The sequence below is a fragment of the Pandoraea bronchicola genome, from assembly GCF_902459805.1.
Classification (GTDB): domain Bacteria; phylum Pseudomonadota; class Gammaproteobacteria; order Burkholderiales; family Burkholderiaceae; genus Pandoraea; species Pandoraea bronchicola.
Genome location: NZ_CABPST010000002.1, coordinates 688,519 through 745,667, shown reverse-complemented (window position 1 = coordinate 745,667; position 57,149 = coordinate 688,519). Strand labels below are relative to the sequence as shown.

Sequence of the window (57,149 nt, the reverse complement as noted above, 5' to 3'; positions counted from 1 at the left end):
TCTTCGTGCCGCCCATGCCGAGTGGCTTGCTCGCCGGCATGCAGCCCCGAAAGGTCGGCCCTGAGCCGGACGCGATTTGCTCGTCGATGCTGAGCTTCTTCAACCTAGCCGTGCTGTCGCTGCCCGAGAGCCCAGAGAAGGAAGCGCTGTACCTGTTTTACATCCACCGCGTTTCTCACATCAAGCGCGTTGCTTCGGCGCTCGGGATCTCGCGCGATGCGTTTTACAAGCGCGTCGAAAGTGGTCGTTCGCAAGCCTATCGGGCATATTGCCGAATGGTCGAAAGTGTATAGCGCCACGCTATACATCTTCGAGCTATACAAATTCGGCAAAAAACGTATCATTTCGGAAAGGCTGAATTACTGCGTCTGAAGCCCGCCACGGTCCAACCGAGCGGGCTTTTTTGTTGCCATTTCATCCAAGCGGAAGACTGCCGGCGAGATTGGCTGAGCGGATCTGCGCGATCACGGGTTGTCCGCGTGAATGAAATGCGTGATCTCCTCCTCGACGCGAGTCGTTCGCCCGCACCGCTCACGCGGTCGCGGGCACTTTTCTTCTATGCCATCCAGACCACTCCGACCGTGCAAGCACCGAGGTTGCGGCGCGCTGGTGTCTGGTGGCAACACGTACTGCGAACAGCACGCTCACGAGCAAGTGAAGTGGAAGCCTGACGCGGTGCGAGGCAACAGGCATGCGCGCGGATATGGCGCCGCATGGGTCCGTCGCCGCGCTCACATCCTGTTGCGTGACTGTGGGCTTTGCCAAGTGTGTCGCAGGGCCGGTCGCGTGACGATCGCCACTGAGGTGGATCACATCGTTCCCAAGTCACAGGGCGGCACCGATGACGACGACAACCTGCAGGCGATCTGCTCCCCCTGTCACAAGACCAAGACGGGCAGCGAGCGTCGGTGACAGGTGTCGCCTGTCCTTAACGTTATATCTGCACCTTAACCTTATATAAACGTTCGCTCGAAGCATGGCGGGTGGTCGCTTGCTTAAAATTTGTGCAGATTTCGGCGCATCTGTCGATTTGCCTAAATTTTGTGCAAATCGTGGCGGCGATTGAGCCTATGGGGTGGGGTAGGTCGAAAGTCTAGGGCTATTCCGGTCCGGACCGACCGTTCCGTCGAATTTTTATGCCCGCGAAAAATGAAATTTAAAGGTGCCGCATGCCAGGTGTTGCAGGGCGCTCAGGCCGGAAGCCGAAACCGACTGCCAAAAAGGAGTTGGCGGGCAATCCGGGCAAGCGGGCGCTGAACAAGGACGAACCCGAATTCGGGATCGTAACGAACATTTTTGCGCCCGATTGGATTGATGGACATGCGCGTGATCTATGGGAGCACCTTTCGCCGCTGTTGTGCAAGCAGCGTGTTCTACAGGTCACCGACATCCAGAACCTCGAAGTCTATTGCTCGGCTTACGGCCAGTTCCGCCGTGCCGAAGAAGATATCGCCAAGCATGGTCTCGTTGTCGCCGGAGCGCAGGGCGGCCCCACGAAAAATCCGGCAGTGACCGCGAAAAACGAAGCAGTGAAGCAGATGGCCACGTATGGGGCGATGCTCGGGCTGGACCCAGCAAGCCGCCAGCGCCTCGTCGGACCAAAACGGAAAGGTGAGGGCAACCCGTTCGCTGCACTCTTGGGTTGACGTGTGGCGAAAGAGTCATATCCGCTCGTTGCGAAAGGCAACAAGTTTGCACGTGACGTCGTGCGCGGTCAGATCCCGGCGTGCCGGTGGGTCAAGGCTGCATGCCAGAGGCATATCGACGATCTCGTGGCAAGTAAGTCAGCGGCCTTCAAATACCGGTTCGACGCTGCCAAGGCGGAAAAGAAGCTTCGACTCATAGAGCTGCTTCCGCACACAAAGGGCGAATGGGCATTTAAAAGGCAGCTCGTCACGCTTGAGCCGTGGCAGGTGTTCGGGCTGGCATGCACGTTCGGGTGGGTCAGCAAGAAATCCGGTTTTCGCCGCTTCCGCGAGTCTTACTGGGAAGTTCCGCGCAAAAACGGAAAGAGCGTGATTGCAGCCGGCGTCGGCATCGCCATGTTCACGGCGGACGATGAGTTTGGGGCCGAAGTCTACTGCGGCGCGACGACTGAGCGCCAAGCGTGGGAGGTGTTTCGACCTGCGCGTCTCATGGTGAAGCGCTCGCCGATGCTCGTCGAGCACCTTGGGATCGAAGTCAACGCTCAAAACCTGAGCCGGCCCGAGGACGGGAGTCGCTTTGAGCCGATTATTGGGAACCCCGGCGACGGTGCGTCGCCATCCTGCGCGATCGAGGACGAATACCACGAGCACGATACCAACGCTCAGTACGAAACAATGCTGACTGGTATGGGCGCGCGGCGGCAGCCACTGATGTTTGTCATCACGACCGCTGGCGCAGACATCGAAGGGCCGTGCTACGACAAACGGCGCCAAGTCATCGAAATGCTCGAGGGCACAGTGCCCGACGACGAGCTATTCGGTTGGATCTGGACCATTGACGAAGACGACGACTGGACCGATCCGAGGACGCTAGCGAAGGCTAACCCGAACATTGGCATATCGGTCTATCAGGAGTATTTGGAGAGCCAGCAGCAGCGGGCCATAAAGTCTGCGCGATTCACGAACACGTTCAAAACGAAGCACCTGAACGTGTGGACGTCGGCAAAAACCGGGTATTTCAACCTCGAAGACTGGCGAGCGTGTGAGGACACCACGCTGACGCTGGAGCAATTCGAGGGCCTTGATTGCATGCTCGCGCTGGACCTTGCCCGAAAGCTGGATTTGAACAGCATGGCGCGCCTCTTTTGGAGGGTTATCGACGGCCGACGGCACTACTACAGTGTCGCGCCGCGCTTTTGGGTGCCAGAAGACACCGTTCGAGACACTGACAATCGTCGGATGGCGGAGCGCTATCAGAAGTGGGTAAACACCGGCCACCTTCTTGAGACGCAAGGCGCTGAAATCGATTACCGCGACATCCTCGAAGAAGCCAAGGAAGCGAATCGAGCGTGTCCGGTGCTGCAAACGCCAATCGACCCGCACGGCGCGACCAACCTCTCGCATCAGCTCGATGACGAAGGGCTGACGCCGGTCACGATCGTGCAGAACTACACGAACATGTCCGACCCGATGAAAGAGCTTGAAGCCGCGATTACATCGAGGCGATTCCACCACGACGGTAACCCGATCATGACGTGGTGCGTGAGCAACGTTGTCGGCAAGAACCTGCCTGGCAACGACGATGTTGTGCGTCCCATCAAGCAGGGGAACGACAACAAAATCGACGGCGCGGTCGCGCTCATTATGGCCATTGGCCGAGCAATGCTCGAAGGTCAATCAGGCTCCATCAGCGATTTTCTTTCGAGTCCGATCATCGTATGAAACAAAGCAAGCAAAAGTCGCCAGGACGCATCAAGGCGAGCGTCCTGAAGTGGCTTGGCGTGCCTATTTCACTGACGGACGGGAGCTTCTGGTCCACATGGGGCGGCGTGGCGTCTTCGAGTGGCGAGACGGTTACCGTCGATTCGGCGCTTCAACTGTCGGCTGCGTGGGCGTGTGTGCGCCTCATCGCTGAGACCATCGCGACGTTGCCGCTGAATTTGTACTCGAAGCAGGCCGACGGCGCTCGGACGCTTGCGACAACGCACGCGCTTTACGACGTTCTGCACAACCAACCCAACGCCGACAATACAGCGGTGGAATTTTGGGAGGTGATCGTCACGTCAATGTTGCTGCGAGGTAATGGTTATGCACGCAAGTTATGCGCAGCGGGCCGAATCATAGGCCTTGAACTGCTGCTGCCAGCCCGAATGAACGTGAAGCGCCTGCAAACCGGCCAGCTGCAATACACGTACTCGGAACTTGACGGCTCTTCCTCAGTGATGACCGAGGACGACGTTCTCCATTTTCGAGGGTTCAGCCTTAACGGCTGGATGGGGGTGTCGGTGATTGAGTACGCCCGCGAGGTGTTCGGCAACGCTACTGCGGCGAACAAAACGAGCAGTAGTGTCTTCCGAAATGGGCTTCGTCCGTCCGGCGTGCTGTCAACGGACCAGATTTTGCCGAAGGAAAAGCGCTCGGAAATCCGCACGGACCTCACGGACCAGTTCGGCGGCGCGATGCAGGCCGGGAAGACGATGGTGCTTGAGGCCGGCATGAAGTATCAGGCGATCACCATGAATCCCGGGGACGTGCAGCTGCTTGAAACGAAGGCGTTCAACGTCGAGGAAATCTGTCGGTGGTTCCGCGTACCTCCGTTCATGGTGGGCCATAACGAGAAGTCGACGAGTTGGGGAAGCGGTATCGAGCAACAAATGATTGGCTTCCTGACGTTCACGCTTCGTCCGTGGTTGACGCGTATTGAACAAACCATCAAAAAGGGCGGCCTTAGCCCGGTTGAGCGTCTCACCTACTACGCTGAGTTTTCCGTGGAAGGGCTTTTGCGCGCTGATAGCGCAGGCCGTGCGGATTTCTATTCGAAGATGGTCAATAACGGCATATACAGCCGCGATGACTGTCGCCTTAAGGAAAACCTACCGCCAATGGGCGGCAACGCGGCGGTACTTACAGTGCAGTCAGCGATGTTGCCGATAGACAAGCTCGGCGAAAAGTCTGATGCGGCTACCGCACAGGACGCTTTGAAGAACTGGCTGAATCAGGAGTCGAAATGAACCGAAAAAGTAGCAGGGGTGGTTACAAGGTCCGTGCGTTTGACCTCAACGTCAAATCGGTCAACGACGAAGGCCATTTTTCCGGTTATGGGTCCGTGTTCGGCAACGTTGACAGCTACGGCGAGATTGTCGCGCCTGGGGCTTTTGAGAAAAGCCTGGCGGCGCTCAAAGAAAGCGGTCGAGCGCTCCCTATTCTCTGGCAGCACAACTCGAACACGCCCATCGGCTCGTGGTCTGGTTTGAAGGAGGACAGTTTTGGTTTGTTCGGTGAGGGCGAGCTGTGGCTCGACGATGCCCCGAACGCCAAGATCGCTTATCGCGGCATGAAGTCGAAGGCGATTACCGGTTTATCGATCGGCTACTACGTCATCAGCTCCAGCTACAACGAGAAAACCGGCGAACGGACGCTTAACGAACTGGATCTCGTTGAAATCAGCATTGTCACCAATCCGGCTAACACCGAGGCGCGCATCGAAGCCGTGAAATCGGTTATAGCGCACGGTGGTGTGCCATCACTTTCCGATTTCGAGCGGTTCCTGCGCGAGGCAGGCTTTTCGAAGTCGCAGGCCGCGGTAATCGCTAATCGTGGCCTGAAACATCTGCTCCGGAGTGAGTCCGGGGACGACAGCGAAAACCCTGTGCCCGGCGCGTTGCTCGATGGCTACAAGGGAATCGAATTGCCCTCATTCAACTAAGGAGCATCCATGCAAAAGATCCATTATCCGAGCGACTACGGTCGCAAGAACGCCGGCGGCGCCGATGACAAGCTCGAACTGAAGTCGCTCCTGGACAAGCTGTCTGAGCGCGATTCCGAAATCAAGCAGTGGTGTGAGAAAGCCACGGCCGAGATCAAGGATACCGGCAAGATCGCGAGCGAGACGAAGTCCGCGCTCGAGAAGTTGAGCGAGGAGGGCATTAAGTCCAACGCTCGTATCCTCGAGCTCGAGCAGAAACTTGCGCGTCGAGGCGGCGGCGATGAGCACGTGGTCAAGTCCATCGGTGAGTTGATGACCGACTGCGAAGACTTCAAGGCACTCTCGCAGAAGGGCCGTGGTACCGCGCGTCTGAACCTGAAGGCCGTCGCAAATATCACGAGCGCTACGAGCGGCCAAGGCGGTGTGGGTGTCGCAATTCAGCCCGACCGGCTGCCGGGCATTCAAATGCCGGCACAACGTCAGTTCGTGGTCCGCGACCTGATCATGCCCGGTCGCACCGCGTCGAACGCGATCGAGTACGTACAGGAAAGCGGATTCACGAATTCGGCGGCGCCGGTGGCGGAAGGTGCTCAAAAGCCGCAATCGGACATCTCGTTCGAACTGAAGACGACGACGGTCAAGACGATCGCGCACTGGTTCCGCGCGTCGAAGCAAGTCCTCGCAGACGTGCCGTTGCTCCAGAGCTATATCAACGGCCGTGCGACGTATGGCCTGAAGTACAAGGAAGAAGAGCAACTGATCGCCGGCGATGGTACCGGCCAGAACCTGCTCGGACTCGTGCCGCAAGCAACGGTCTTTGACGACGCTCGTCGCAAGGCCAACGACACTCCGATCGACACTCTGCGCCACGCGATCCTGCAAGTGCGTCTCGCAGAGTATCGCGCGACCGGCATCGTGCTGAACCCGGTGGACTGGGAAAGCATCGAACTCCAGAAGGACTCGACCGGCCAGTACATCTGGGTGAACGTTCAGGACGGCGGCCAACAGCGTATGTGGAAGCTGCCGGTTGTCGATACGACGGCGATCGCCGAAGGTGAGTTCCTGGTGGGCGCATTTGACTTGGCAGCACAGGTCTTCGATCGCGAAGACGCCGCCGTTGAAGTGTCGACCGAGGACGCGGACAACTTCACCAAGAACATGGTGACCATCCGTGCCGAAGAGCGCCTGGGGATGGCGGTCTTCCGTCCGGAATCGTTCGTGCACGGAACGTTCAAGAAGGCCGCGTAACACGGGCTGTCGCCGGGTCGACGCTCGTCGGCTCGGTGAGCATAGGAGACACCATGAAAGTCACAGCAATCAAAGCGTTTCGAGGGATCGAAGGCTACGTTCCGCGCGGAACGGAGATCGATGTCACGGACCTCCGCGCGGCGGAATTGAAGCGTGTCGGCCTCGTGGCCGAAGGCGACGCGAAGGCAGCACCGCCGACGCCGAACAAGAAAGCCCCCGAACCGCAGAACAAGGCACGGGCGAAGTAAATGGCCGAATCGACGCCCATCGTTTCGCTGCAGTTGGCGCTGACGCATCTGCGGGAAGACGGCGGTGTCGCCGACGATCTCATCAAACTCTACATCGGCGCCGCGACCCAGGCTGCTGTCGACTTTCTCGATCGCCAACTGTACGCCGATGACGGAGAGATGCAGGACGCGATATCTAATGGCACCGCCGGCTTTAACCCACTGGTGGCGAACGACGCGGTTCGTGCCGCGATTCTGCTCACGGTCGGCAAACTGTACGCCTATCGTGAAGACGTCGTCGCGGGCACGTCGACGAGCGTGATGGAACTGCCGGGCGGCGCGAAAGCGCTGCTGTTTCCGTACCGCACCGGGCTGGGCGTCTGATGCGCGCGGGCACTCTTAACCGCCGCGTGCGCATCGAGCGTCGTGAGCAGGGGTACGACGATCTTGGTCAGCCGGTCGATAGCTGGATTCCGATCGCCCCCCCTCTGTGTTGCAACGTGTTGATGCAAACCGGCAAAGAGGCGATTGCCTCTGACTCCGAAGTCGGTGTGGCGTCGGCAAGCATCCGCATTCGCTTTCGAACCGATATCGACGAGGGAATGCGAGCTGTCCTGCTTAAGTATGTCGATGGTCGACCGGTCGACGAAGTTGTTTTCAACATTGGGAAGCCGCTGCCTGACTTCGGCGGCCGTGATTACACCGATCTTCCCTGTACCACGGGGGCAAACAATGGCTAGTGCCGAAGCCGTCGTGTTTGCAGCGATAAAAGCGCTGGCCAGCGGTCGCGTGTACCCGGATGTTGCGCCAGCAAATGTCGCGAAGCCATACATCGTCTACCAGGCGGTTGGTGGTGCCGACGAAACGACGCTCGACGGTGTAGACACCCTTCAAAACAGCCGGATGCAAGTGTCTGTGTGGTCGGAGTCCCGCGCCGTCACCTCGGCACTAATTCAGCAGGTTCGCGCCGCCCTGGCTGGAGAGCCTGTTCGTAGTATGCCGATCGGCGCACCCGTGAGCGTCTACGAGGACGACACGAAGCTATACGGCAGTCAGCAAGATTTTTCCATCTGGTATCAGGAGTAAACCATGACCAGCACCGCAATTAGCGCGCAGGGCAGCAAGTTCTTCATCAACACCGCCGCCGACGGCGCGGCGCAGCCCACCTGGACCAAGGTGAAGAACGTCAAGTCATACAGCGGCTTCGACGGCAGCGCGACCGAAATCGACGTCACCGATCTCGATTCCGAGGCGAAAGAGAAGCGCCTCGGCCTGATGGATAACGGTTCGTTCTCGATCGAAGTGAACGTCAACATGGCCGATCCTGGGCAGGCGGCGATGAAGGCGGCACAGAGGGCATCGAGCCTCAAGTCGTTCAAGCTCGAATACCCGGACGGCAGCGCCGATACGTTTGATGCCTCGGTGAAGTCTTTCCCGATCTCCGGTTCGACCGACGCAGTCATCACGTCGACCATCTCGCTCACTATCTCGGGCGCAGTCACAACTGTTCCGGCCGGAGGTAACTAATGCTCACTCGCGAACAGATCCTTCAGGCCCGTGACCTTGGTTCGGAAACTGTCTCGGTGCCAGAGTGGGGCGGGGATGTCGTGCTCGGGGTAATGAGCGGGAAGGCGCGAGACTCGCTGATGGAGGCGATGGCCGAACCGCAGAAGACTTCGCGGTTTCAAGCGTTGATGTTGGCAAGCACGATCGTCGACGATAACGGCGCCCAGGTATTCACGGCAGAGGACGTCGAGCAGTTGCAGGGTAAGAATCCGGACGTTTTGGCGCGTCTCGTTGCGGTGGCGATGCGGATCAACAACTTCGGCTCCCAGTCGACGGCGGCTGCCGAAAAAAACTCCGAGGCCGCCCCGAGCGGCTCTTCTGGTTCCGACTTGCCCGTGAACTAGGCATGTCGGTCGCACGCTGCCAGGCGGAAGTTAGCGGCGCGGAGTTTGGCGAGTGGCTCGCCTACTATCAGATCGAGCCATTCGGAACCCGGGTTGACGACTTGCGCGCTGGTGTGATCGCAGCAGCGACGTACAACGTGAACCGGGACCGTAAGAGGCAACCAGAGCCATTCGGGCCTTCGGACGTCATCCCTTGGCTTGTTGATGATTCCGGCCGTAACGACGAGCCGATTCTACTCGACGATCCGGCTGCGCAGACGGCGCTGATCCGAGCCTCGCTTTTCGGGAGTTCAGCTAGTGGCAAAGCGGACGACCATCGAGAACCCCAAGGCGCTCAGCGACTACCTCGACCGCATGGAGACGGTAGGCAGTGAATCGACGCTGCGTCAGGCGGCTGTGGCTGGCGCCCGAGTGGTGCACAAGGAGGTTCGTCTGCGTGCGCCAGTTGGTGCCAAGGCGTACGAGCGTAAGGGGACCAAGCATACGCCGGGCACGCTCAAGCGCTCAATCCTGATCGCATACGACCGCGAGAACTCGATCGAAGGAAAGCTGGCCACGTATCTCGTTACCTGGTCGAAAGACGCGTTCTATGGCTATTTCGTTGAGCACGGCACGTCCAAGGCTGCGGCGCATCCGTTCTTGCGTCCCGGCTACGACGCTAAGAAACAAGAGGCGGTGAAGGCAATGATCGGTGTGATTCAGGAAAAGGCGAAGGAGGCTGCGCGTGGCTAACGAAACGACAGTCCGGCTGGCGGCCGATTCGTCCGGGTACGTCGCTGAGATCGGAAAGGCCCGCAAGGCAAGCAACGATTTCATGACGTCGCAGGCCGACATGGCGCGGCGGACCGAACTCGCCCAGAACGCGATCGCGGACGCCGCCAAGAACGGTTCGACGGCAAGCAGTCGGGCGATCAAGGCGTTCACCGACAGCCTCGACAAGGCATCGGCCACCGCTGGCAAGACGCGTGCACAGATCCTGGAGATGCGCGCCGCAAATCTCGGCTTGGGCGATTCGGTCAAGCCACTGATCGACCAGATCGCAAAGGCATCGCAGAACACTCATGAATTTGGCCTGCACACCGCTGGCGCAAAGCGTGAGCTTCTCGTGCTCGCGCATGAGGCATCGCAAGACCAGTGGAAAAACTTCGGCGGATCGCTGCTGGTGATGGGCGAGCGCATGAATGCGATGGAAATCATCCTAAGCCCGCTGGGTCTCGGGCTTGGTGCGCTCGCGGCGGCAACATTCGTCGTCGGCAGCGCAATTCACTCGCTCAATGAGGAGTCAAAGGAACTCAATCGGACGATGGTCCTGACGAGTAACTACGCAAACCTGTCGCAGGGCGCATTGCTCGTCTATTCCGATGTGATTTCCCACGACCTCGGCGTTTCGACGGCCGATGCACGCGATTCGTTGAAAGCGATGGCGGCAACGGGTTTTGTTGCAGGCGCCGATCTGAAGGACGTTGCCGAGTCGATTTCGGCCTATGCCAAGTTCACCGGCGAGTCGGTTGCTGACGTCGCGAAGCAGTTCGCGGCGTCTTATGGGAGTGCGGGAAAGGCGGCCGAGCATTGGGCAGAGACGCACCATGACCTGTCGAATGCCCAAGTCGAGTACATCAAGACGCTCGAGCAATCGGGCGACAAGGCGGGCGCGTGGCGTCAGTACGTGCTCGACGCAAGTTCGAAAGCGCGGTCTGCCGTGGTTGCAGACAATCATGCGATGGCGATCAGCTATGAGTCGCTCGGCGACGCGTGGCGACGGTTTTGGCGAACCGTCGGCGGAGCAACCGGTAAGGGAAATGATGAGCTTACGCAGATCACCGACCGTATTTCGGCCTTGCGCGCGCAGCAGCTTTCGCCGGACAACATCGGCGGCGGTGCGAATCCAGCAATCGACGCCGAGATCAAACAACTTGAAACGCGCCGCACCTCGATTCTCGACGGGAAGCGTGCGGTCGACGAGCACACGAAGTCGGTTGCGCTATTCGATGACCTGACGCGCCAGCACACCGAGGACATGAAGAAGGCGTGGGGCTGGCAAGAGAAGCTCAACGACGCCAACAAGACTGCGAAGGACCGAACGGATGCCCTGATCAAGTCTGCGCAGGCCGCCGGCACGCTTACCCCTTCGCTGCAGGCGAAGTTGCAGGGGGATCTGCAAAAGCAGATTGCGTTCAACGCAGAGCAGTTTAAGGCACCCAAGGACCACACCAGGGCTTACACGGACGACGCGGCAACGCGATTCATTCAGCAGGCAAAGGAAACACAGGCGGCTTTGCAGGCCCAACTTGACACCACCACGAAGATGGGGCCGGAGGCAGAAAAGCTGGTCAAGTTCGAGCGGCAGATCGCAGACATCAAGGAAAAGAAGACGCTGACGGCCGACCAAAAGTCGCTGCTTGCTGCTTCTGATCAGATCGAAGCCATCCTGAAGCAAAACGCGGGCCTTGAGCGTCAGAACAAGCTGAAGGAAGAGCAAGCGAAGCTCAGCCAGCGCATTGCCTCGATCGATGCACAGGTCGCCAACTTCCAATCGTCACAGCGCGAACAATACCAGCGTCAATTAGACGCTGTGGGTATGGGGCAGGAGGCCCAGAAGCGCGCGGAGGCCGTGAAGTCGATCTACCGCGAGTACGAGCGGATGCAAGCGAAGCTCGAAGAAGGAACGCCGGTGGAGCTGCGCGGTGGAGAGCAGTATCGCGACGAGCAAGCCAAGCTCCGGGCTGCTCTGGACGAGTCGCTTAAAGACTACGACGATTACTACGGTCAGTTGAAGAAGATGCAGGGCGACTGGACGAATGGCGTGTCGCAGGGCTTCGCCAACTACATGGACACGGCGTCTAACACGATGAAGCAGGTCGAATCGCTGTTCGGGACCGTGACAAGTGGGATGGAGGATGCGTGGACCACGTTCACGCAGACCGGGAAACTCAGTTTCACTTCGCTCGCCAACTCGATCATCGCCGACTTGAGCCGGATGGCTGCGAAAGCGGCGATGAGTGGCTTGTTCGGCAATTTGGCCTCGCTCGGAGGGTCTTTGCTTGGGGCCTACTTCGGGGGTAACACCGGTGCGGCAGCTACCACAGCGAATGCACTGCCAGGTGACTCGCTAGACAACTTCCTTAGCCTGACTGACAACTTTGCGGCGAAGGCGGACGGTGGGTTGATCTCCGGCCCCGGCTCGGGCACCAGCGACAGCATTCCAGCATGGCTGTCAAATGGCGAGTTCGTCATGAAGGCGAGTGCGGTCAGCCGGCTCGGCCTACCGCTGCTCAACCAATTGAACAACGGGGCGAACGTCAATCGCATGTCTCGGTTCGCCGAGGGCGGCTACGTCGGGCGCACGATCGCTGATTCTGGCCGTGGCGGCAGCACGCAAGTGAGCGTCAACGTCGACGCCAGCCGCGGTGGCGGCGGTTTTGATAAGCAGGACGCCGCCTGGCTACAGAGGGCAGTGCAGTCCTTGGTTGATCAGCGAATGGATAAGAAGATGCGCGGCCAAGGCGGCTATGCGTTCCAGATGAAATATGGGCAAATCGGATGACAGACACGTTTATCTGGTCGCCGCGCGCAGACGCAAGTGGTGACACCACGTTTGCTGTCCGAAAGGCTCAGTTTGGTGATGGCTACGAGCAGCGTGTTGCCGACGGACTGAACAACCAGCGATCTAGCTATCAACTGACTTTCGTGGGCGACGCTGCAAAGATATCGGCAATTCTGGCGTTCTTGGATGCCCACGCGGGGGCGAAGTCATTCTTCTGGACGCCCTCTCTTCGCCCGCAGGCGCTGTTCGTTTGCGAGAAGTACTCCGATCCGGTGAAGGACGGCAGCATCTACACCATCACAGCGACATTCGACCAGACGTTCGCTCCTTGACATGACGAAACAGACCATCAATATTGGCTCCCCCCCAGGCGGGACCGACGGCGATACCGCCCGCTCTGGATTCACGAAGGTTAATTTGAACTTCGATGAGTTGTACACGAGGGCTCAAGCCAAGCTGTCTAAGGATGTGAGCGGTGCCGAGGGAACGGTCGCGCTGTCGATCGATGAGGCATTGAATGGGATCATCGACTTGACCGGCGTCCTGACCGGTCCGCGCATCGTTACGGTGCCAGCATCGCCGCCGCAACCATACACCGTCCGGAATAGGGCTACAGGTGCGGCGCTGACGTTTCAAACGTCGAGCGGAACTGGAATTGTCATACCGACTGGGCAAACGGCGGTACTTTATTCCGATGGACTCAACATTGTGGATCCCATTGGACCTGCTATAGCGGCCGCTGTATCAGGCCTTTCTTTCCCGGGCCGACTCTTGGGGTTTCAAGTTTTTACGTCAAGTGGGACCTACACGCCGTCAACTGGAACAGCGTCTATTGTTGTTGAAATTCAGGGCGCCGGAGGTGCCGGGGGAGGTGCCCCCACATCACCGGGGGGCACGCAAGTGTCGGGCGGTGGGTCGGGCGGGGCGGGCGGGTACGTCAAACACAGAATGACATCGGGCTTCAGTGGTGCAGCCGTCGTCGTTGGAGCCGCTGGTGGGGCAGGTACCGGCGCAACCGGGGGGACTGGTGGAGCCAGCTCGTTCGCCGGAATTGTAGCGGCCGGCGGTGGCGGAGGGGTGGCGTATGGACCGGCGTCCGTCATTGCTGTGAGTGGAGGCGCGGGAGGCGCTGCGACCGGGGGGAATATCGTGAATGCCCCGGGTCAACCGGGGCTGCCCGCCAATGGAGTTGGCGCTATCGGAGTCTTCATCTCCGCCCCTGGCGCCATGAGCATGATGGGCGGCGGCGGATTGCAGGGACGCGGGACATCTCCCGGAGCCGCTGCACGGGGATTTGGAAGCGGCGGTGGGGGGACAATCCTCGACATAGGTTCTGGTGTTTCTGGAGGTGCGGGCGCACCAGGGGTGGTGATCGTTTGGGAGTATCGTTGATGACGCGCTATGCGATTGTCGAGAGTGGCAATGTGGTCAATGTTGTGATTTGGGATGGCGAATCTGAATGTAAGCCACTCGAAGGCGCAATTGAGTTGCCGGTCGACTCGCCGGTTAGCGTCGGTTACACATACAGGGCCGGAGAGTATTTTCCCCCGCCGATAGAGGTGCCGGCTGAGGGAAGCATATGAGTGTCTTTGCAGACATCCAGACACTTGAGCCTGGAAATCTGGTCGAGCTCTTCGCGTTGGATGCGACGGCTCAGGGCGGCGACATCCTTCGGTTTCACGGACACACGCAAGTTGGCTCGATCTGGTGGCAGGGGAGTGAGTTCTCTCCGTGGCCAATAGAGGTAGAAGGATTCGCGCGCAGCGGCGACACGCAGCAGCCGACGCCCACGCTGTCGGTCGGCAACGTCGACGGTTCGATCACGGCGTTGTGCCTATACCTCAACGATATGGTCGGCGCGAAGCTCACTCGCGTGCGGACCCTCGGCCAATATCTGGACGCCCGCAACTTCACCGATGGCAATCCGACAGCCGACCCCGAAGAGCAGCTTCCTCCTGAGCTTTGGTACATCAACCAAAAAACGGAAGAGACGAACGAGTCGGTCACGTTCGAGCTTGCCAGTGCTCTCGACTTCAACGGTGAGCAGCTTCCGCGCCGGCAGATAATCGCGAACGTCTGTGTATGGCTGACCATCGGAGGGTACCGTGGCCCGTACTGCGGTTACACGGGCTCGGCGCACTTCGACAAGAACGACAGCCCTGTGGCCGACCCTTCGCTGGATAAATGCGGAGGTCGCGTCTCATCCTGCAAGTGTCGCTTCGGCGAGAACAACGAACTCCCGTATGGCGGCTTTCCTGCCGCCGACTTGGTACGCACAAGCTGATGATCAAGAGAACATTGGAAGCGATCCGCGCTCATGCAGCGGAGGACTATCCGCGCGAAGCGTGTGGGCTCGTGATCGTCGCCAAAGGTCGGGAGCGTTATATGCGGTGCCGGAACCTCGCGCAGGGCACCGAGCACTTCGTGATGGACCCGCAGGACTACGCTGCTGCAGAGGATGCGGGAGATGTTATCGCGGTGGTGCATTCGCACCCCGACGGCCCGGCAACGCCCAGCGAGGCCGATCTGGTGAGCTGCGAGGCGACCGGTTTGCCGTGGCACATCTTGTCATGGCCGGCGGACGACTTTCGGACGATCGAGCCGCGTGGTTATCAGGCGCCGCTTGTTGGCCGCACGTTCGCGCATGGAGTGCTCGACTGCTGGTCGCTCGTTCGCGATTTCTACGCCCGAGAACTCAATATCGAGCTTCCCGACTTCCCGCGCCGCGACGACTGGTGGGCGAAGGGCGAGAACCTCTACATGGAGGGGTATCCGAAAGCTGGTTTCGAACACCTGAATCAGGACGAGCCGAGTAAGGCTGGCGATGTGATCCTGATGCAGCGCCGGGCCGAAGTGCCGAATCACGCTGGTGTTTATCTCGGTGACGGCCTGATGCTTCACCATATGCACGGCCGTCTCTCAACGCGCGAGGTGTACGGCGGGTACTGGCGGGAGATCACGCGTTGCGTTCTGAGGCACAAGAGCCTGATGGGGTAACATCGCCCTCGAATGGACTGTCAATCGGGGTGCTTATGAAATTCAATCGATATTTCGCTCTTGTGCTTGTCGCGCTGGCGGCATGTACGACCGTGTCCGATCTTCGCTCGAATACTCCGGAAGTGAGGGGGAACACGAGCATGAAACCTGAGCAGTTTGCGGCGTGCGTCTCTAGTCGCTGGAAGGCGTCGGACGTGGATTTTTCTTACGCGCCGACGGAAACGGGTGTGGAGATGGTGGTTGGTGATTCCGGGTACTACCACGCGCTTCTTGAGGCAAAGCGCTCTGGTGGTGGGTCCGATGTTGCACTTCATGTGCGCTTACCGTATGGAAATTCCGCCGTTATTGCCGGAGTGTCCGATTGCCTAAAGAGGTGACGAATGAGTGAGAAGCTTCGCGATATCAGACTTTACGGTGCGCTCGGCGCGAAATTCGGTAGATCGTTCCGGCTCGCCGTTGATAGCCCTGCCGAGGCGATACGAGCGCTATGCGTCATCGTCCCTGGTTTCAAGGCGGAGCTTCTCGCGAGTAAGAGTAAAGGTGTCGGATACTCCGTTTTCACCGGCAAGCGAAATCTCGGAGCTGATGAGCTGGATCTTCCGCCGGGGAGTGAATCGATGCGAATCGCGCCGTTCATCCTCGGCGCGAAACGTGGCGGATTATTCAACGTACTTCTGGGGGCGGCGCTTATAACGGCCGCCTTTTTTGTTCCGCAGGCAGGCCTGTTTGGAGTCAAAGCGCTCAGTGCTGGCGCGGTCGGACTCATGGGGGCATCGATGGCGCTCGGCGGCATTGTCCAGCTCTTGTCTCCCCAGCAGGTCGGCCTCTCCGTGAAAGACAGTCCCGACAACGGGGCGAACTATAACTTCAACGGCCCTGTGAACACCCAGGCGCAGGGAAACCCGGTGCCGTTGTTGTATGGGCGAATGATTATCGGCGGCGCTGTTATCTCCGCCGGCATATACGCAGAAGACCAAGCATAAGCAGCATCGAAACCACTGAAACCCCGCCTAGTGCGGGGTTTTTGATTTTCTGGGACGCATGAAATACATCATCGGTTATGGCGGCGGGGGCGGGAAGGACGGTGGCGAGAGTCGTACCTCGACCGAAAGTCCCGATAGCCTGCACTCGATCGCATACGCGAAGGTGCTTGATGCGGCGTCCGAGGGTGACGTTGTGGGGTTGGTCAATGGCATGCAGAGCGTATTCCTCGATAGCACGCCACTAGTCAATCCTGATGGCACCGCGAACTTTCAAAACGTCAGCGTGGACGTGCGCACCGGCACGCAAGACCAGACATACATCGCCGGGTTTCCGGCGGTCGAGAGTGAAACGTCTGTCGGCGTTACTCTAACGTCCACTACGCCCTGGGTTAGGGCCATCAGCAACCCGCAACTTTCAGCCGTCCGCATCACGATGGCGGTGCCTGCGCTGTCACAGGCGAACACAAGCAACGGTGATATCACCGGCTATCGGGTCGAGTATGCGATCGATCTGTCTACCGCCGGCGGTGCGTTCCAGGAAGTTCTGGCGTCAGCATTCGACGGAAAGACGACATCCACTTACGAGCGCAGCCATCGTATCAATCTGCCAGCGTCAGCATCGGGCTGGACGGTACGTGTGCGCCGCATCACGCCGAACGCAAACAGCAGCACCATCGCTGACACGACAAACATTGAAAGCATCGCGGAGATCATAGACGCAAAGCTTCGCTACCCGAATACCGCGCTGGTCGGGATCCAGGTAGACGCACAGCAGTTCAAGAGCATTCCGACCCGTTCATTCGACATGAAGGGGCGCATCATACGCGTGCCGTCGAACTATGACCCGGAAACGCGGGCTTACGTTGGATCGTGGGATGGCACCTTCAAGACAGCTTGGACGGACAATCCGGCATGGGTGTTTTACGACCTGGTGCTGCACCCGCGATATGGCCTTGGCCACCGCGTGAATGCTGCGCAGGTCGACAAGTGGTCTCTCTATCAGATCGCGCAGTATTGCGACGAACTGGTTGACAATGGCGACGGGGGGCAAGAGCCTCGCTTTACCTGCAACTGCTACTTGCAGGCGCGCTCCGACGCCTACAAGGTCTTGCAGGATCTCGCGACGGTATTTCGCGGCATGGCGTATTGGGCTAACGGTAACGTCGTGGCCGTAGCGGACATGCCAGGCGATCCCGTCTACAGCTTCACGAACGCCAACGTCATCAACGGGAAGTTCACCTACACAGGTACGAGCTGGAAGGCCCGTAAGACAGTGGCTCTCGTCACATGGAACGATCCGTCCGACTTCTACAAGGCGAAGGTAGAGTACGTCGAAGATCAGGACGGCATTGCTCGTTATGGTGTTCAGCAGACCGAGACGACGGCGTTCGGCTGCACCAGCCAAGGGCAAGCGCAGCGTGTTGGGCACTGGACGTTGAAGAGCAGCATTCTAGAGACCGAATCAGTTTCGTTCTCCATCGGGCTCGAAGAGGCAATGGTGTCGCCGGGCAGCGTCATTAGCGTCGCAGACGGCTCGCGCGCAGGGCGGCGCATTGGCGGACGAGTCAAATCGGCGGCTGGAACAACGGTCGTTCTAGACAAGGTCGAGCAGATTGCTCAAGGCGACGGGCTGACGATCATCCTGCCGAGCGGAACGCGGCAGACGCGCACCGTGCAGTCGGTGGTAGGCAACACAGTCACGGTCACAGCCAACTGGACGGAAGCCGTGCAGCCGCAGGCGGTTTGGGTCGTTGAGAGCGCCCAGTTGAAGACGCAATTGTTCCGCGTTCTTAGCATCTCGCAGGGCGATGGCCTGCAATGGGACGTGAATGCGATTCAGCACAATCCCGACAAGTACGCGGCCATCGACAGCGGAACGCGTTTGCAGCAAAGGCCGATCAGCGTCATCCCGCCGTCCGTGCAGCCGCCGGCCAAGGATGTCGTCTGGGATTCGTATTCGGTCATCGCGCAGGGCATTGCGTCGACAACTGGTGTCATCAAATGGACCCCAGCGGATAAGGCGGTCGCATACGAGGTTGAGTGGCGCCGAGACAATGGCGAGTGGGTTAAGGCAGGGCGTACCGGCTCGCAGAGTCTTGAGGTGCCGAATCTCTACGCTGGTAAGTACGTGGCCCGTGTGACGGCGCTGAATGCCCTCGACGTCCCTTCCATTCCTGCCTATTCGGTTGAAACCACGCTCAACGGGAAGACGTCTCCGCCTCCCGCGGTCACGAGCCTCATTGCTACTGGCATCGTCTTCGGCATCCAGATCAACTGGGGCTTTCCGACGGGCCCGCTCGATGTCGAGCGCACGGAAGTTTGGTACAGCCAGACCAATGACCTGTTCACGGCGATCAAGCTGGCTGACTTCGCATTCCCACAGAACACGCACACGATGATGGGCCTCGCGGCCGGCGCGACGTTCTATTTCTGGGCACGACTGATTGATAAGTCCGGCAACATCGGTGCGTGGTATCCGGCCGGTGGTGGCGTGCGGGGCCAATCCAGCGCAGACGCAACCGAGATCCTCGACTACCTGAATGGAAAGATCGGCGAGACGCAGCTGTCGCAGGACTTGCTGGAGACCATAGCAACGATCCAGCCGCCGTTTGCCGGCAGCACCGAGGATTACGCAGGGTCGATCAACATCTATGCCGGCCTGCTTTCGGTGCAGTCGCTGATTCAGGACGGCGATCGAGCGGTTGCGCAACAAGTGACTACGTTGCAGGCGACGATCGGCGAAAACACGGCACTCGTGCAGACGACCGCTCAGGCGATGGCGACGCTCGACGGGAAGGTCTCGGCCTCATATCAGATCAAGGTAGGAGCCACGGTCGACGGCGTGTATTACGGCGCTGGCATGGGCATCGGGGTCAGCAACGAGACTGGACCGACGCAGTCGCAAATCCTCTTCCTCGCTGACCGGTTCGCTTTCCTGAATCTGATCAACGGCCAGACCAGCACGCCTTTCGTGATTCAAGGCGGTCAGACGTTCATCAACCAGGCATTCATCGGCACTGGCTGGATCACGAACGCCATGATCGGCGATTACATTCAGTCGAACAACTACAGCGCTGGTCTGTTGGGATGGCGTTTGGACAAGTCCGGAAGCTACGAGAACAACGGCGTAGGCGGGAGTGGTAGACGGGTTGAAACCAACAACAGTTCGAAGTGGTACGACTCTAACGGAACGCTACGCATCCGCATGCAGGTTTGAATGCCGGTATTTGAACTCTATAACCCCGACGGCTCGTTGCAGCTCGATCTTTCGAAACGATTGTCGAGAAAGATCGGCCAGGTTGCCGTGACCGGCAGCGGGTCGTTCTCCGTACCAGTCTCAAACGCCAACTGCCGTGTGTGGGCCTTCTCAAATGTCAGCGGTAGCGCGGTCGGAACTGTAGTGTCTTTGCGCAGCAGCGGAAACGTCGTGAGCTATGCGGTATACAGCCCAAGTGGGGCGACTGTAACGGTGTATTACGGGGAGTATTGATGGCGCTTATCGAGGTAATCAATGACTCCGGTTCAGTGCTGATCGATGACAATTTCGCAAGCTACGCCATTGTCACGAAAGGCACTGCGAGCACCTCGTTTCTGGGAGCAAATAACCAGTTCGATCACTACAGCGGGGGTATGACGCAAGGCTGCGGTGTGGTGGTGAGTTGCCCCGACCCCGGATCGGGCGAGTGCTTTATGGCATTTCGTTCAGCCGGCAACGTCGCTATGAAGTATCAGTGGCGATCTGGCGGGACGATGTACTTCTTCTTGTCGTCCAACACACCTGTCTCCGTCTCGTACTACATCTTCGCTCCGGCGAGCCTCGTTGGTGGAAACGGAATTCTCCAGCTGTTCAATGCCGCTGGTCAAAAGACGTTTGATAGCGATCTGCAATATTCGCGCGTGACGGACTTCGTGCAGGTTTATTCGCCAGATCCATCGGTGCTGCCGCCTCCGTATATGGACAATACCGGATGGCCTATGCCGTGGGCAACTTCGCGAACGTATGACTCTTCGAGGACCTATGCCGTCGCTCAAATTGAGCAGCAGGATTTCTGGGATAGAGATGGCCGTGGTTCAGCTCAAGCGATGATTTCGAATCGCGTGGTTGGCTGCCGAATGTCAGGGGCGACAGCGATATTTGACTATTCCGTGGGCAGACTCGGGGCTGATTCTAGCTTGGGGGACTATGACGCCGCTGGGTCATTGGGAGCAACTTTTATGGTTATAGACGTGACCGGCTACTGAGCAGGAATTTCGCAGCGTAGAGAACGCCGCGACAACGCCAATTGGAGCGACCGCGATAGCTACGCCGAGACATGCTAAGAAGTCGAAGTTCATGTAGCACCTCCGGTCATTGATCGAGAACGTAAGCCGCCTATCTGGGCGGCTTTTTTATTTCCTGAGCGGGGCGCGGGGTCGCCCAAAGGACAAGCCAATGGCAGAACCCACATCAAGCGCAGCGGCGGCCGCATTGGCTGTGGTGGTGAAGGTGTTACCCGGCGCCATCGGATCGCTGATTGCGCTCCGATTCATCGGCGAAGGGCTGACGAAGAAACAAAAAGCGATGTCGTTCGCGGCCGGCGCGGCGATGTCCTACTACCTCAGTCCGTTGGTCGTGATGTATTTCGCGATCACGGATGCCGGCGCTCAGCAGGCGTTCGGGTTCTTGATGGGGCTGTTCGGCCTGGCGCTTGCAAAGGAAGTGTTCAAGGAAATCAACGATGCCGACCTGATCGGGGCTCTCAAGCGGCGACTCTCCGGAGGGCTCGAAAAATGATCTGGGTATCGGTGTTCTTTGCCGCTAACGTCGTCGTTCTCGGCGCATGCATTTGGGTGACGCTGAGTGATGCGATCGCGACGGGCTTTTGGGGAACGACGGGCTTCGTCGCCATCGGTCTGGCTTCCGCCGGCAACCTGTTCAAACCGTTCTGGATGCGCCACGCGATCGACGGCCCCGAAGTCCTGATGCTCGTCGGGATGGCGATTGTCGGCGTGTGGCTGATGGCCCGGAAGGCGTACTGGGCAAACAAGGAGCGACAACATGGCTCGAATTGATCCGGCAACGGCCGGTGGATTGAACGTGTGTGCGTTTCTCGACATGCTCGCGTGGTCTGAATTCACGTCTCGCATTTCGGGATCGGACGACGGATACAACGTGATCGTGGGCGGAGGCCTGTTCGCAAGCTATGCCGACCATCCCCGCAAGTCCGTGTGGATCAAGCGCTTCAACGTGTGGTCAACGGCCGCCGGGCGCTACCAACTTCTGTCGCGCTACTTCGATGTCTACAAGCAGCAACTCGGGCTTACGGACTTCTCTCCTGTCAGCCAGGACAAGATCGCGATCCAGCAGATCCGCGAGCGCGGCGCGCTGGCCGACATCAAGGCAGGGAATATCGCGTCCGCCATCTCGAAGTGCCGGAACATCTGGGCCAGTCTCCCCGGTGCCGGGTATGGGCAGGTCGAGCATGCGCTCGAGCCGTTGCTTGCTCAGTACGTGAAGGCGGAAGGTGCGATGTGAGTTGGATCGATCCGCGCGTATGGGGCGCATTCCTTCTCGCCGTTGTGCTCTCGGCCGGCGGCGGCTACTGGAAGGGGCATCACGACGCTGACCAGTCGGCAACAGTATCCGACCAGGCGAAGCAAATCCGAGATCTGACGGCCGACCGAGACACCTACCGCCAACGTGTGGAAACCCAAGCAGGAGTCATCAAAGATGCAAAAAAAGCTGCTGACAAGGCAACGGCTGATGCTCTTGCCAATGCTGCTGATTCTGCCGGGCTGCGCAAGCAACTTGCCGGCTATATCGTTGCCGCCAGAAATTCCACCGCTGCCAGCGCCAGCGCGCCAGCCGGTGACCCCATCGGAGTGCTTGCCGACGTGCTCAGCCGCGCTGATGAACGAGCGGGGAAGCTGGCGCAATTCGCTGACGCTGCCCACATCGCAGGACTTGCCTGCGAGCGCAGTTATGACTCGTTGATGCAAAAATAAGCGAACTAGTCAGTGCCGTCAAAGCGGACAACCTTTGCATTGGCGTGGCCGGTCGCGCGAACTAAGTGCGACAGATCGGGCCGACTGTCCCTCCTATTTCAAATTTGACACGTTTTGTGCTCCTCATTTTCTCCCGGGGGGGCGAGAGGGCTTCGGGGGCCTCGCTAGGCTGGCATTGGCACGAAGCCTGCTTCATAGATGGGCCGGAGTATCGGAGGTCACTATGGAATATCCAGGTTGGTTGATGCGCGCCGCAGCGCTTGGAGCACTGGCATTACCACTCCAGGGTGGATACGCACAGGGCAACGATGCCGAGCAGATGGTTGATCTCGTCTATTTGATTGAGGCGAGCAAGCCGAATTGCTCTGGGATGGGCCTTTATTGGGAGGGCATCCTAGGTAGGTACCGGTCCGTAATTCGTTTCAGCGACGTGACGTTCGACGGAATCGATTACTACCCGGACAAGCGAACGAGTTCATGGGGCACGCCTACTGCAGTAGTTCTCGTTTCCTGTCGCGACGGTTCGGATTGTATCCCTGTGTTCCAGGGCAAAAAAGACACAGAGTACCACCGCCGGTTTGAGCTTCCCGTTGCCTATCGCGATGCCGACGAGCTACTGGCCGTACTCAAGCGATACCAGCGGGCTTGCGGCTATTAGGCTCCAGATGTTTCAGTTCCGAAACGTTTCTCACGCAATAAACCCCGCAGCACCTTCGTCGATATGAGGTGAGATCATGAGCAGGATTCTGTCCGCAGCCCCGCTGGTCATCGTATTAAGTGCATTCTCCGCTTCGGCAGCAACTGACGCCGAGCGTGCGCTTCGGCAACGTCAGTGCGGGAGCTTGGATCAGATCAGTAAAGACAAATACTCCACCCGTTACAGTCTGAAGAACCGGTGCGACTTCAAGATCTATTTAAACTACTTCTGTGAAGGCGACCCTCAGCGAAAGCGCTGGACCGTCGAGCCTAATTCGACCACTGAGATGTCGTGCAACCACGTGACGTCCAATGGGCGCATCCGCTACGACTGGGATTACTGATAGGCCCGTCATGCTGGACGCAACAGTTCGACCGCTTTAGATTGCGCGCCGCACAATCGTTTCATGTTGAGTGCGCACGTGATTGCTATCTCTGTTGCAGGCAGCTACTGTCCCTCGGCTTCTCCCACCACTCATCCCAATCCGCACCATAGCGAATGTCGCTCATCTTCGGTGCCCGCTTGAGCAAAGCGGGGCCGTCCATTCTCGGGTCACTGCAGATAGCGGTTCGTGGCCGACGGCGCGTACTCCTAGCGGGGCGGTGCGCCGGGAATTCGCGGGGATTCCCCCTTGGCTGTTCTGTGTTCGCCAAGCAGCGCCTTGAGGCATTCGAGCGCAATCAAGGTGTCGCCGACCTCTTCCTTCCACGCCTGGTGGATGATCGCATACAGTTTTTCGACCTCGAAGAGCACCTTTTGCTTGCGCTGGGCTTCAAGCCGCCGAAATGCGACTTCCTCGATTACGCGCCGAAGAACGGGGTCCTTGTGATTGAGCCATAGGCTGCGCAATTGGTCGATCGTCAGATCGGAGGGGCGGGGGTTGAGAGGCATAACGACACCTCGCTACGCCGCGGCGTACTCGTCGAGCGCGGGGATTCGCCCGTGCTGAAACAACACCTTCGGCGATTCCATCGCGCCAGTCTCGGGATCGAGCAGCACTTCATAAGCTGCAACGCCGGCGTGCTGCTCGCGCATTGAGTGGGCGACGCGAACGGCGCCGACGCTGGTGCTGGCCGGCCGCACCTCAACAGGCAGCAGGTCGCCGCCAGACCCTTTGCGGAACGGGACGACGATAAATCTGGTGGTGTGTGGATCTCGCATGGCGACCTCTCTCGGGTAACTTCGAGGGAGGTAAACTAACACGAAATACTGTACAAAAACACAGTATATTAAGGGCGGCAGTGACGGCCTATGACATGCCAAGTCGAATAAACGGGATCACGCCCAACAAGAATCCTCCGGCAGACAGCCAGCCGAACAGTTCGGCAAAGATAAAGGCTAGTTTTCCGCGTCGCAGCGGGGATAGCAAATCTAGAGGGTTGCTGGGAGGTGACTTCAATTTGTCCCATTTATCGATGCGCTTGGTAATTTCGTTCGCGCGTCTCAGGTGCCCCATCGCGTTTGCGTACATGTCGATAACGGCGGAGGCTAGACCAAAGGCAAAGTACATGATGGCTGGTACGCAAAACAACTTTACCGGAAGAGCTTCGTGTCCTGATGAAGTCGAGTATGCGAATGCGCCAGCCAATCCAGCAGCATTAATGAACGCAAGATGCTTGACTGTTTCGGTCGTCCAAGTTTCAAATTTTTGAAGCTGTTGCGCACGCCAATCTGTGGCCGCACTTCGGATCGCTCGAATGTACTCAATCCGATATTGCACGGTGTTGTCTTGCTGATCTTCCATCGCGCCCCCGAGACTCAATGATTACCCCACATGGTAGAGCTAATGGTGGGGGATTCTGGTGGGCATTTTTTTGCCCTTCAACGCAGTTTACGTGTCAAACCTGTTCAATTTGCGCAGTTATAACATGTTGATTTTCAATGAAAGTTAATCGCCATGGCTGTGTAAATGTACAGTTTAAACTAACTCATAATCCCTTGGTCGCTGGTTCGAACCCAGCACGGCCTACCAAGAATAGGGCCAGTAGACGATACGTCTGCTGGCCCTTTTTTGTTGCCCGGCGTCAGGCCACCCGGTTTCTGCTTCGTAGATAGTGTCCGCGCGTCCGCAGTCAAAGAAAAAGGGCCGGTGGACGATGGTCCGCCAGCCCTGCTTTGTTATCCGAACGACTTGTCAGTCGCTCATTCCGCCCGGTTCAATCAAGCGGACACCGTTTCGCCTTCGCGTCGCCCCACCTTCGGGCCGACGCCGGGCTTTACCTGCAGCATCGCAAACACGCCCACTGCCGTTGCGACTGCTGTCGCGACAAACATCGACGAGTAGCCGTACTTGGCCGACAGAATCCCGGCGAGCGTCGGTGCGAGCACCGCCGCGATGTTCGCGATGAAGTGCATCAAACCACTGAACGTGCCCACGCGTGTCGGCGCCGTGTCGATCACCACCGCCCAATACACGGAGTTCGGCAGGGCGTTAAGCGCATTACCCAGCGTCATCAATGCGATCACCGCCCACACGCTCTGCGCCTGCGAGACCATCAGGAAGCACAACGTGGTACATGTCAGCGCGGCAGCCGCGAACCAACTGCGCGCAATGACCAGCTTGCCCGTCTTGCGATACAGCCAGTCGGAAATGCGTCCGCCGAGCAGCACCGTCACGCACGCGCCCGTCCACGGAATCATGCCGATGTACCAGAGCGAGGACAGCGTGAAATGGAACTCGTCGGCGAGATACTTCGGTGTCCAGGTCAGCAGCATGAAGTTCACGTAGATGAACGCGAAATAGCCGATCGAGTTGAACACCAGCGTCCTGCTCTTGAAGAAGCTCCACCACGGCATATCGCTCGCTGCGGCGGCGGCCGACGGATGCTGCGCCGGGCGTCCCGCCTGAATCAGCGCCACCTCAGCCGCATTCACGCGCGGATTGTCTTCCGGACGGTTGGTATAGACGCGCGCAAACAGCGCAATCAATACGAAGCCTGCGATACCGAGCACGATGTACATCGTGCGCCAGCTATCGGTGAGCAGCAGCAGACCCACCGCGACCGGCGCCGTGAGCAACGCACCGAGCGGCGTGCTCAGCAGCCCGATGGACACGGCAAAGCCGCGCTCCGACGGCGACGCCCAGGCCGCCATCGTCTTGTTGATGATCGAGTAGGCCGGACCTTCGGCGAAGCCGAACAGCACGCGGATCGTGGCGAAGCCGGTCAGCGCCGAACCGCCGAGCACGGCGATCCCGAGGTCGCCCGCCCAGATCATGGCGATGGCAAACGCCGACCATGCCACACCGGCAATCACCCATACCTTCTTGGCGCCCACGCGGTCGGCCAGTGCGCCGCCGAACAATGCGCCAAACATATACCCGTAACCGAAGTAGCCGAGGACTGCGCCCCAGCCGGCCCGGTCGAAACCATATTCCGACGTGATCTGCGCCGCCGAGTACGAAATCGCGCCCCGGTCGATGTAGTTCACGAGGGCGATCACCACGATCAGCGCGAATACCGCGAACCGGTACCGCGTCGCCCCGGCGGCCGGATGGCCCACAGTGGTTGGTTGCATGACGTCTCCTAAAGTGTTGGGTTCTCTGCGAAGCACCCGATGCCCTTCGCAAACGATTGTCGATTATATATAATGCACAATGCATATCAACTGAAATCAAAAAACTGTCCACCATGCCCAATTCGCTTCCCGTGGTTGCCGTCGCCTCGCTTGGCGGCACGATCAGCATGACCCCGTCAGACGCTGCCGGCGGCGTTGTCCCGACGCTCGACGCCACGCAGTTGGCGCGCTCTGTCCCCGGCTTGTCCGACGTCGCAACCATCAAGACGGCATCGCTTCGCCAATTGCCCAGCGCCTCACTGCGTTACGACGACCTGATGGACGCGCTCACCTGGGCCGAGCAGCAGATCGCCGACGGTGCGAGCGGCGTTGTGCTCACGCAGGGCACCGATTCGCTGGAGGAAACCGCCTTTTTGCTGGATCTGTTCTGGAAATTGCCTGCGCCGCTGATCATCACGGGGGCAATGCGCGCTCCTCAGGCCGCAGGGGCAGACGGTCCCGCGAATCTGCTGGCCGCAGTGCGCACGGCCGTGCATCCCGGCAGCGTTGGTCGCGGCGTGCTCGTGGTGATGAACGACACGGCACACTACGCGCGCTGGGTCAGCAAGGGCGATGCGCTGGCAGTGCAGGCCTTCGTGTCGCTCGACGGCGGTGTTGCGGCGCGCCTCGTCGAGGGGCGCCCGACGTTTTTCCATGCCCGGCCGGCACGCCCGCAACCATTGGCACGGCCCGTGCGCGATTGGCCGAAGGTTGCACTGGTGACGGCCGTACTGAGTGACGACGGCGAACTGGCCGAGATGGCCATCAAGGGCGGCTACGAGGCCGTTGTGATTGCGGCGCAGGGCGCCGGCCACGTTTCGTTCGGATTTGCCGAGCGCATCGGTTCGCTGGCGGCGAAGGCGCCTGTCGTGATCGCCAGTCGTGCGGCTGGCGGGTCCACGGCATCGCAGACCTATGGCTACGTCGGCGCTGAAATCGATCTCGCCCGGCGCGGCGCGCACCTGTCCGGCTGGCTGTCTGCGCTCAAGGCGCGCTTGCTGGTGACGGCGCTGCTGGCCTCAGGGGTCGCGCCCGGTTCGGTTGGGGAGGCGCTGGCAAACTGGAGTAAACTCACGCCTCAATAATCTACAAACGGCATCCCTTTGAAAAGCACGTCCTCCGCATCTGCCAGCGTGTCCGGCACGTCCGGCCGCCGCCGGCTCACGGCATATCAATATGCCATCGAGACACTGCGTACCGAGATTCTGCAAGGCAAGTTGAAGGCGGGAGACCGGCTTCGGCAGGACGATCTCGCGCGCCGTCTCGAAATGTCGACGACGCCCGTGCGCGAAGCGCTGCGCACGCTGGTCTCCGAGGGGCTGGTGTTTTTCGACGTCCACCGCGGTGCCGTGGTGCGTGGTCTCACGATCGACGACGTCAACGAGCTATACCGCCTGCGTAAAACCCTTGAACCGATGATGGCCGAGCAAGCGATGGCCACGATTCGGGAGGAGGACATTGCGCACGCGCAGGCGTTGCACGCCGAAATGCTCGCGACGTCGGACGTCGTCAAATGGACCGAGCTGAATCAGGCGTTTCATGCCGCGCTATGGGCGTCGCAGGACCATTCGCGGCTGGCGCACCTCATCAAGACCTTGCGCGATGCCTCGGGCCCCTACATCGCGCTATCGCTCTACATGCGTCCCGTGCATGTGGACGTGAGCAACCAAGAGCATCAGAAGATGCTCGACGAATACCGGGCGCGCGATGTGGCGGCCACCCGGCGCCACACGGAAGACCACCTGGACGCCACGTTGCGCATCATCGTCAAGGCCATCGAACAGACCGAGGCCGAGGCAGCCGCCAACGACTGACGCCGCTACGCGCATCAGGCCCCCGTCATCACGCGCTGCCCGCGCTTTCTGCGCTTTCTGCGCAGTACCCTTCGCACCCCTGATGTTTCGCCATCCATAGCGACTGCCAAGTGCGATTGCGCCTGGCTGCCATGCCATTGGGTGTCGGAATTCCGGGTTAACACTTAAAGTTCTCTCGACGTCTGCCGTAAATCCCTAGGTGGAACCCCCACCTAGTGGAGCCGGTGGCCTGGGCGCCGGCTTCTGTCTTTTGACCCCCCTAGCCGCAGGCCTGCCTCTCCAGACAGCATGACAGTATCTTCGCTTAGAACACGCATCATCCTGATCGCGTGTGCCACCGTTATTGGTGCACTGATCCTCTCCGGCATTACCACGTACGTCATCGTGCGCAGTAGCATGATGTCGACCATCGCCAACACGCTCGACGCCGTTGCGCGCGGCAATACGCTTGCCGTGGAACGCTGGGCGGCAGCCAAGGGCCAATCGGTCGTGGGCACAGCCGCCGCCGTCGAAAAGGGCGAGCAGGGCGTCGCGCTCACCAAACTGCTTGGCGCTACGAACGGTTTCCCCATCTCCAGCATTGGCTGGAGCGACAAGTCGTACTTCTCCAGCGGCCCCACGCCGCCCGATTACGATCCGACCGCGCGTCCCTGGTACAAGGGGGCGACCGGTGCCGGCAAGCTGACCGTCGTGAAGCCGTATGCCGATATCGCTTCGGGCAAGCTCTACGTGTCGTTCGCCGCGCCGATTCTGCGCGACGGCCAGACGCTCGGTGCCGTGAGCGGCGCTGTGCCGCTCGACGCCGTTCAGGAAGTCGTCAAGGCCGTGCATCCCACACCGTCGAGCCTCGCGTTTGTGGTTTCGCGCGACGGTCTCGTGATCGCGCATCCCGATGAGCAGCTCATGCTCAAGCAGTGGAGCGATCTCGCGCAATCGCTCACGCCCGAGGTGCTTGCCAGCATGGAACGTGCGACCGAGCCGATGGAAGTCGATCTCAGCGGTGCTGCCAAGCTGTTGAAGGTACAGCCGGTGCCGGGCACCGACTGGCTCTTCGTCGTTGCTCTCGACAAGGCGGAGGCGACGGCCGGCCTGTCGCGCGTGCTGAGCGCCACGATCATCACGCTGATCATTCTGACGCTGTGCGCTATCGGTATCGCGAGCTTCTTCACGTCGCAGGCCTTCCGTCGCTTGTCGCAAGTGCGCGACGCGATGGATACCATCGGTTCGGGCGGCGGGGACCTGACACGCCGTCTCGATGTCGTCGGTCATGACGAAGTGGCGCAGATTTCCCGCTCGTTCAATGCGTTCGTGGACAAGATCAGCACCGTCATGATCGACGTGCGTGCCGGTGTGCATGGCATGACCTCGGCGACGAGCGAGATCGAGATGGGGAACCGCGACTTGTCGCAGCGCACGGAAGCGTCGGCGGGTACGTTGCAGGAGACGTCGGCGGCGCTGACCGAGCTGACGGCCAGCGTCAAGCAGACGGCCGAAGCGGCCGAGCACGCCACGCGTCTGGCCAACGACGCGAGCGAAGCGGCCGGGCGTGGCGGCGACGTCGTCACGGGGGCCGTGACGACGATGAGCGAGATCGCGCAGTCGTCGGAGCGCATTACCGAGATCATCGGCGTGATCGACGGCATCGCCTTCCAGACGAACATTCTCGCGCTGAACGCAGCCGTCGAAGCCGCGCGAGCGGGTGAGCAAGGCAGGGGCTTCGCCGTGGTGGCAGGCGAAGTGCGCACACTGGCGCAACGCAGCGCAGCCGCCGCACAGGAGATCAAGACGCTCATCGAGGCGTCGGTGCAGAACGTCAAGAGTGGCACGCAACGTGTGCAGGCCGCAGGCAACACGATGGGGGAAATCGTCGACGGCATCTCGCGCGTGCGCCGTCTGGTCGGTGAGATCCACAGTGCCATGACGGAGCAGAGCGCCGGCATCAGTCAGATCGACCGCAGCGTGGCAGAGATGGATCAGTCGACGCAGCAAAATGCGGCGCTGGTCGAGGAGTCGGCGGCAGCATCGGCGATGCTCAGCGAGCAGGCGCGCAATCTTGCCGAGACGGTCGCGCTGTTTCAACTGCGCGAACACGGCCGCCATGGCGTTACCGTGGTTCGTAGTCACGCCAACGGCTCGCGCGATTCACGTCGCGACGAACCGGCGCTGGCTGCCTGAGCGAGCGCCTCGCGCCCGCGCTTCCATTCCTCCTGCACGAAGCCGGCGCAACTGCCGCCGGCTGTCACACCTGCCCGCCGGATTCTGTCGCAAAATAGTCCCAAGATCCGGCGGGCGTCTTCTCGCAGATTTCGCGCATTCGATGCCCTCCGGCCAAGTCCTCGACATAATCAGGAGATACGGTATGGCGAATCAGCAATATTCAGGCGGATGCCATTGCGGTAAATTGCGATTCACCGCAAATATTGATTTGTCCAAAACAATTGCGTGCAATTGTTAAATCTGTAAAAAGCGTGGATTGATTCTCGCCTTTTCGCCGATATCGGAGTTTTCGCAAACGGCGGGCGTGGGAATGGCGGAGGAATATCTTTTCAATAAGCACGTCATTCGTCACCAGTTCTGCCCGACATGCGGTGTCGAAGCGTTTGCCTTTGGTGACATGCCGGACGGAGCGGAAATGGCTGCGGTCAATGTTCGCTGTATCGACGGCATTGATCTGGATACGGTGCATCCGGCGCCTTTTGATGGCGCCAGCAAATAGACTGCGACGACCGCGCCGGATTCTCCTCTGCCGATGTCGCCGCGTCGAAGGACGCGGTGATCCCGAACACCATTGCGTGGAAATATTCACATCGATAGATGAATCAATATATTTCCATGGATATTTCTGGTTTTCAAAAATTTCTGGTTCGCTTTGTGAAACGAACGTCGAAATTCAATGAATAAACGCTTCGTCTGCGTGGCTTTGTAATTATTTGAAAGCCATTGCGTGAGAATCAGGGGTTTATTGGCTCAAGATTCTTGAATGGTCGCCCGTTATCTCATGCGATTGTTGTCGTTTTATCGCACATGGAGCGGGCATGAAGTTCTTGGGTAGTCTCAAAATCGGCACACGATTGACCATCGGGTTTGCCATCACGCTGGTCCTGCTGTGTATTGTGGGTGGCATGGCTGTGTTCCAGGCGTCGCGCATTTATGGCGGCACCCGCGATCTGGCCGACAATTGGTTGCCCAGCGTGCAGGTACTCGGCACCGCGCAGGTTGCCGCCAATGCCGCGCGCCGGGCCACACTTGCCTCGCTGCTCACGACGGACGAGAGCACGCGGGTGGACGAAACGAACAAGCGTCAGGCGTCCATCGATCTGATGAACAAGACGCTTGAGAGCTACAAAAGTCTGATTGCCTCGAGCGAAGACCAGCGTGCGTATGACGCCGTGCGTGAAGCGTGGGCGAGCTACCTGGCGGTCGATAATCGCGCCGCCGAGCTTGCAAAGGGCGACGACGCGGCCAAAGAGCAGGCGCGCACGCTCGTCATGACCGACGAGGTCAAGCGGTTCTCCGTACTCAGCGACAAGCTCACCGAGCACGTGGCCGTGAATCGCGCAGGGGCGCAGGCGGCGAGCGAGACTGCCGCAAGTGACTACCACACAGCGTTCGTCGCAGCCATCGTGCTGATCCTGCTGTCGCTGGGTGTCAATATCGTCATCGCACTGGCCATCACCCGCTCGATTACGGTGCCAATCGGCCGTTGTGTGGATATCGCGCAGACGGTCGCTCGCGGCGATCTCAGTTCGCGCATCGAAGTGCATGGCAAGGACGAACTCGCCCAACTGCTGGGATCGTTGCGGGACATGAACACGAAGTTGGCGCAGGTCGTGGGGCAGGTGCGTAACACCAGTGAGAGCATCGCGACAGGCTCGGCGCAGATCGCCGCCGGTAATACCGATCTGTCGTCGCGCACTGAACAGCAGGCGGCGTCGCTGGAGGAAACGGCGGCGAGCATGGAAGAGCTGACCACCACGGTCAAACAGAACGCCGACAACGCGGAACAGGGTAACGTGCTTGCGACGAACGCTTCGCATATCGCCCTGCGCGGCGGCGAAGTGGTGCGTCAGGTGGTCGCGACAATGCGCGAAATCTCCGAGGGTTCGGCACGCGTGTCGGACATCACGAGCGTGATCGAAGGCATTGCCTTCCAGACGAACATCCTGGCGCTCAACGCCGCGGTTGAAGCGGCGCGCGCCGGTGAACAGGGCCGCGGCTTCGCCGTGGTGGCGGGAGAAGTGCGCACGCTCGCGCAGCGCAGCGCCAATGCCGCGAAGGAGATCAAGGAGTTGATCGATGCCTCGACGCGTCAGGTCAGCGAGGGCACGAAGCTTGTCTCAGAGGCGGGCAGCACGATGGACGAGGTCGTGCATGCCGTCAAACGCGTGACCGATCTCATGGCGGAAATTGCCGCAGCGTCCACCGAACAGCGCACGGGCATCGAGCAGGTCAATCAGGCGGTCATGCAGATGGATACCGTCACGCAGCAGAACGCCGCGCTGGTCGAAGAAGCCTCGGCTGCCGCGCAGTCGATGGCGGCGCAATCGGGTGGCTTGCGCGAACTGGTGTCGATCTTCACGCTCGACGGCGCTGCTAATCAAGCGCATCGCACACAGCGGCTGCCCGCCTGAGCGGCATTCACCAGGCAATAAAAAGCGGCTCGCCAACGATCGCTGGCGAGCCGCGAATGCCTGAACGCTCTCACCAGCGTTCGGCCCACAGGACCGCATGCGCCCCATGTTCTTCTCGGCATCGACGTTTGCCGTCGATGCCGGTCAATCGGCGTCCGGCCGCCCGCCCCCCGGCGTCGGCGACCGGCGCCGATGTCATTTCCCTGCCAGCATCGAGCCGCGCTCGCGCAAGTTGACGTGCATGTCGAACGCGTGCTCCAGCGCGTGCGGCGTCTGTCCGCCGTAGCGCAACGCGTCGCGATAGTAGTCGCGCAGAACTTCCCGGTAGCTCGGGTGGGCGCAGTGATCGATCACCAGATTCACGCGCTCGCGCGGGGCGAGGGTGCGCAGATCGGCGAGACCCTGTTCCGTGACGATGATGTCCACATCGTGCTCGTTGTGGTCGACGTGCGGCACCATCGGGACGATGCTCGAGATCTTGCCGTCCTTGGCAATCGACTTGGTAGCGAAGATCGCCATGCGTGCGTTGCGCGCAAAATCGCCTGACCCGCCAATGCCGTTCATCATGTGCGTGCCGCCGACATGCGTGGAATTCACGTTGCCGTAAATATCCGCTTCGAGCGCGGTATTCAACGCAATCAGCCCCAGCCGGCGGATGACTTCCGGATGATTGCTGACCTCTTGCGGGCGCAACACGAGCTTGTCGCGATAACGCTCAAGATGCTTGAACACGCGATCCTGCACCGCCTGCGACACCGTGATCGACGAGCCCGATGCGAACACCATCTTGCCCGCGTCCATCAGCTCGAACGTCGAGTCCTGAAGCACCTCCGAGTACATCGTGAGGTCTTCGAACGGCGAGTCGATGAAGCCCGTGAGCACCGCATTGGCGATGGTGCCGATCCCCGACTGAATCGCAGGCAGCGTGCGCGGCAGACGGCCACGTGAGACTTCGTGCTGGAAGAATTCGATGAGATGCCCGGCAATGCGCTGCGTGTCGGCATCGGCCGGCAGGGCATTGGAAGCGCTGTCCGGGGTATCGGTAATGACGATGGCGGCGATTTTCTCCGGCGCGATCTTCACCACGTTCGTGCCGACACGATCACGCACGTCGACGATGGGCAGCGGCGTGCGATGCGGGCGCTGACCCGGAATCCAGATGTCGTGCATGCCTTCAAAGGCGAGCGGCTGCGCGAGGTTGATCTCGACGATGACCTTTTCCGCGAGAATCGCGAAGCTCGCCGAATTGCCGACCGACGAACTCGGCACGAGCCCGCCGTCTTCCGTGATGGCGACCGCCTCGATCACCGCCACGTCGAGCTTGCCGAACTGGCCGGTGCGCAGGAATTCGACCGTCTCCGACAAATGCTGGTCGACGAACATCACCTCGCCGCGATTGATCGCGCTGCGCAGGGTCGTGTCGACCTGGAACGGCAAACGCTTGGCGAGTACGCCGGCTTCGGTGAGTGTCTTGTCGGAATCGTGCCCCAGCGATGCCCCGGTGATCAGCGTGATCTTCATCGGGTGGGCCTTCGCCCGCTTGGCCAGCGCAATCGGCATGTCCTTGGCGTCGCCGGCGCGGGTGAACCCGCTCATGCCGACCACCATGCCGTCGCCAACCAGCTTTGCAGCATCGTCGGCGCTCATCACCCGGTCGCGTAGCGACGCCAGGCGGATGCGGTCTTCAAACATCGTGAGGCTCCTCGTCTCTCTTATTCGAATCTCTTGATCTATTGGCGCAACAGCCAGTGGTGAGGCCGTTTGCGCTTGACTCGAAGTGTATTGACCCATCGGGTACATTTCCAATATATTGAACACGTTGTTTTCATATTTTTTATGTATTGCCGGTGCGAACCCCGGCGGGGCAGGGCTGACAGGGGAGTTGTCATGGAATTGCGGCATTTGCAATATTTCATTGCCGTCGCTGAAGAGCGTCATTTCACGCGAGCCGCTGCGCGTGTCGGGATTCAGCAACCGCCCTTGAGCTTGCAGATCCGGCAACTCGAGGCGGAATTGGGCGGCCCGCTATTCGTGCGCTTGCCGCGCGATGTCGTGCTGACCGAGTTGGGAGAGGCGTTCTTGCCGGAGGCGCGGCAGATTCTGGAGCGGGTGGAGCGCGTCAAGCGCCGCATGCAGCAGATTTCGCGCGGCGAGGCGGGGCAGATTCGTATTGGATTCGCGGGCGCGACGTACTTCGAGCCGCGCATTCCGGCGTGGATTCGCGACTTTCGTGCGCGCTACCCAGACGTACAACTGCATCCGCAGCAGAGCAATACCGCGAGTTTGCTGACGGCGCTGGTGGACGAAGCCATCGACGCTGCGTTCGTGCGCACGCCTTTCGAAGTACCGCCCGGCATTGTCAGCTTGCCTGTGGTGGACGAGCCTATGGTGCTGGTGCTGCCGCTAGGGCATGCCATGTGCGCACGTGAGCGCGTGCCGCTTGCTGCGCTCGCGCGGGACGAGTTCATTCTGCTGCCGCGCGAGATCAGTCCTGCGCTGTACGACCGCACGATCGCGGCCTGCGAGTCGGCGGGTTTCCGCCCGAAGCTCGGGCAGGAGGCGCCGCAGATCACTTCCATCGTGCCGATGGTGGCGGCGGGGTTCGGTGTCTCGCTGGTGCCGGCGTCGGTGAGTCAGATTCGCACGCCCGGGATGGGCTTCTGGCCGATTGACGGCGATGTGCCGCACGCGCCCATCAGCCTTGCCTATCGCGCGGATCACGGCTCGGCGGCGCTCGACAGGTTTATTGCGATGTTGCCGGCAGATTCGCCAGACAGTGCCGGCAGCGCACCGCCTGACGCTTGATGGTCTCGGCGCAGAGCGGGCATGGCCTTTCATCACCGGCCAGCGACGCGTGTTCGCTGGCTGCGGAGCTGTTGGTCGGGATGAGCGCACCACGCTCAGGGGGCGTGGCAAGCGTCGGCAGCACGGGAGCGAGGGCTAGGCCTGCGCTCGCGTTGCGGGTGCTCGGGGCATCGTCGTATGCGTCATAGCCGCGCTGGCTTGCGCTGGGCACGACATCGTCGCGCGTGGGCAGCCAACCATTGGCGCGCAGCTTGCCGATGAGCAGCGGGTGGATCATCAGCGAATAGAGCAGGCAGGTGACGGGCAGCGAGATCGCCAGCGCCGATTCCTTCCAGATCAGGGCAGGGCCGATGGCGAGCGCCGTCCAGACGAGCGCATGCCACGCGAAGCCATAAGCCAGCAGGTAGAGCGGGCCGAGGAAAAATGCCGCAACGCATGACAGGCGCGTGATCTCGACGACATCGCCGTTCGCCGGATTACGAAATTTGAGCGTCATGACGGGGCCGTGAGGAGAGGCAGAGGGGGAAACGGTACGCCAGCGCCGACCCCCTATCGTCCCACTCCTGAATCCCTGTGCGGCGGCGCTTGCCGGGACGCCGGGCGACGGGGCGCGCAAGACCGCCCGCATCGAATGCGCCGGGCGTCACCTTGTCCGAAGATCGTGTGGCAATCCGATGCATTCGATGCATCCGATACGCGGTGCGCTACACTGGCGGCCATGCCCCGCAAGCGATCCGGGGCGTCACGCGGACGCCACTCGCCATGCACACGCTTAGAAGACTGACCCGATGGTTGCCGGTGCTGACGGGCGCCATTGCGGGTATGTTGGTCATGCTGCTGGTGGGTCAGATCGTGCAGACCCGCATCGACGACTTTCGCCTGCGCGCCTATGTGCAGGAAATCATGGGTTTCATGAGCGACGCGTCGGCGTCCAGCCGCAACGCGTTGCTTAGCGCGATGTACAGCGGCGCCGTGCCCTGTACCGATGCCGATATTCTTGCGCTGCGCCGTGTGGCGATGCGCAGCCCCTATCTCCATGACATCGGACGGGTTCAAGGTGCCCGGGTGTTGTGCTCCGCCCTCGCGGGACGGCTCGACCCGGAGCCGGAACTGCCGCCGCCAAGTCATGAAACGCGTAATGGCATGAAGCTCTGGCCGACGCTGACTGGCGTTGTGACACCAGGCGTGCAGGTCAATGCCACCGGCATGGGCGACGTGCTGGTCTTCAGTCCCCCTGTCTTGCCTGAGCGACTTGCGATGCCGCCGAGCGGCTTTGCTTCGGTCGCGTCGACGAGCGACATGGGGTTTCAGTTCTGGCGCGCGGGCCTGTTCGAAGACCAGCAACGCATTACGCTGGGCGTCACCTCGCGATGGCTCGATATCGGGCCGCTGCGTCGCTATTCGATGTGTTCGGGCCAGGTGGACGTTTGCGCATCGGCGGTCTACGTATCGTCGCGGATCCTGACCAATCCGACGGGCCTGATGCTGGTCCTGACCATCGGCGCGGCGGCGGGAGCATCGATGGGGATGTCGTGGCGTTCGCGCAGACGCTACCGGATGTCGATCGACTGGATGACGCAACAAGCCGCCGAAACCGGCGGCATTCATGTCGTGTATCAACCGCTGGTGCGGCTGCGCGATCGAAAAATGGTCGGCGTGGAGGCGCTGGCGCGGCTGAACGACAGCGCCGGCGCACCGATTTCGCCGGACATGTTCATTCCGATTGCCGAGCGGCAGGGCGTGATCGGGCTGATTACGCGGCAGGTCGTGCGCCGCGCGCTGATCGATATGCACGGCCGCGCGCTGGCCGATCCGGCGTTTCACATCAGCATCAATCTGGCGGCGACGGACATCGTCGACAGCACATTCCACACGTATCTGAATCACACATCGGCGTCGCTGCGGGTGCCGCGCGCACAGATTGCGCTCGAGATCACCGAGCGTTCGACAGACAGCATGACGCGGCTCCGAGAGGCCCTGGACCGTCTGCGTGCGGACGGTTATCAGATTCATATCGACGATTTCGGCACGGGGTTCTCGAATCTTGCCTACCTGTCGACGCTGAACGTCGATGCGCTGAAGATCGACCGCATGTTCACGCAGTCCATTGGTACCGATGCCGTGGGCAGCGCCATCGTCGATCAGATCTGCAAGATGGCGGCGCTGCTCAAGGTCGAGGTCATCGTTGAGGGGCTGGAAACCGAGGGGCAGGCGCACTACATGCTCACGCGGTATCCGGACGTGGTCGGGCAGGGATGGTTGTTTGGAAAAGCGGTCCCGGCGGGTGATCTGCCATCGGGCGGAGATGATGGCTGAGGGGCGTCAATGTGCCACAGGCTTAGTCAAAACCCGCGGATTTTCAGCAGACGAAAAGTGCGTCGGAGGGTCGGCAGTCAGCAAAAATTTCTTTGCGCATCAGGCAAATTACCGAGAATAACGACAACGATTCGGGACTACAGTGGAATCACCGTGGTCCTGATGTGCCCCCGACCTCCACGGACTATCCGGCTCGCCCCCAAGGCGGGCCGCTTTTTTTTCCCGTCGTTTGTCGAGATTCTTGTACATGTTACGATTCCCCAAAAAACAGCATTGGCAGACAGTTCCATAGCTGTCGCACTATCGAGGGGGACATGTGACTGATTCGTATCATTTTTCCTGGCATTACGTCAGCAACACGCCGCCTGGGCGCCCGTTCGAACTGGCCGGGGCGATCACGCCGCGCGCCGACGAGCGCTTCGACGGGGCCGTCGATGCCTATTGCGATGGGCACTACATTGGCCGCTGCGAGTTCTCCAGTATCGACGCACACGATGCGTCCGAGGCCGCGCAGCAAATCCGAAAGCGTATCGAGCTTCGCATCGAGGATCGCGTGGCGCGAGAGCATGCAACTTCGCACTGAAGGGCTGCACTGACGGCCACACTGACGGCCACGTTAAGCGCAGCGCTTAGCGCGAGGCTACCTGCTTATCAAACGCCAGACCGTTCCACGGAAGGCGGCCGTTCAGCGCCAGCGATGGCAGCAGCGCCCGCCCCATCCCCCCCAGCCGCGTCCCCATGAAAACGAAAACGACACGTTGCTGAGCCAAGGCGACGGGCCGAAGGCCGGGTAAAACGGTGCGTAGGCCGGATATGCCGAATATGCCGGATACGTGGGATATGTCGGATAGGCCGCGTAGGCGGGATAGGCCGAATACGCCGGATAGGCGGGATAGCCGGGATAGGTCGAATAGGTCGCGTAGCCCGGGTCCGGCGCGTACGCAACGGTGCCCGACGGCACGCGCGAGGTCGGCGGCGGCACATAATCCGGAGGCACGGGCGAGCCGTTGGGATAGACGGGCGTGCGCGGCGTTTGCTGGGTCGACGGCCGGTAATCCGGTGGCACGGGCGAACCATTCGGATAGCTCTGACGTGCAGCCGTGCCCGCAGGCGGCGGCGGTGCGGGCGACGATCTCACTGGCGCGGCGACGACACTCGGCGTTGGCACCGGCGCCGTCGAGACATCTGCCGCACCCGGGGCGCCTGGTGCGGCGCGCATCGCTTGCGGTGCGACAGGGCTGGGGGAGAGCGTGAGCGCGCCTCCCGGATACTGCACGACATAGCAGCCGGCGAGCGGCAAAGCACAAAGCAGGGTAGCGAGCGGCGCGAGTTTCATGGCAACGAGTGTAGCGCAGGAAGGCGTACGGTCAGCGAGGTCGGCGCCGCACGTGCATTACGGTCTATTGCCGATGCGGTGAGGACGCGCGGGATCGACAGCCAAAAAAAACGGCCAGCAATTTGCTGGCCGTGAAATCCACCAGGAGGAGGTGGAGGAGACAGGTGCAACTATATCAGGGAAATCCCTAGAAGGGTTAACCTTTGCTGAAAAAATCTGTAGAAAAACCACAAGTGCGACAATTCGTCGCTTTTTTGTGCGTCAGCCACCCAATTCCCCGCCCCGCATAGCCCTTTGGTGCATCTCCCGGGCGTGGTCTCCCTCTCCGGATGGAGAAAAACAACACATCCGACTGCGATAGCGCACAGCCGGGGCCATCCGCCCGCCGTTGGCTCGCTGCGCCCATCGTGTCATGCATTCCCCGGGAATCTAAGTGTTAACACCAAGCATTGATTTACGTTCGGCGATATAAACTTCCGCAAAGCGTAATTTTATGCGCGAGAGGATGTGGCAAATCCATCCTCCGGCCCGATGCATGAAATGCCCTGCATGCCCGACCGGGGCAGCAGAGTGCCTGGTGCGAGGCAACGACTGGAGAAGCCGGCGCCTCGACCGGGTACGCAATGACACGAAGTTGCGAGAACGTTTGGAGACAGGATGAAAGCAGCAGAAGTGAATGTGGGCACGCTGATCGACGAGAGTCGTCTGGGCGCCTATCAGTGGTGGGTGATTGCGTTGTGCGCGATGTGCCTGGTGGTGGACGGATTCGACGTCCAGGCAATGGGCTACGTCGCCCCGGTAGTGATCCGCGAGTGGGGCATTGCCAAGGAAACGCTTTCGCCGGTGTTCGGTGCTGGGCTGTTCGGCATGCTGGTCGGGTCGCTCACGTTTTCGGCGCTGGCCGACAAGTTGGGTCGCCGTCCGGTGCTCATCGGTGCGACGCTGTTTTTCGCGGTGTGCATGATCTTCACCGGCTTCGCGAACACGATCACGGAGCTGGTCGTCTGGCGCTTTGTGGCCGGATTGGGTCTGGGTTGCATCATGCCGAACGCCATGGCGCTCGCCGGTGAGTACAGCCCGCGCCGCATCCGCGTGTCGCTCATGATGATGGTGTCTTGCGGCTTTACGCTGGGGGGCGTGGTCGGCGGGCTCATCACGGCGGCGATCATTCCGAGTCTGGGTTGGCGCGCAGTGTTCTACATCGGCGGGGCGATCCCGTTGGTGCTCGGCGTGCTGATGTGGATTTCGCTGCCCGAATCGATTCAGTTCCTGATGTTCAAGAAGAGCGACGCCGCACGTATTCGCAAGCAGTTGTTGCGCGTCGCTCCCAAGGCCAGCGTTCCGGTCGACGCCCGTTTTGTGCTCGACGAGCAGAAGGCGAAGGGCGTGCCGTTCATTGAACTGTTCAAGGACGGTCGCGCCCGCGTGACGCTACTGCTCTGGGTCATCAACTTCGCCAACCTGCTCGATATGTACTTCCTGTCGAACTGGCTGCCGACGGTGATTCGCGATGCCGGCTACTCGACGCAGGTTGCCGTGATGGCGGGGACCGCATTGTGGGCGGGCGGCGTGATCGGCACGCTGCTGCTCGGCCGCGTCATTGACCGGGTGGGCTTCACGAGCGTGCTGGCCGTGACCTTCCTGATTGCGATTGCGGCAACGGCGGCGATCGGCAATCCGGTCGTGATGGTGTCGATGGTCGCGGTGTTCGTCGCCATCTTCTTCGCGGGCTTCTCGATCATCGGCGGACAACCGGCGCTCAACGCGCTGGCCGCAACGTACTATCCGACGTCACTGCGCTCGACCGGTATCGGCTGGAGCCTGGGTATCGGCCGGATCGGCTCGGTACTCGGCCCGGTGCTGGGCGGTGCGCTGATGCATCTGCAATGGTCGTCATCGTCGCTGTTCCTCGCGGCGGCGGTGCCGGCGTGCGTGTCGCTGATCGGTGTGCTGGCGATTGCTCGCACACAGCGCAGCAACGGCGCCAACCTGCGCACGGCAGCGGCCAACTGATGGCGATGCGTCGAACCCGCGGGCGGTGCCATAAGCAGCGGTTAAGGGTCCGATAACCATCGAGTATGAAAGCGCGACGCCCGCCAGCGTTATCATGGCGGGCGTCGTTGTTTTCGCGACGTTCTCTACGGCGCGACAGGCGTCGTGCCGAATCATCATAACGATAATGACCTCGACGTCCGAACTCTCTTCTGCGTTGCCTTCCGAGCGTGTGCTGCTGGGCATTCTCGGCCTGTTCATGATGATCGCGCCGGCGTCCACGGATATGTATCTGCCGGGACTCGTGACGATGCGCCACGAGTTGGGCGCGAGTGCTGCGGCCACGCAACTCACGCTGTCATACTTCTTCCTCGGTTTCGCGTTCGGACAACTCGTGTGGGGCCCGCTTGCGGACCGCTTCGGGCGCCGCCGGCCGATGGCGGCGGGCATCGCGCTTTACATTTTCGGCAGCATTGGTTGTGCGTTCGCCGACAGCATGGACCACATGATGATGTGGCGCTTCGTGCAGGCTCTCGGCGGATGCGCCATGCCGGTGATTGCCCAGGCCATCGTGCGCGACGTCTATGGGCCGCGCAACAGTGCACGCGCCTTTTCGATCATGTTGCTGGTGATGAGCGTCGCGCCAATCGTGGCGCCGCTCGTCGGCGGGCAGATGCTGCGCTTCACCACATGGCGCGTGATCTTCGGCATTCTTGCGGTGTTCGGCGTGGTGGCAATGTTCGCGCTGTGGCGTCTGCCTGAAACCGGGGCGGTGCATGCGCGGCAGTCGGGCGGCCCGCGTGCTGTCGTGGCGTCGTACTGGCAACTGTTGCGCGACCCCCATTTCGTTGGCTACATGGTGGCGGGCGGGGCGGTCTTCGGCGCGTCGTTCACCTACATTACCGGCACGCCGCTGGTGTACATGGAGTATTTCCATGTGTCGCCACAGTTCTTCGGGGTGCTGTTCGGCATCAATATCGTCGGGATGGCATCGATGACGATGTTCAACTCGCGTCGTGTGGGGCAGGTAGGGCCATACCGTCTGATGCGCATCGGCATCATCGGGTGCGCCATCGTGACGTCGGTGTTGTGCGCGACGGTGTGGCTGGGCTTTGCGTGGCTGCCGCTGATGGTCGCGCTCCTGTTCTTGTTCATGTCGCTGCGTGGCATCATCACCGCGAATTCGGTGGCAGGCGCGCTGGCCAATCACCCGACGCGCGCCGGTGCCGCGGCGGCGCTCGTCGGCAGCGTGCAGTATGGCTTCGGCTTCGCCGCAGGCGGCCTGCTGGGGGTGCTCAACGACGGTTCGCCTCGTCCCCTCGCAACCGTCATGTGCGGATTCGCGGTGCTGGCGCTCATCGCGCTGGTGACGATGCTGCACAAGCCACAGCACGGATGAAGATCCAAAGCGGTGGATCGATACCCGGGGCGCCGCAGCGCCCCGTCGTCCTTCCGGCGGACACCGCGGCTTAGAGCGCCAGCACCAGCTTCTTACCGCAAGCGCGCGAGCAGCAGGACATCATCTTCGTGTTCGCGTCGCGCTCGGCACGCGTGAGCACCACGTCGCGGTGATCCACTTCGCCCTCCAGCACCTGCACTTCGCACGAGCCGCACAGACCTTCCTCGCAGTCGCTCTGCACGTCGATGTTCGCCGCGCGCAATGCCGTGAGCAACGTTTGATCCGCCGGCACTGTCACCGTAATGCCCGAATCCTTCAGCGTGACTTCGAACGCATGCTCCTTTTCGGGGTCCAGCGTGCCCAGTTGCGACTGGAAATGTTCGACGCGCAACGTGTCGTCCGGCCAGTGCGCACAGCATTGCGCCAGACCACCGAGCATGCGCACGGGGCCACAGGCATACACTTGCGTGCCGTCTTGCGGTGTCGCGAGCAGGGTGGCGTAGTCGGCGCGCTGGCCTTCGTCCTTCACCCACAGATGCAGGCGCTCGCCATGCAGGGCCTGGAGCTCGTCGATCAGTGCCATCGTGCGGCGGCTGCGGCCGCTGTAATGAATTTCGTAGTCGATGCCCAGCGTCTTTGCGCGCCGTGCCATGGCGGCGATCGGTGTGACCCCAATGCCCCCCGCCACGAAGATCGCGCGTGACGTCGTTTCATCGAGCCGGAAGTGATTGCGCGGACCGCGAATGCGCAGCCGGTCACCGGTCTTCACCTGCGTGTGAATCCAGTTCGAACCGCCACGGCCTTCCGGTTCATGCAGTACGGCGATCTCGAACGCCCCCGCGTGCGCAGGATCGCCGCACAGCGAATACTGACGCGAGAGCCCGGTGTCGCCGCATTCGATATCGATGTGCGAGCCCGGTGCCCAGCGCGGCATGGCGCGGCCGTCCGGGGCGACAAGACGCAGCTTGACGATGCCTTCGGCGGCCGGTGTGACGGACTCGACCACGACCGGACGCGTCACGCTGTGACCCGAAGGTTCACCGATACGCACGGGCGACTGGCGTGTCAGCACGGCCGGATCGCGGCGCTCAGGGTTCTGCGCCGGGTCCCACTCGACCCACACATGCTCCGGGCCCCGGAACGACGTGTTCGGCACATACGTGAACGCCTGCTCGGCGAGCTTCATGTGCGGCAGACGGCGAGTGAACTCCTCGAGAAAGATCTGCATTTCCATGCGGGCGAGGTTCTTGCCCATGCACTGGTGCGAGCCGTAACCGAACGTGAGCTGGTCGCTGGCATTTTCGCGGCGAATGTCGAACAGATCGGCGTCGGCGAAGTGCGCTTCATCGTGGTTGGCGGACGACGTCACGATCAGCAGCTTCGAGCCCGCAGCGATGTCGATGCCGCCGATGTTCACATCCTTCGTGACCAGGCGGCGCCACGCAGCGACCGACCCGTTGTGACGCAGACACTCTTCCACTGCGTTCGGAATCAGCGACGGGTCTTCGCAGATCTCGCGCCAGACGTCCGGGTGCTGCAGCAACAGCTTCATCGCGTTCGCGGTGGCGTTGGCTGTCGTCTCGTGAGCGGCCACGATGCCCGCCATCATCATCGAATGCAGATACGAATCGGTGACGACCTCGGGGTAATCTTTCTGCTTGCGAATGCCGTACTGCATCCAGCCGGGACCGTCCGGATTCTGGCGCATCTTGTCGAGAATCTTGCCCGCGAGTTGCCAGAAGTTGCCCACGGCGTGCGCCACAGCTACCTGCTCCTCAGGCTTCGGACGTCCCCACGTGTTGACCGTGTGGGCGATGGAGTACTCGCGCAGCTTGTCCATGTCCTCTTCCGGCACGCCGAGGAAGTGCAGCGCCACGGTGAGCGGGACTTCCCACAGCATCTGGTCAACGAGATCGGCGCGGCCGTCGTTGACGAAGCGGTCGACGTACTCGCGCGCGAGCTGGCGCACCAGCGGCTCGTGATGCTTGAGATGCTCAGGCGTGAACGGCTCCATCAGCACACGCCGGCGCGGCATGTGCGCCGGTTCGTCTTCGTTGACGAGCGTGCGATTGAGTGCAAATCCATAGGACGCCAGCACGGCATTCGCTTCCGGCCCCGTCGGCGTGATCTTCTCCAGCGCAATCGACGGGCTGAAGGTAATGTTGTCGCGGAAGATCGCCTTGATGTCGTCGTAGCGCGTCACCACCCAATAGCCGAGCTTCGGGCTGTAGAACACCGGCTCCTGTTCGCGCGCCCAGCGCACGTATTCCGGCGGGTCTTGCTGATAGCCGTCTTCGAACGGATCGAAGTCCGCAGCGCGCGCACTCACCGGGCAGCCATTGGGCGCCTTGGCCTCGGATGTCTGATGAAACGGGCAGCCGCCAGTGCTCGCGGCGGCGGTGTCGGGGGTGGGGGAAATCGTTTGGCTCATCCGTTCACGCTCTCTGGGGGCGGGTGCGGCGACGGCCATGCCGGGCTCGCGACGACACACGCAATGGAACAAGTGTAGAGGAGCGGCTCGCGATCGGGCAGCGTGTGCGTGAGCGCACTGACGGCCGACTTTGGCGGGGACGTCTCCTCATCCCGATGTGATTGGCTCCGGTTGGCCGACAACTCTGCGTCAGGGAGCATTCACATTCTCCGAATCTGTTAAGCGTAAATATAATACGCATTGCGTAAATAGGTGGACTGGGGTTAACCTCTAGGCCCAGCGATGTCGGACTATGGCGATTTGCGTCATAAAATCTCGCCGATGACCACAAGCAAACGACCCACAGCAGGCCGACCGCGCAGCGCGGTGGTGCCTTCCGGCGTGACGGATGGCCTCCCGGCCTCCGGCACCGATGCGATCGACGCGCCTCGCGAGCGCGGCCGCCGTCAACGGGTGCAGTCTGCCGAAACCGGCATGGCGGTGCTTAAGGGCCTGGCCCGGCTGGGCGGTCGCGCGAGCCTCACCGCGCTCGCTCTGCACGTGCAGCAAAGCCCCGCCAAGGTTCACCGGTACCTGATGAGTCTCGTGGAAGAGGGACTCGTCGCGCAGGATACCGACTCGCAGCACTACCATCTCGGGCTTGAAGCGATGCTCATCGGCGTGGCGGCCATGCGGCAGGCCGATCCGGTGCGGGCGGCTGAACCGGCGCTGGTGCGTCTGCGTGAGGCATTCGACGTCACCTGCTTTATTGCCGTCATGGGCAACAAGGGGCCGACCATCGTGCGTTTCGAAGAGCCGGGCCTGCCGGTGACGATCAACGTGCGAATCGGTTCGGTGATGTCCGTGCTCTGGTCGGCGGCCGGTCGCGTTTTCCTTGGCTTGCTCGACGATCCGCAAGTGCTCGCGATGGCCGAAGGCGAGCTGGCGCACGCCACGCCGGAGCATCGGGCGCAGCTCGATGCAACCGACCCCATCGGCGCACTCCGGGCGTCTGTGCGCGCTGCCCAGGGCGCGAGCGTGCGCGATACCAATCTGACCGGTATCAGCGCGCTGGCCGCACCGGTCTTCAACTACGACGGTCGCCTCGTCGGCGTGATCACGGCGCTCGGCGCTACCGGCGGATTCGACGCCCGCATGGACGGCCCGATCGGCGAAGCTGTGCGCCGCGAAGCGTTGGCCGCCAGTCACTCGCTGGGCTATCGGCCGCCGCTGCCTGCGAGCGCCTGACGCGTCAGCGTTTCCGAGCCACGGTCTCGATGGGGCACCGCTACACGCGCGGCCGCTCCATCGCCAAGCCCCGCACCCCACGCCACTTTCGATCCGGATCTCATCCGTTCTTATGCGGACCCTTGTGCTATTATTTGATAATGATTCTCATTATCAAATGAATGGCCGCCGATGGCTTTAGGCATACACAAGACTGACTTGTCATCGGAGACCTCGCCTGTGGAGGTCGAAATTGCAGATGTTGAAGCGAACGGTTGATTCGACGCCGCGCGTGTCATCGATTCCAACGCCTTCGATGACCTACGTGCCGCTAGGGCAGTTCGGTCAGGGCGAGCGCAAGCTGACGGGCGGCGCGCAGCATCGTGCGCTGACCGGCAGCGGCATGGAGGCCGCAGACAACCTCGATGCCCATCGGCCGTCCGTGGCGCGGCCCTTTCCCCAGTGTGGTGGTGACGAACTCTGGCTGTGGCGCTTTCTGCTGGCCGGGCGTCCGTTCGGGGCGACGGGGGCAGCGGCGGGCGGTCCCGACGACGGTGCGACATGGTTGTCGGCCGCCGAACACTCGCTCGCCCGCCGGCTGCCGCGTCAGCAGATGCGCCATCGATTCCTGTCGGAGCGCATCGCATTGCGCTGGATTTTCGGCCGCTGGTTTCGCTGTGCGCCCGCGCACGCGCCTGTCCCGGCGGCAACGCCCGGTGTGTCGTCGCTCGAGTGCGACGGACCGCACGGCAAGGTGTGGGTCGATATGGCGCATGCGGGATTGTGGTTATTCGTTGCGCTGGGGCAGGGCCCGGTGGCGCTGGCAGCGCACGCGCCGGCGCCCGTCGGGACGGATGACTCCGCGAAGGTGAGCGCTCGGCCGTGCGATCCGTTCGCCGTTGCGCGCGACACCGCGCATCGCCTGTGTCTTGCGCGTCTGGCAGGCGAGGGGGGCGCACTGGCGTCGGGCGCTGAGGTTCCGTTGCTGGCTCACCCTTACGTGAGCGTGCCGTACGCGGGCCGCACACGCTATCTATACGACATGTCCGTCAGTTCCCGGCTGACGGTGGCGGTGGCGCGCGACAGCATCGTCCATCGGATACGGGCCTTCGGTTGGCAAAACTGACATTCAGCTTCAGGATTCGTGAGCGCAGAGATAAGCATATGCGGCGGTGCAAGGGCAGTTGTCCTGAATTTGCGCTATTCTGGCCCGCTGTTTGCCAACCGTCATCGACTTCCTGGAGAAGAAGCTCATGCACCGTCGCTCGCGTCGTACACTCGCTGCCGTTCTGACTGTCCTATCCCTGCCGTTGGTGCCTCTCGCAGCGCATGCCAAGGCCCTTACCGTATGCACCGAAGCCAGCCCTGAAGGCTTCGACGTCGTGCGCTACAACTCGCTCACCACGACCAACGCTTCCGCCGATCCGGTGTTCAACCGGCTGGTCGAATTCGATGCCGCGCAGGCGAAAGTCGTGCCGAGTCTGGCGACCAAGTGGGAAGTCAGTCCCGACGGCTTGACCTATACGTTCACGCTGCGTCCGAATGTGAACTTCCATAGCAACGACCTCTTCAAGCCGACGCGCGCCTTCAATGCCGACGACGTCGTCTTTACGTTCGATCGCATGCTCAACGACAACGCGCCGTGGCACAAGCTCACGCCGTCGGGCTTCCCGCATGCGCAATCGCTCTCGCTGGGCAAGCTGATCAAGTCGGTGCAGAAGGTCGACGACAACACCGTTCGTTTTACGCTATCCGAGCCGGACGCCGTGTTTCTGTCGATGCTGTCGATGGGCTTCGCGTCGATTTATTCGGCCGAGTACGCCGACAAGCTCATCGCCACCAACAAGACGGATGAACTGAATGCGCGTCCGATCGGCACGGGCCCGTTCGTCTTCCGCAGCTATCAGAAGGACAGTGTCGTGCGCTTCGATGCCAACGCATCGTACTTCGGTGGCAAGCCGGCCTCGGAACGCCTGATCTATACGATCGTGCCCGACGCCGCCGTGCGCGCGCAGAAGGTGAAGGTCGGCGAGTGCCAGATCGCACTGTCGCCGAAGCCGCTCGACGTGCAGGCCGCGCGCGGTGACAAGGCGCTCAAGGTGGTGGAGACGCCCGCCTTCATGACGGCGTTCGTCGCCATCAACACGCAGCACAAGCCGCTGAACGACGTGCGTGTGCGTCAGGCGCTGAATCTGGCGTTCGACAAGCCGAACTACGTCAAGCAGGTGTTCGAGGGCACGGCGACGCCGGCCGTCAATGTATATCCACCGAACACGTGGAGCTACGCCAAGAACGTGGCGGACTATCCGCACAGCATCGAGAAAGCGAAGAAGCTGCTTGCGGACGCCGGTTTCCCGCAAGGTTTCGAGACGACGATCTGGACGCGTCCGGCAGGCAGTTTGCTCAATCCGAACCCGCGCGTGGGGGCCGAGATGCTGCAGAGCGATCTGGCGAAGATCGGCGTGAAGGCGCAGATCAAGACCGTGGAGTGGGGCGAACTGATTCGCCGGGGCAAGGCGGGCGAACATGACCTGCTGTTCATGGGCTGGTCGGGCGATAACGGCGATCCCGACAACTTCCTGACGCCGCAGTTCAGTTGCGCTGCCGTGACCTCGGGGACGAACTTTGCGCGCTTCTGCGATACGAATCTCGACAAGCTGATTGCCGACGGCAAGCGCACACCCGATGTCGCGACGCGTACGGCCAAGTATCAGGCCGCGCAGAAGACGATCAAGGACGATGCGTTGTGGATTCCGCTGGCGCATCCGATAGCCGCGGTGATTACGCGCTCGGACGTGTCGGGATATCAGGTGAGCCCGTTCGGCCGCCAGAACTTCGCGACCGTGCAAGTCAAGTAAGTCATCGGTGATGGCTGGCCATGCCCCGCAGCGGGCATGGCGACTTCAAAACGCCATCACGCGTTCGGTGAACTCTCTGCTTCGCCGATCCGGAATATCTGAGACAGATCCCAATCCGCCATACCGCGTTGCGCGGCGTCCTTCAGCAAACGGCGCACCTCGGGCAGCACGCGTTGCACCGTAGCGCTCGTGTGGGCCAGTTCCGCAATCGCATCGAGATCCTTGAGCATCACGCGAACCGTGCCGGTGGCATGTGCCGGCGGGGTCACCATGCGCGGCCACAGCGTTTGCAGCAGAACGGAATCGGCCCAGCCGCCTTGCAGCGCCGACGGCACGGCTGACGTATCGATGCCGCTGCGTTTGGCCAGCAGGAAGGCTTCGGCCAGTCCCGCGAGCGTGGTGGCAACGATGGCCTGATTGGCGAGCTTCGTGGTCTGGCCTGCACCGGTGTCGCCCATGCGCGTGACGCGCGACGAGAACGCGCGCAGCACCGGCGTGATCGTTTCGATGGCCTCTGCCGGCCCGCCCGCCATGATCGCCAGTGTGCCTGCTGCGGCGCCAGCTGTGCCGCCGGACACGGGCGCGTCGATCCACACACTGCCGGTCGCTTCGTGCCAGCGCTTCGCGAGGGTGCGGGTCAACGCAGGCGAGAGGGTCGAGTGGTCGACGAGAATGCGCGGCGGCGTGGCGGCATGCACGAGCCCGTGCTCACCGAACACCACATCCTCCACGGCCCTACCGTCGCCAAGGCAGAGCAGGGCGATGTCGACGCATTCGCCGAGTGCCTGCGGGGTGACGCAGGCCATGGCACCAGCGTCGGTCAGGGCTGCGAGCTTGGCGACCGAACGGTTCCAGATAGCGACCTCGTGTCCGGCAGCGAGCAGCCGCTGCGTCATGGGTTCGCCCATGCGGCCGATGCCGCAAAAGCCTACGCGTGGGGTAGTCATCGATTCGTGTCCTCGTGGGTTGGCGTCTCCCCGAGCAAGGCTTCATAGGGCCATTCCACGGCCCCCGAATGCGTGACGGCACCGAGCTTGGCGGGCCGCACGAGCGCTTCGTACTTTTCCAGTACGCCGCCCAGACGTCCGCGCACGAACGGCTTGGCCTCAGCGGCGCGCGCAGCGAGTGCCTCGTCGGAGAGTTCGACGTCGAGCTTACCCTTGATGGCATCGATGTGGATGCGGTCGCCGTCGCGCAGCAAACGGATCGGCCCGCCTGCCGCCGCTTCGGGGCCAACGTAGCCGATGCACATGCCGCGCGTCGCCCCGGAAAAGCGGCCGTCGGTGAGCAGTGCGACCTTCTCGCCCATGCCCTGGCCGTAGATCGCTGCCGTCACACTCAGCATTTCGCGCATGCCGGGGCCACCCTTGGGCCCTTCGTTGCGAATCACGAGCACATCGCCCTCACGGTACGTGCCAGCCGATACCACAGCCATGCAGTCCTCCTCGGTTTCGAACACGCGCGCGGTGCCTGAGAACACCAGTTGCTTCAGGCCGGCCGTCTTGAGTGCGGCGCCGTCCGGAGCGAGGTTGCCGCGCAGTACGACCAGTCCCGCGTTCGGCGAGAGCGGCTCCGTGTGCGGCTTGACGACGCGGCCGTCGGGACCGGGAAACGCGCGCAACGCGACGTCGAGTGTTTCTCCGCTCTGCGTGAGCGTATCGCCGTGAATGTGGCCGCCCGCAAGCAGCGCGTTGAGCACCGCAGGCACCCCGCCGACATGATGCAGATCGACGGCCAGGTAGCGGCCCCCGGGCTGCATGTCACCGATGAGCGGCGTACGGGCGAGCACTTCGGAGACGTCGTCGAGCGTGAATCGGATGCCGGCCTCGTGCGCAATCGCGGGGATATGCAACATGGCGTTAGTCGATCCCCCCGTGGCCGCCACTGCCGCGCAGGCGTTTTCGAGACTCTTGCGCGTGACCAGATCGCGCGGCAGCGGTCCGCCGTTGCGCAGGGCGCGCATCACGTTCTCCCCGGCGCGCCGGGCAATGGCAATGCGTTCGCTGTAGACGGCCGGGACCATGGCGGAGCCCAGCGGCGCGAGGCCGAGCACTTCCGCCACCATCGCCATCGTGTTTGCCGTGAATTGACCCGGGCACGATCCAGCGGTCGGCGTGCAGCGCTTTTCGATGCCGCTCAGTGTCTCGGCCGTCATGTCGCCGCGCTGCGCCGCACCTACGGCTTCGATGGCGGTGAGGATCGTGGCCTGCGAGCCGTCGGGGGCCACGCCCGGCAGCATCGCGCCACCAAACAGGAACACGCCGGGGACGTTCACGCGCACCATGCCCATCAGAATGCCGGGAAGCGTCTTGTCGCAACCGGCCACGCCGACGAGGGCGTCGTAACAATGCGCGCGCACGAATAGCTCCACGCTGTCGGCAATCGTCTCGCGTGACACCAGCGAGAAGCGCATGCCGGAATGATTCATCGAGGTGCCATCCGACACGGAGATCGCCGAACCGCGGATCGGCACGCCGCCACCCGCCGCCACGCCAAGCCGGACATTATCCGAAATCTGATTCAGCGACATGGAGCAGGGCGTGTTCTCGCCAAACGTATCGACGATGGCGACGAACGGCTTTTCGATGGCGGCGTCGTCGAGGCCGGTGGCGCGCAGAAAGGCGCGGTGCGGCGTGCGCGTCACACCTTCGGTAACGGTGCGGGAGCGGTGTTTGTGCAGATCTGTCATGGGGACTTCCTTATATTGTGTCGCGCGCGTTGACGTCGCTCAGTCAGGCCGTTCAGGTGTTCAGCAGCAAGCCGTTCTCGATGGCGAGCACCTGACCGGTCATCGCGGGCGCGTGGGCCGCGAGGAACCAGGCGAGGTCGGCGATTTCCGATGGCTGCGAGACGCGCTTGAGCGGCGCGTTCTCGCGCATGCCGTCGACCACGCGGGCGTAGGCCTCGTCGCCGAGCACGCGTCGCAGCAGGCCGTCGTCGACCATGCCCGGCGCAATGGCGTTCACGCGCACGTATGGCGCGAGATTGCGAGCGAGCGAGAGCGTCAGCGCATTGACCGCGCCCTTGGACGCCGCATAGGCAATTGACGACCCCGTACCGTTGAGCGACGCGAGCGACGAAATGTTGATGACGGCGCCCGACGGTGCGCCTGCCGGCCGCTCGCGCAGCAAGGGTGCTGCGGCGCGCGTCATCTGGAACATGCCGATCAGGTTGACGCGGTAGATGCGTTCGAACTCGACGTCGTCGATGGCGTCGAGGTCGCCGTGCGGGATCACGCGCGTCGTGCCCGCGCTGTTCACGAGGGCGTCGAGCCGTCCCCATTGCGCGCCGACAGTGTCGGCCATGCGGCGGCACGCGGCATCGTCGCCCACGTCGGCATCGATGACGAGCGTCTGCGCACCCGCGTCGCGGCATTGCGCCGCTACCGATTCCGCGGCGGCGCGAGTGCTGTCGTCGAAGTTGTTGATGGCCACGGCCCAGCCGTCGCGAGCGAAGCGCAGGGCAGTGGCGGCGCCGATGCCGGTGGCGGCGCCGGTGACGAGGCAGACGGAAACACTCATGCGTGACTCCGTTGCGGGCGCAGCGACAGCACAATGCAGGCACCGCCGACCAGCGCGCACGCCAGCACGATCATGCCCGGCAGCAACTGCCCGGTGCTGTCCTTAAGAAAGCCGATGACATACGGGCTGACGAAGCCCGCGAGGTTGCCGGTCGAGTTGATCAGCGCAATGGCAGCGGCCGCACCGGCGCCGCCCATCATCGCCGTGGGAATGCCCCAGAAGACCGGTGCAATCGAGTTGATGCCGATAGCGGCCACGATGAGGGCGGCCATCGACCACCACAGATGCTGGGCAAGCAACACCGAGGCGAGCATGCCGGCGGCACCGAGCAGACAGCACACCGCGACATGCACGCGGCGCTCGTTGTGGCGATCCGCGTGGCGTGCGACCAGAATCATCGCGACGGCGCTGATGAGCGACGGCACCGCAGAGAGCAGCCCGATGTTGCCGAGGTTGGCAACGCCCGCGGCGCGGATCATCGTCGGCAGCCAGAACACGAGGCCGTAATTGCCCATCGCGATGCAGAAATACAGCAAGCCGAGCAACCAGACCTTGCCGTTACCGAATACCTCTCGCACGCTCTGGTGGGCGCGGGTGCTGTCGTCGGCGGCGAGATCCTGCGCGAGCAGACGCTTTTCATCCGCGCTGAGCCACTTCACGGTTTCGATCCGGTCCTGCAATACGAAGAACGCAGCGATGCCCACGAACAGCGAGGCGACGCCTTCGATCAGGAACAGCCATTGCCAGCCGGCGAGGTCGTGCAGACCGCCGAACCGCTGCATGATCCAGCCGGACAGCGGGCCGCCAATGGCACCCGACACCGGAATCGCCACCATGAACAGCGCGATGATCTGCGAGCGTTTGTTCGAGGGGAACCATGTCGACAGATACAGCACGATGCCGGGGAAGAAGCCGGCCTCGGCCACGCCGAGCAGAAAGCGCAGGACGTAGAAAGACACCGGGCCCTGCGTGAACATCGTCAGGCAGGAAATGATCGACCACGTGACCATGATGCGCGCGATCCACATGCGCGCTCCCACGCGGTGCAGGATCAGATTGCTCGGCACTTCGAAAATGAAATAGCCGAGGAAAAACACGCCTGCACCGGCGCCGTAGACAGTTTCGGACAACGACAGGTCAGAGAGCATCTCCAGTTTCGCGAAGCTCACGTTCACACGGTCGATGTACGCAACGATGAAAGCGAGAAAGAGGAACGGGATGATGTGCCAGGTCAGCTTGCGATACAGCGCGTCGCGCTGTGTCGGGTCCAGGGCGGCATTCGCGCCGGCATGCGGCCGCGCGCCGCCGGAAAGGGACGTGCTCATGGGTGTTGTCTCCGTGGATGCGTGCCATTCGGCACGTCGAGTTATTGGGCAGCGTGCCGCGCGTTCGGTTATGCGGTGGCGTCTCGATGGGAAACGGCATTAGGCCGTTTCTGAGTCACCGAGGCATTATGGGACTCCCCGCGCGACAGTGCTGCTCGATCGAAGGGTAAGGGGTGGGCAGGTGCAACGGCAAATCACACTTTGGGCTCGTGGTATTACCGTTTGGTTATGATGTTGGCGTTTCACCTTCGTGCCACACGATGGACTTTCCGATTCCCGCCATGTCAACGACCGATAACTCGATAGAGCGCTTCTTCCGCAGTGGCCTGAAGCTGGGACATCTGCGCATTCTGGTGACGTTGGGTGAATTGCGGCAGGTCACGCGTGTGGCGGCGGCGTTTCACGTCACGCAGCCGGCCATCTCCAAGCAGATTGCGGAGATCGAGGAGGCGCTGGGCGCGCCTGTCGTGCGCCGTGTGGGCAATGCGGTGGAGCTGACCGGCATCGGGCGCGTGCTCGTCGAGCGAGGTCGCGAGATTCTCCGGCAGATCGAACTGGCGCGGCGTGACGTCAGTGCGTTGACCGCCGGCACGGCGGGCCATGTGCGTTTCGGCGCCGTGGTGACGATACCGCAGCCGTTGATCGCGCATGCGGTCGAGCTATTCACGCGGCGCGCACCGAATGCTTCGTTCTCCTTCGTGGAAGCCACCCTCGACCGTCTGCTCAAGATGATGGACGAGGGCAATCTCGATCTGGCGCTCGGCCGCAATCGCGTGACTGGCCACTTGCCCGTCATGCGTCACGAATCGTTGCATCACGAGCCGTTCGTTTTCGTGGTCGGTACGCGGCATCCGCTGGGCAGTCATGACGCTGCCGAACGCCCCGTCACCTGGGACGATCTGCAGGATGTGCGATGGATCACGCCGATGCGCGGCTCGCCAGCGTTCGCGACGATGGTCGAGATCCTCGCCGAACACGGTGTTGTGTTGCAGCGTCCGGCCATCGAATCGAGTTCGCTGGCGTTGAATCTCTCGTTGCTGCGAGGCGGGGACTTTGTCTCGATCCTGCCATTGTCACTCGCACGCCGTTACGTGCGGCGTGGCTCGATGCGGGTGCTGCCGCTGCCGCCGCTCGGCCCTTTGGGCGAAGCGATTCTCTACTGGCGTGAAGACACGACGACACCTGCCGCGCAACTCTTCGCCGCGTGTCTGCGCGAGTCGTCGGCAGAGCTGATCGAGGCGAATTGAGGCGGTTGGCATACGACGACGCGTTGCATTCTCCGATGCCGCCCCGCCAACCGGTTTGATGACGGTGTTTCGCCTTCCCCGCCGGGCGCGAACGTGGCGAACCACGTTGTAAGCGTTTCAAGAACGATACGTTTTCGGCAGGTGGCCCTTCGGTGTCTCGCAAGTTGAGGTATTAATTCTTTTTAAATCAATGGGTTGAGTCGTCTGGCACGGAATTCGCGTATATGAATCGTGTATGGCGAAGCGCCAACCCGGGATTCCGCAGGCAGTTGGCAAGGTGTCCCCGTGCATCGACGCATGGGACGGCCGCCTATTGCCCGCGTTTTTCGCTGATGCGCTCACGCCGTAACGCAGAACCTTCTGGCGGGGTTCTGTGTGTTCCGAAGTGAGTGCACGTGCGCGGGGAGGGGACCATGAACAGGTTCAAGGCGACTTTGGTGGGAGCGGCGGCGATAGCCATGCTGTGTGGCATTTCGATCGATGCGTCTTACGCAGCCGGTGGCGGCGGTGGTGGACGCGGTGGGGGCGGCGGCATCGGTTTTGGCGGCGCTGGCGGATTCGGCGGACTGGGCGCGTTCGGTGGTCCCGGAGGCACAGGCTCTGGCGTGGGCGTTGGTATCGGTGGTGCGGGCGGCTGCGGTTGCGGCAGCCACGGTGGCGGTCCTGGCGGCGGTGGTGGTCCCGGTGGTGGCGGTGGCCCCGGTGGCGGTGGTGGCCCCGGTGGCGGCGGCGGCCCCGGCGGCGGTGGCGGTCCCGGTGGCGGCGGCGGTCCCGGTGGCGGTGGCGGTCCCGGTGGTGGTGGCGGTCCCGGTGGTGGCGGTGGCCCCGGTGGTGGCGGCGGTCCCGGCGGCGTTGGTTCAGGCGGTGGTGGCACAGGCGGCGGCGTTGGTGCTGGCGGCGGCGGTGGCGGCGCTTCCGGTCCCGGTGGTCTTGGCATTGGTGGGTCCGCCGGCGGCAATGGACTTGCCGCATTCGGAGGCCCCAGCGGTTTTGGTGGTGGAGGGGGTTGTTCAATGAACGGCCAGAACGGCGAGGAGCCGTGTCCCTGAGCCAATCTTGAGGCAGCCTGCACGCGCTCGGCACAGCGCGTGCAGGGTCTTGCCCCGCAATTCAGCCGTATAGCGTTCAGCCGTATAGCGAGTCTTGCAGGTTAATCGTCGGTTCCTGATGCGACCGGCTGGCGGCGTTGCCGTCGGCCGTGCCACCCCCCCCGGCCCGTGATCAGGCTGTTCTCCCGGCGATGCGCCCCTTCGGTGATCCGAGGGGGCGTTTTTTTTGATTTGCGCTGCCTATCGGAACGGGCGGGGGATATCGAAATGCCGATTATGTATTTCGCGTAAACCCGCGTCTATGGCAGCATCCGGGGTCTGGGTCGCGCGCGGATACTGGCCAAGCGCGGCCGCTGCGGGCTCATCAGGCCCGCTTGATACCGAACAGGCGCTCAACCGGCGTCAAATAAGCGAAAGGAGAAATCGCACATGCTGTCCCGTCAACTGATTAACGCGTTCCTCGGCGCCACGTTTGCGCTGGCATCCCTCGGCGCCACGGCCCAGACGGCCGACAAGCCCCTGAAGGTCGGCACCATGGCGGGCTCGGACGCGCAGATCTTCGAAGTCGTGAAGAAGGTTGCCCATCAGCGCGGCCTCGAAATCAAGATCGTCGAGTTCAGTGACTACGCACAGCCGAACGCCGCGCTCGACGCGGGCGATCTGGACGCCAACGGCTTCCAGCACAAGCCGTTCCTCGACAGCCAGATCAAGGACCGTGGTT

57 protein-coding genes (2 of these 57 only partly in view) are annotated in these 57,149 nt (G+C 61.6%); 45 read left to right on the top strand and 12 right to left on the bottom strand.

Annotated elements, in window-relative coordinates; translation table 11 throughout:
• From PBR20603_RS07500 to PBR20603_RS07365, 29 genes are all read left to right on the top strand, one after another.
• Positions 1-293, top strand: partial view of a sigma-70 RNA polymerase sigma factor region 4 domain-containing protein gene (locus tag PBR20603_RS07500; protein WP_150558878.1) — the 3' portion only. It extends 67 nt beyond the left edge of the window; the window shows 293 of its 360 coding nt (coding positions 68-360); its start codon lies off the left edge, out of view; it ends in the stop codon at positions 291-293.
• A gap of 190 nt (positions 294-483) precedes the next feature.
• Entirely contained in the window at positions 484-912 is a 429-nt protein-coding gene (locus PBR20603_RS07495) for an HNH endonuclease (RefSeq protein ID WP_425495794.1), read from the top strand.
• 257 nt (positions 913-1,169) lie between these two features.
• On the top strand, positions 1,170-1,646 hold the full coding sequence (locus PBR20603_RS07490; protein ID WP_150558876.1) for a phage terminase small subunit P27 family: 477 nt from the start codon (positions 1,170-1,172) through the stop codon (positions 1,644-1,646).
• A 3-nt stretch (positions 1,647-1,649) separates the two neighbouring features.
• The gene (locus PBR20603_RS07485) at positions 1,650-3,368 is read left to right on the top strand and encodes a terminase large subunit (protein WP_150558875.1); all 1,719 of its coding nucleotides are present in this window, start codon (positions 1,650-1,652) and stop codon (positions 3,366-3,368) included.
• Entirely contained in the window at positions 3,365-4,657 is a 1,293-nt protein-coding gene (locus tag PBR20603_RS07480) for a phage portal protein (protein ID WP_150558874.1), read from the top strand. Before PBR20603_RS07485 ends, PBR20603_RS07480 begins: the two co-directional genes overlap by 4 nt.
• Positions 4,654-5,352, top strand: coding sequence for an HK97 family phage prohead protease (locus PBR20603_RS07475; protein ID WP_150558873.1), 699 nt, complete (start codon positions 4,654-4,656; stop codon positions 5,350-5,352). The genes PBR20603_RS07480 and PBR20603_RS07475 overlap by 4 nt, the downstream gene beginning before the upstream one ends.
• Before the next feature lie 9 nt (positions 5,353-5,361).
• Positions 5,362-6,600: a phage major capsid protein gene (locus PBR20603_RS07470; protein WP_150558872.1), complete on the top strand. Its 1,239-nt coding sequence runs from the start codon at positions 5,362-5,364 to the stop codon at positions 6,598-6,600.
• Between the two features lie 53 nt (positions 6,601-6,653).
• On the top strand, positions 6,654-6,848 hold the full coding sequence (locus tag PBR20603_RS07465) for a hypothetical protein (RefSeq protein WP_150558871.1): 195 nt from the start codon (positions 6,654-6,656) through the stop codon (positions 6,846-6,848).
• The gene (locus PBR20603_RS07460) at positions 6,849-7,211 is read left to right on the top strand and encodes a head-tail connector protein (RefSeq protein ID WP_150558870.1); all 363 of its coding nucleotides are present in this window, start codon (positions 6,849-6,851) and stop codon (positions 7,209-7,211) included.
• Positions 7,211-7,567 (top strand): phage head closure protein, encoded by a 357-nt coding sequence (locus tag PBR20603_RS07455; protein ID WP_150558869.1) that lies wholly within the window; start codon positions 7,211-7,213, stop codon positions 7,565-7,567. The genes PBR20603_RS07460 and PBR20603_RS07455 overlap by 1 nt, the downstream gene beginning before the upstream one ends.
• Positions 7,560-7,913, top strand: coding sequence for a DUF3168 domain-containing protein (locus tag PBR20603_RS07450; RefSeq protein WP_150558868.1), 354 nt, complete (start codon positions 7,560-7,562; stop codon positions 7,911-7,913). Before PBR20603_RS07455 ends, PBR20603_RS07450 begins: the two co-directional genes overlap by 8 nt.
• A 3-nt stretch (positions 7,914-7,916) precedes the next feature.
• Positions 7,917-8,354, top strand: a complete 438-nt coding sequence (locus tag PBR20603_RS07445; RefSeq protein WP_150558867.1) for a phage tail tube protein — start codon at positions 7,917-7,919, stop codon at positions 8,352-8,354.
• On the top strand, positions 8,354-8,737 hold the full coding sequence (locus PBR20603_RS07440) for a hypothetical protein (RefSeq protein WP_125899261.1): 384 nt from the start codon (positions 8,354-8,356) through the stop codon (positions 8,735-8,737). Before PBR20603_RS07445 ends, PBR20603_RS07440 begins: the two co-directional genes overlap by 1 nt.
• Positions 8,738-8,739: 2 nt before the next feature.
• The gene (locus PBR20603_RS24555; RefSeq protein WP_150558866.1) at positions 8,740-9,111 is read left to right on the top strand and encodes a phage tail assembly protein T; all 372 of its coding nucleotides are present in this window, start codon (positions 8,740-8,742) and stop codon (positions 9,109-9,111) included.
• Positions 9,035-9,469 carry an HK97-gp10 family putative phage morphogenesis protein gene (locus tag PBR20603_RS07430; protein WP_174977818.1) on the top strand — a complete coding sequence of 145 codons (435 nt, stop codon included), beginning with the start codon at positions 9,035-9,037 and terminating at the stop codon, positions 9,467-9,469. Before PBR20603_RS24555 ends, PBR20603_RS07430 begins: the two co-directional genes overlap by 77 nt.
• A complete protein-coding gene (locus tag PBR20603_RS07425) occupies positions 9,462-12,281 on the top strand; it encodes a phage tail tape measure protein (RefSeq protein WP_150558864.1) in 2,820 nt (939 codons plus the stop codon). Before PBR20603_RS07430 ends, PBR20603_RS07425 begins: the two co-directional genes overlap by 8 nt.
• The gene (locus tag PBR20603_RS07420) at positions 12,278-12,613 is read left to right on the top strand and encodes a phage tail protein (protein ID WP_150558863.1); all 336 of its coding nucleotides are present in this window, start codon (positions 12,278-12,280) and stop codon (positions 12,611-12,613) included. The genes PBR20603_RS07425 and PBR20603_RS07420 overlap by 4 nt, the downstream gene beginning before the upstream one ends.
• Position 12,614: 1 nt before the next feature.
• Positions 12,615-13,673: a glycine-rich domain-containing protein gene (locus PBR20603_RS24655; RefSeq protein WP_484549329.1), complete on the top strand. Its 1,059-nt coding sequence runs from the start codon at positions 12,615-12,617 to the stop codon at positions 13,671-13,673.
• 187 nt (positions 13,674-13,860) lie between these two features.
• The gene (locus tag PBR20603_RS07415) at positions 13,861-14,565 is read left to right on the top strand and encodes a phage minor tail protein L (RefSeq protein ID WP_150558862.1); all 705 of its coding nucleotides are present in this window, start codon (positions 13,861-13,863) and stop codon (positions 14,563-14,565) included.
• Complete coding sequence (locus PBR20603_RS07410; RefSeq protein WP_150558861.1) at positions 14,565-15,278, top strand: C40 family peptidase; 714 nt, start codon at positions 14,565-14,567, stop codon at positions 15,276-15,278. Before PBR20603_RS07415 ends, PBR20603_RS07410 begins: the two co-directional genes overlap by 1 nt.
• Before the next feature lie 380 nt (positions 15,279-15,658).
• Positions 15,659-16,261 (top strand): tail assembly protein, encoded by a 603-nt coding sequence (locus tag PBR20603_RS07405; protein ID WP_150558860.1) that lies wholly within the window; start codon positions 15,659-15,661, stop codon positions 16,259-16,261.
• Between the two features lie 58 nt (positions 16,262-16,319).
• The gene (locus PBR20603_RS07400; RefSeq protein WP_150558859.1) at positions 16,320-19,478 is read left to right on the top strand and encodes a TipJ family phage tail tip protein; all 3,159 of its coding nucleotides are present in this window, start codon (positions 16,320-16,322) and stop codon (positions 19,476-19,478) included.
• Between the two features lie 272 nt (positions 19,479-19,750).
• Positions 19,751-20,503 (top strand): hypothetical protein, encoded by a 753-nt coding sequence (locus PBR20603_RS07395; RefSeq protein WP_150558858.1) that lies wholly within the window; start codon positions 19,751-19,753, stop codon positions 20,501-20,503.
• A gap of 190 nt (positions 20,504-20,693) precedes the next feature.
• Complete coding sequence (locus tag PBR20603_RS07390; protein ID WP_150558948.1) at positions 20,694-21,035, top strand: holin; 342 nt, start codon at positions 20,694-20,696, stop codon at positions 21,033-21,035.
• The gene (locus tag PBR20603_RS07385; RefSeq protein ID WP_246174449.1) at positions 21,032-21,313 is read left to right on the top strand and encodes a holin; all 282 of its coding nucleotides are present in this window, start codon (positions 21,032-21,034) and stop codon (positions 21,311-21,313) included. The genes PBR20603_RS07390 and PBR20603_RS07385 overlap by 4 nt, the downstream gene beginning before the upstream one ends.
• Positions 21,300-21,776: a glycoside hydrolase family 24 protein gene (locus PBR20603_RS07380; RefSeq protein WP_150558857.1), complete on the top strand. Its 477-nt coding sequence runs from the start codon at positions 21,300-21,302 to the stop codon at positions 21,774-21,776. The genes PBR20603_RS07385 and PBR20603_RS07380 overlap by 14 nt, the downstream gene beginning before the upstream one ends.
• Positions 21,773-22,246 (top strand): DUF2514 family protein, encoded by a 474-nt coding sequence (locus PBR20603_RS07375; RefSeq protein ID WP_150558856.1) that lies wholly within the window; start codon positions 21,773-21,775, stop codon positions 22,244-22,246. The genes PBR20603_RS07380 and PBR20603_RS07375 overlap by 4 nt, the downstream gene beginning before the upstream one ends.
• A gap of 223 nt (positions 22,247-22,469) precedes the next feature.
• Positions 22,470-22,904, top strand: a complete 435-nt coding sequence (locus PBR20603_RS07370; protein WP_150558855.1) for a hypothetical protein — start codon at positions 22,470-22,472, stop codon at positions 22,902-22,904.
• A 76-nt stretch (positions 22,905-22,980) separates the two neighbouring features.
• Positions 22,981-23,286 (top strand): hypothetical protein, encoded by a 306-nt coding sequence (locus tag PBR20603_RS07365; protein WP_150558854.1) that lies wholly within the window; start codon positions 22,981-22,983, stop codon positions 23,284-23,286.
• A gap of 248 nt (positions 23,287-23,534) precedes the next feature.
• Here the strand turns inward: PBR20603_RS07365 and PBR20603_RS07360 are convergent, their stop codons facing one another.
• From PBR20603_RS07360 to PBR20603_RS07345, 4 genes are all read right to left on the bottom strand, one after another.
• Entirely contained in the window at positions 23,535-23,834 is a 300-nt protein-coding gene (locus tag PBR20603_RS07360) for a hypothetical protein (RefSeq protein ID WP_150558853.1), read from the bottom strand.
• Positions 23,835-23,846: 12 nt separating this feature from the next.
• The gene (locus PBR20603_RS07355; protein ID WP_150558852.1) at positions 23,847-24,104 is read right to left on the bottom strand and encodes a hypothetical protein; all 258 of its coding nucleotides are present in this window, start codon (positions 24,102-24,104) and stop codon (positions 23,847-23,849) included.
• Between the two features lie 88 nt (positions 24,105-24,192).
• The gene (locus tag PBR20603_RS07350; protein ID WP_150558851.1) at positions 24,193-24,687 is read right to left on the bottom strand and encodes a hypothetical protein; all 495 of its coding nucleotides are present in this window, start codon (positions 24,685-24,687) and stop codon (positions 24,193-24,195) included.
• Between the two features lie 416 nt (positions 24,688-25,103).
• Positions 25,104-26,459, bottom strand: a complete 1,356-nt coding sequence (locus PBR20603_RS07345; protein WP_150558850.1) for an MFS transporter — start codon at positions 26,457-26,459, stop codon at positions 25,104-25,106.
• A 113-nt stretch (positions 26,460-26,572) separates the two neighbouring features.
• On the opposite strand from PBR20603_RS07345, the gene PBR20603_RS07340 reads away from it, so the two are divergent.
• From PBR20603_RS07340 to PBR20603_RS07320, 5 genes are all read left to right on the top strand, one after another.
• Entirely contained in the window at positions 26,573-27,583 is a 1,011-nt protein-coding gene (locus PBR20603_RS07340) for an asparaginase (protein ID WP_150558849.1), read from the top strand.
• 18 nt (positions 27,584-27,601) lie between these two features.
• Positions 27,602-28,312, top strand: coding sequence for a GntR family transcriptional regulator (locus PBR20603_RS07335; protein ID WP_150558848.1), 711 nt, complete (start codon positions 27,602-27,604; stop codon positions 28,310-28,312).
• Positions 28,313-28,600: 288 nt separating this feature from the next.
• Positions 28,601-30,487: a methyl-accepting chemotaxis protein gene (locus tag PBR20603_RS07330; protein WP_150558847.1), complete on the top strand. Its 1,887-nt coding sequence runs from the start codon at positions 28,601-28,603 to the stop codon at positions 30,485-30,487.
• A 298-nt stretch (positions 30,488-30,785) separates the two neighbouring features.
• Positions 30,786-31,028, top strand: coding sequence for a GFA family protein (locus tag PBR20603_RS07325; RefSeq protein ID WP_246174447.1), 243 nt, complete (start codon positions 30,786-30,788; stop codon positions 31,026-31,028).
• Positions 31,029-31,347: 319 nt separating this feature from the next.
• Positions 31,348-32,943, top strand: coding sequence for a methyl-accepting chemotaxis protein (locus tag PBR20603_RS07320; RefSeq protein ID WP_150558846.1), 1,596 nt, complete (start codon positions 31,348-31,350; stop codon positions 32,941-32,943).
• 195 nt (positions 32,944-33,138) lie between these two features.
• Here PBR20603_RS07320 and scpC read toward each other — a convergent pair whose 3' ends face one another.
• Positions 33,139-34,635, bottom strand: coding sequence for a succinyl-CoA:acetate CoA-transferase ScpC (gene scpC / locus PBR20603_RS07315; RefSeq protein WP_150558845.1), 1,497 nt, complete (start codon positions 34,633-34,635; stop codon positions 33,139-33,141).
• Positions 34,636-34,830: 195 nt separating this feature from the next.
• On the opposite strand from scpC, the gene PBR20603_RS07310 reads away from it, so the two are divergent.
• Positions 34,831-35,748 (top strand): LysR substrate-binding domain-containing protein, encoded by a 918-nt coding sequence (locus PBR20603_RS07310; RefSeq protein WP_150558844.1) that lies wholly within the window; start codon positions 34,831-34,833, stop codon positions 35,746-35,748.
• Here the strand turns inward: PBR20603_RS07310 and PBR20603_RS07305 are convergent.
• Positions 35,687-36,244 (bottom strand): hypothetical protein, encoded by a 558-nt coding sequence (locus PBR20603_RS07305; protein WP_150558843.1) that lies wholly within the window; start codon positions 36,242-36,244, stop codon positions 35,687-35,689. The genes PBR20603_RS07310 and PBR20603_RS07305 overlap by 62 nt on opposite strands.
• Positions 36,245-36,447: 203 nt before the next feature.
• Here PBR20603_RS07305 and PBR20603_RS07300 point away from each other — a divergent pair, with 203 nt between their 5' ends.
• Together PBR20603_RS07300 and PBR20603_RS07295 are read left to right on the top strand one after the other, a co-directional pair.
• Positions 36,448-38,064 (top strand): EAL domain-containing protein, encoded by a 1,617-nt coding sequence (locus tag PBR20603_RS07300; protein ID WP_174977817.1) that lies wholly within the window; start codon positions 36,448-36,450, stop codon positions 38,062-38,064.
• Between the two features lie 316 nt (positions 38,065-38,380).
• Entirely contained in the window at positions 38,381-38,647 is a 267-nt protein-coding gene (locus tag PBR20603_RS07295; RefSeq protein ID WP_150558841.1) for a hypothetical protein, read from the top strand.
• A gap of 102 nt (positions 38,648-38,749) precedes the next feature.
• Here the strand turns inward: PBR20603_RS07295 and PBR20603_RS07290 are convergent, their stop codons facing one another.
• Complete coding sequence (locus PBR20603_RS07290; protein WP_150558840.1) at positions 38,750-39,400, bottom strand: hypothetical protein; 651 nt, start codon at positions 39,398-39,400, stop codon at positions 38,750-38,752.
• Positions 39,401-40,057: 657 nt separating this feature from the next.
• Between PBR20603_RS07290 and PBR20603_RS07285 the strand changes: the two genes are divergently transcribed.
• Both PBR20603_RS07285 and PBR20603_RS07280 read left to right on the top strand, forming a co-directional pair.
• Entirely contained in the window at positions 40,058-41,413 is a 1,356-nt protein-coding gene (locus tag PBR20603_RS07285; RefSeq protein WP_150558839.1) for an MFS transporter, read from the top strand.
• A 166-nt stretch (positions 41,414-41,579) separates the two neighbouring features.
• Positions 41,580-42,791 carry a multidrug effflux MFS transporter gene (locus tag PBR20603_RS07280; RefSeq protein ID WP_174977816.1) on the top strand — a complete coding sequence of 404 codons (1,212 nt, stop codon included), beginning with the start codon at positions 41,580-41,582 and terminating at the stop codon, positions 42,789-42,791.
• Positions 42,792-42,861: 70 nt separating this feature from the next.
• Here PBR20603_RS07280 and PBR20603_RS07275 read toward each other — a convergent pair whose 3' ends face one another.
• Entirely contained in the window at positions 42,862-45,222 is a 2,361-nt protein-coding gene (locus PBR20603_RS07275; protein WP_150558837.1) for a cytochrome P450/oxidoreductase, read from the bottom strand.
• A gap of 381 nt (positions 45,223-45,603) precedes the next feature.
• Between PBR20603_RS07275 and PBR20603_RS07270 the strand changes: the two genes are divergently transcribed.
• From PBR20603_RS07270 to PBR20603_RS07260, 3 genes are all read left to right on the top strand, one after another.
• Positions 45,604-46,449 (top strand): IclR family transcriptional regulator, encoded by an 846-nt coding sequence (locus PBR20603_RS07270; RefSeq protein ID WP_425495793.1) that lies wholly within the window; start codon positions 45,604-45,606, stop codon positions 46,447-46,449.
• A gap of 238 nt (positions 46,450-46,687) precedes the next feature.
• The gene (locus tag PBR20603_RS07265) at positions 46,688-47,554 is read left to right on the top strand and encodes a 4'-phosphopantetheinyl transferase family protein (protein ID WP_150558835.1); all 867 of its coding nucleotides are present in this window, start codon (positions 46,688-46,690) and stop codon (positions 47,552-47,554) included.
• Between the two features lie 127 nt (positions 47,555-47,681).
• Complete coding sequence (locus tag PBR20603_RS07260; protein ID WP_150558946.1) at positions 47,682-49,286, top strand: ABC transporter substrate-binding protein; 1,605 nt, start codon at positions 47,682-47,684, stop codon at positions 49,284-49,286.
• A 56-nt stretch (positions 49,287-49,342) separates the two neighbouring features.
• Here the strand turns inward: PBR20603_RS07260 and PBR20603_RS07255 are convergent, their stop codons facing one another.
• The 4 genes from PBR20603_RS07255 to PBR20603_RS07240 are packed head-to-tail and all read right to left on the bottom strand — an operon-like array spanning position 49,343 to position 54,132.
• Positions 49,343-50,233, bottom strand: coding sequence for an NAD(P)-dependent oxidoreductase (locus PBR20603_RS07255; RefSeq protein WP_150558834.1), 891 nt, complete (start codon positions 50,231-50,233; stop codon positions 49,343-49,345).
• Positions 50,230-51,975 (bottom strand): dihydroxy-acid dehydratase, encoded by a 1,746-nt coding sequence (gene ilvD / locus PBR20603_RS07250; RefSeq protein WP_150558833.1) that lies wholly within the window; start codon positions 51,973-51,975, stop codon positions 50,230-50,232. The genes PBR20603_RS07255 and ilvD overlap by 4 nt, the downstream gene beginning before the upstream one ends.
• A 52-nt stretch (positions 51,976-52,027) precedes the next feature.
• Positions 52,028-52,807: an SDR family NAD(P)-dependent oxidoreductase gene (locus PBR20603_RS07245; protein ID WP_150558832.1), complete on the bottom strand. Its 780-nt coding sequence runs from the start codon at positions 52,805-52,807 to the stop codon at positions 52,028-52,030.
• A complete protein-coding gene (locus tag PBR20603_RS07240; protein ID WP_150558831.1) occupies positions 52,804-54,132 on the bottom strand; it encodes an MFS transporter in 1,329 nt (442 codons plus the stop codon). Before PBR20603_RS07240 ends, PBR20603_RS07245 begins: the two co-directional genes overlap by 4 nt.
• Positions 54,133-54,413: 281 nt before the next feature.
• On the opposite strand from PBR20603_RS07240, the gene PBR20603_RS07235 reads away from it, so the two are divergent.
• From PBR20603_RS07235 to PBR20603_RS07225, 3 genes are all read left to right on the top strand, one after another.
• Complete coding sequence (locus tag PBR20603_RS07235) at positions 54,414-55,379, top strand: LysR family transcriptional regulator (RefSeq protein WP_174977815.1); 966 nt, start codon at positions 54,414-54,416, stop codon at positions 55,377-55,379.
• Between the two features lie 480 nt (positions 55,380-55,859).
• Positions 55,860-56,396, top strand: coding sequence for a hypothetical protein (locus tag PBR20603_RS24270; protein ID WP_217425945.1), 537 nt, complete (start codon positions 55,860-55,862; stop codon positions 56,394-56,396).
• Positions 56,397-56,857: 461 nt separating this feature from the next.
• Positions 56,858-57,149, top strand: partial view of a MetQ/NlpA family ABC transporter substrate-binding protein gene (locus PBR20603_RS07225; protein ID WP_150558829.1) — the start only. 512 nt of this gene lie beyond the right edge of the window; only the first 292 of its 804 coding nucleotides appear in the window; the start codon lies at positions 56,858-56,860; the stop codon falls past the right edge of the window.

Coding starts and splice junctions, on each gene's coding strand:
- PBR20603_RS07495 (WP_425495794.1), top strand. CDS start 484: ATGAAATGCGTGATCTCCTCCTCGACGCGAGTCGTTCGCCCGCACCGC.
- PBR20603_RS07490 (WP_150558876.1), top strand. CDS start 1,170: ATGCCAGGTGTTGCAGGGCGCTCAGGCCGGAAGCCGAAACCGACTGCC.
- PBR20603_RS07480 (WP_150558874.1), top strand. CDS start 3,365: ATGAAACAAAGCAAGCAAAAGTCGCCAGGACGCATCAAGGCGAGCGTC.
- PBR20603_RS07475 (WP_150558873.1), top strand. CDS start 4,654: ATGAACCGAAAAAGTAGCAGGGGTGGTTACAAGGTCCGTGCGTTTGAC.
- PBR20603_RS07470 (WP_150558872.1), top strand. CDS start 5,362: ATGCAAAAGATCCATTATCCGAGCGACTACGGTCGCAAGAACGCCGGC.
- PBR20603_RS07465 (WP_150558871.1), top strand. CDS start 6,654: ATGAAAGTCACAGCAATCAAAGCGTTTCGAGGGATCGAAGGCTACGTT.
- PBR20603_RS07460 (WP_150558870.1), top strand. CDS start 6,849: ATGGCCGAATCGACGCCCATCGTTTCGCTGCAGTTGGCGCTGACGCAT.
- PBR20603_RS07455 (WP_150558869.1), top strand. CDS start 7,211: ATGCGCGCGGGCACTCTTAACCGCCGCGTGCGCATCGAGCGTCGTGAG.
- PBR20603_RS07450 (WP_150558868.1), top strand. CDS start 7,560: ATGGCTAGTGCCGAAGCCGTCGTGTTTGCAGCGATAAAAGCGCTGGCC.
- PBR20603_RS07445 (WP_150558867.1), top strand. CDS start 7,917: ATGACCAGCACCGCAATTAGCGCGCAGGGCAGCAAGTTCTTCATCAAC.
- PBR20603_RS07440 (WP_125899261.1), top strand. CDS start 8,354: ATGCTCACTCGCGAACAGATCCTTCAGGCCCGTGACCTTGGTTCGGAA.
- PBR20603_RS24555 (WP_150558866.1), top strand. CDS start 8,740: ATGTCGGTCGCACGCTGCCAGGCGGAAGTTAGCGGCGCGGAGTTTGGC.
- PBR20603_RS07420 (WP_150558863.1), top strand. CDS start 12,278: ATGACAGACACGTTTATCTGGTCGCCGCGCGCAGACGCAAGTGGTGAC.
- PBR20603_RS24655 (WP_484549329.1), top strand. CDS start 12,615: ATGACGAAACAGACCATCAATATTGGCTCCCCCCCAGGCGGGACCGAC.
- PBR20603_RS07415 (WP_150558862.1), top strand. CDS start 13,861: ATGAGTGTCTTTGCAGACATCCAGACACTTGAGCCTGGAAATCTGGTC.
- PBR20603_RS07410 (WP_150558861.1), top strand. CDS start 14,565: ATGATCAAGAGAACATTGGAAGCGATCCGCGCTCATGCAGCGGAGGAC.
- PBR20603_RS07405 (WP_150558860.1), top strand. CDS start 15,659: ATGAGTGAGAAGCTTCGCGATATCAGACTTTACGGTGCGCTCGGCGCG.
- PBR20603_RS07400 (WP_150558859.1), top strand. CDS start 16,320: ATGAAATACATCATCGGTTATGGCGGCGGGGGCGGGAAGGACGGTGGC.
- PBR20603_RS07395 (WP_150558858.1), top strand. CDS start 19,751: ATGGCGCTTATCGAGGTAATCAATGACTCCGGTTCAGTGCTGATCGAT.
- PBR20603_RS07390 (WP_150558948.1), top strand. CDS start 20,694: ATGGCAGAACCCACATCAAGCGCAGCGGCGGCCGCATTGGCTGTGGTG.
- PBR20603_RS07385 (WP_246174449.1), top strand. CDS start 21,032: ATGATCTGGGTATCGGTGTTCTTTGCCGCTAACGTCGTCGTTCTCGGC.
- PBR20603_RS07380 (WP_150558857.1), top strand. CDS start 21,300: ATGGCTCGAATTGATCCGGCAACGGCCGGTGGATTGAACGTGTGTGCG.
- PBR20603_RS07370 (WP_150558855.1), top strand. CDS start 22,470: ATGGAATATCCAGGTTGGTTGATGCGCGCCGCAGCGCTTGGAGCACTG.
- PBR20603_RS07365 (WP_150558854.1), top strand. CDS start 22,981: ATGAGCAGGATTCTGTCCGCAGCCCCGCTGGTCATCGTATTAAGTGCA.
- PBR20603_RS07360 (WP_150558853.1), bottom strand. CDS start 23,834: ATGCCTCTCAACCCCCGCCCCTCCGATCTGACGATCGACCAATTGCGC.
- PBR20603_RS07355 (WP_150558852.1), bottom strand. CDS start 24,104: ATGCGAGATCCACACACCACCAGATTTATCGTCGTCCCGTTCCGCAAA.
- PBR20603_RS07350 (WP_150558851.1), bottom strand. CDS start 24,687: ATGGAAGATCAGCAAGACAACACCGTGCAATATCGGATTGAGTACATT.
- PBR20603_RS07345 (WP_150558850.1), bottom strand. CDS start 26,459: ATGCAACCAACCACTGTGGGCCATCCGGCCGCCGGGGCGACGCGGTAC.
- PBR20603_RS07340 (WP_150558849.1), top strand. CDS start 26,573: ATGCCCAATTCGCTTCCCGTGGTTGCCGTCGCCTCGCTTGGCGGCACG.
- PBR20603_RS07330 (WP_150558847.1), top strand. CDS start 28,601: ATGACAGTATCTTCGCTTAGAACACGCATCATCCTGATCGCGTGTGCC.
- PBR20603_RS07320 (WP_150558846.1), top strand. CDS start 31,348: ATGAAGTTCTTGGGTAGTCTCAAAATCGGCACACGATTGACCATCGGG.
- scpC (WP_150558845.1), bottom strand. CDS start 34,635: ATGTTTGAAGACCGCATCCGCCTGGCGTCGCTACGCGACCGGGTGATG.
- PBR20603_RS07310 (WP_150558844.1), top strand. CDS start 34,831: ATGGAATTGCGGCATTTGCAATATTTCATTGCCGTCGCTGAAGAGCGT.
- PBR20603_RS07305 (WP_150558843.1), bottom strand. CDS start 36,244: ATGACGCTCAAATTTCGTAATCCGGCGAACGGCGATGTCGTCGAGATC.
- PBR20603_RS07290 (WP_150558840.1), bottom strand. CDS start 39,400: ATGAAACTCGCGCCGCTCGCTACCCTGCTTTGTGCTTTGCCGCTCGCC.
- PBR20603_RS07285 (WP_150558839.1), top strand. CDS start 40,058: ATGAAAGCAGCAGAAGTGAATGTGGGCACGCTGATCGACGAGAGTCGT.
- PBR20603_RS07280 (WP_174977816.1), top strand. CDS start 41,580: ATGACCTCGACGTCCGAACTCTCTTCTGCGTTGCCTTCCGAGCGTGTG.
- PBR20603_RS07275 (WP_150558837.1), bottom strand. CDS start 45,222: ATGAGCCAAACGATTTCCCCCACCCCCGACACCGCCGCCGCGAGCACT.
- PBR20603_RS07265 (WP_150558835.1), top strand. CDS start 46,688: ATGTTGAAGCGAACGGTTGATTCGACGCCGCGCGTGTCATCGATTCCA.
- PBR20603_RS07260 (WP_150558946.1), top strand. CDS start 47,682: ATGCACCGTCGCTCGCGTCGTACACTCGCTGCCGTTCTGACTGTCCTA.
- PBR20603_RS07255 (WP_150558834.1), bottom strand. CDS start 50,233: ATGACTACCCCACGCGTAGGCTTTTGCGGCATCGGCCGCATGGGCGAA.
- ilvD (WP_150558833.1), bottom strand. CDS start 51,975: ATGACAGATCTGCACAAACACCGCTCCCGCACCGTTACCGAAGGTGTG.
- PBR20603_RS07245 (WP_150558832.1), bottom strand. CDS start 52,807: ATGAGTGTTTCCGTCTGCCTCGTCACCGGCGCCGCCACCGGCATCGGC.
- PBR20603_RS07240 (WP_150558831.1), bottom strand. CDS start 54,132: ATGAGCACGTCCCTTTCCGGCGGCGCGCGGCCGCATGCCGGCGCGAAT.
- PBR20603_RS07235 (WP_174977815.1), top strand. CDS start 54,414: ATGTCAACGACCGATAACTCGATAGAGCGCTTCTTCCGCAGTGGCCTG.
- PBR20603_RS24270 (WP_217425945.1), top strand. CDS start 55,860: ATGCGTCTTACGCAGCCGGTGGCGGCGGTGGTGGACGCGGTGGGGGCG.